The sequence below is a fragment of the Spirosoma migulaei genome (genome assembly GCF_054776855.1).
Map to the genome: position 1 here is coordinate 57,672 of NZ_BAAHBG010000018.1, position 51,399 is coordinate 109,070.

Here is a 51,399-nt window from a genome sequence, read left to right on the forward strand (position 1 = left end):
GAAAGAAAAAGATCGCTCGATCAGCTATTGAAGCGATGGCCAAATCTAATTCAGTTGAGTCCAATGCAACTGTTGAAGATACGAACTTATCAGTTAAAACAAGTCAAAAAACAGTAGGAGAGGACCGCGTAAAAAAACTGGAAACTGCAATTCGAGAATTAGCTGCTGGAACACTTTCCCGTAAATCTTGTGAACGTATCCTACAGAAAACCAATGAATTACTTGCCATTTTACAAGCAAAGTGACAAGCTGTCACTTTGCTTGTAAAATCAAATAATATAACTAATTTTATAGTTGATACACATTGAAAGAAAAAGCAAATAGCCCAAAGTGACAAGCTGTCACTTTGGGCTATTTTGCATAAGGATCAATTCAAATCCGAGTAGGGGAGTAAGCTGTTGTGAAGCCTTCAAGCAAACTCGAAATCATCAATTCCCCAGATCAGAAGTTGTTAGAATTTCCTGTTGTAAATCTTGGTTGAAGTCTTTTGTAGTCGATTTGTTAATACAAATCCGTTTGTTAAGCCCACTTAGCTCTAATAAGCTTTTGGTGAAATAGGAGAGAGGTAAATTAGCTTCGGGAAGACTGAGCACTAGTTGATCTGTGGTTTGGTCAATAGAAATTAACAAATCAGTTGACTCGGTTGCATTGGCGTTAAGCGATATGGACGATTGGCCCAAAATCATTTCATTATAGGCTTTAATACGATTAATTAAATCTTCTCGGAAAGCTCTGTAGGTTTCCTTCGTAGGCAATGCAAAGCCAATCTTATATTTTCCCACAGATACAGAACGAAGCGGGAATTTAGTATCCAATAATTGTTGAATGAATTGCAGATCATACGCAAAGCCTTTTGCATCATTATCAAACGCTAGGTTAATTTTCCAAGCGTGTGCTTTAGCGCTTGTGTCGATATACTTGGTTATGGTGTTGACCTGCTCGGATGTAAGATTGCCACCTGTAGAAAAATACACCGAGTTAAATTTAGTATCTCCGTGTAAACTCCGTAACTGCTTATGGGAAAGTGCATCAATGGCGCTTTCCAGAATAAAAAATTGCTCCGCTTTTGGGGGCAGATTCGACAAAAAGACGCTAGATGTCTTATCGCTACCCGGTGCATGCAGTTTCACATTCTCATTGCGAATTTCTAAACCAGTCACTTCCGTTGATACGCCATCGTAATAGGGAAAGGCAACATTAGAAAACAGAATGTACTTGTGCTGAGGGTTGTCTTTTACGGTAGTAAAGTCTACTATCTGATGTTTTTGAGGATCAAAATACGTGATTTGGGTAGCGATTCTATTAATAAACTCAAGGCTATTAATAGTTTCTAAACTGATATGACGAGTCTTTAAATAGTTGTCATTTTCTAGTGGCCTAAGTTCAAATAAGTCTAAGGAAAAGAGTGGCTTAAGCTTCCTCTCAACTAGCTGTTCGGTCGCCCGTCTGTTTAAATCAACTTGTTCAGGATCAATACGTAAGTAATCGTAAAGGACACTTACAATATTTTTAAATTCATCTTCGCCGGAGCGGTTAAATTTAGAAAAGACGGTTGCTAATCGGTTGCGAATGAAATTGATAATTGTCCCGGAATCTGTGAAATTGCCAACCCGCTGATAGACCTGTTGGCTGGCATCCTGAGCGTTCTTGATGAGGATTACGTCGTTATAGGATGCATTCTCCAGAACAGGTCGAGCTTTCCCTTTATTCAGTTTCAGCAAGTAGCCATAGTGAATTGCCAGTTCGACGATAGACACGTTTGACCGCAGTTCCTGAACGGGAATCAGGTTCGGAAATCGTTTCTTTAGCTCGTCAAATTTTGTCATTTCAAGGAGTTACTTGTCAGAGTAATATTACAGTAAATCAGGTAGAAAAGCCCCTTCCTTGCAAATGAATAGTTCAAACCTTTATCGATCAAGTATCTTTCCGCATTCCTATTTATTCATGAATCCGTATGAATACTAGCCTTACCCTGCCTCAATTGGTTGAGCAGTTTAGTAAAGTAACAGCTACCAAAGCCAACGACGTATCAGGGATTCTACAGACTTATCATTCAATTGGTCTTGAAGGGGGAACATTAACACTACTCGAAATTCAGAATTTACTTCAAAAAGGAATCAGACTTACTGACAAGTCCCTAGGTGATCAGTTGATGATTGTTGATCATCATAATGCCCTTCAGCAAGTATTGACTATGGCAAATGAGCACATTCCATTAAACCGCACCATTTTACAGGAATTAGCCTCCACACTTATGTACCATACGGGCGGTCCTATTTACTCATTATTGAGTCAGTATGACACCAGCCAAGGAGAACTTCGGATTGATGATAAAACGGTAGGAAGGAGGGTACTGATTGATTTTCATAAACTGCCTAGGGCATTGGATAATCTACTAAAGGAGGTTAATACGGCCATTACACGGTTGAGAACACCTCGGCAGATATACGACCTATCATTTACAGCCCACTTTCAACTCTTAACGCTTCATCCCTTTGGGGCAGGCAACGGCCCGATGGCTCGGCTACTGATGAACTATATTCAGCAATTTCATCAACAACCAATAAGTTTAATTCATGTCGATAGCCGAATCCCATACTTAAATTCATTAGATGCCAGTTGGCGACAGAAATCACCAACTCCCATTGTGAGTTTTATGCATAGCCAACTAGTAAGATTTCTGCAAGAATGTATTGACCCGCATTAAGTCATGCCATTTGGAGCCGCTGAAGAGCAGATTATTAATGCTGCCAAGAACTATAGTATCGTCCTGCATAAAGCCAACCATCCGGTCAGTCAAGTTACGGATGATTTAATTTTAAGCCAACCCGCAACCATCTACTTAAAAAAAGCTTGGGCACCGGCAACTTACCGCTGAAGATTCGAAGTATGTCATCAATGTGCTTATGAAATGCAGATTACGTACGTGGTTTACCTGATTGATAGCATTGGCGACGAGTTCTTTATTACCCAGAAAGATGAACAAGTTCGGGTTAATGCTCTTAATGATCAGAAGCCACTAGTCGTTAAGAACCTGTTTCAAATAAGTGCGCAACTCAGCAGACTTCGACAGAAATACGCGTCCAATTGTCGGCTCTTTGCCCTCGAATATGGTGAATTCCTGGAGCGGAAAGACCAATTAAGCCAGTAGCTAAAAAAGTTGGAAAGGGGAAAAAAAGAACAGTAGTTACCGTTTATTCACCCGTTCAAGGAAAAGAAAATAGGGCTTTAACCGGCCCTTTTTCGCTTGAAATCAATGGGAGGTTTTCGTGGACGTTTTTAGCTCTGACCCGTCCTGAAAAACATTGACCGTTTATTGGTTATCCATCTTTTTATTGACCACTAATCTAGACCCTATTTTAACTATTTACTCAAACCTTCCCCTGTCTTTTAGGGTAATAATTCTTCCACCTTCGCTTCAGCTTCCCTTCCCCTTGGTGAGCTTGGTCTGGCACCAGCATATCACAGCTTAGGTGGGGTCGCTTGTAGTTATAAAGAAAGACGGCTTGCTCCAAAACCAGTTCGGCCTGGGCTAACGAGTACACCGCTTTATGAGCCAAGTACTCATTTTTTAAAATGCCATTCACCCGCTCCGCAATGGGGTTCTCCAGAGGATCACCCGTCTCAGTCATGCTAATCTGAACATGATAGTTGTCCAGCAACCCAATGTAGATAGCACTGCAATACTGAAGGCCTCGATCACTATGGTGAATCAAGGCTTTGGCCGTTCGTTTCTTTATCTTCTTGAGGGCCATTTCTAAAGCCGCTTTGCAATGAATAGCCCCCAGGGTTGGAGCTACACTGTAGCCCATGATTCGTTTGGAATAAGCATCGGTTACCAATGAAATATACAAGCATCCGCCCTGAGTAAACCAATACGTGATGTCCGAGACCCACAATTGGTTAGGTCTTTCTACGACTAAATCCTTGATCAGGTTTGGATATTTACGAAACGGATGCCCCGAAAAGGTCGTCTTTATTTTTCGTCGACGCCTTCTAATCAGCATCTTATTCCTGGCCAACAACTCGAAAAAGGCATCCCGACCCAGTTTTATTCCCCTTTCCAAAAATTCATGCTGTAAAAAATAGTAGAGTTTTCGTCCACCAATCCGCGGATGTTGGCGACGAATGGGCCTGACCAGACGCAACACATTTAAGTCATCGGGTACCTGCTCATTTTGGCGTTGCCAGTATTGGTAGTAACCCTGTCGTGTAAAACCAAGCACATCCTCAAGCCGCCGAATCGAAATATTGGGATGATTCGTCAGCATGAACCGGATGGCTTGGTAACGGACTTTTTTTCGATGTCCACCCCTAACTCATGCTTGGCTATTCGAACTAAAGTTGAATAGTAGAGTGCCTTGAAGTTAGCCTCCTCCAGTTGCTCTTCGAGAGCCAGGACTTTAGCGCGTAGTTCATCAACTTGTGATTTTTCCTTTGGCTTCGAGGACTTGGTTGCTCTTTGTGGAGGGGGTGGCTTCTCGAAATCAATTGGGGCCGTACGCTGATTGGCTTCCTCTTCAATTTTCCTCATCCAGCGCAGCACCGTCTGACGATTAACTTTTAATCGTTCGGCGGCCTGGTCAATGTTCAGCTGACCGAGCAGAATTTGGGCAACGATTTGCCGCATGACACCTTCTGGCTGTTTCATGCGTAGTTTAACAAGCCTGTCCATAAATTGGCTATTTATGGTCAATATTTTCCAGGACAAGTCACTCTCTACTAAACTAAAGGCAAGTACTTACTATACAAATACATACACGTTCAATTTAACGAACCCAGTAACGTTTTCCTGAACGATTTTTGTCCTTGCTTTCCTCCATTAGTACTCAATTAATTTAAGTGCAACAATAATGACTTGTTGCTAGTGGTAGTCCTCCGACAATCGACTCAAATTTAGCAGCTTTTGACTCAAACGTGAAAGCGAGACTAGTAGGGTAAGGTGACCTTTGACCCGTTCAAAGTCAGTCACCCAAACCACTACGGACATGCCCCGATTTTCCACTACCGTCCTTGCTTTCGCCCTGACCACCTTCATCCTCGCTGTCAGCCTGGCTTTGATTGCTGCTGCCTGGTTCCTGTTCGCTCACCTACAGATATCTACTAGTACAATTAATCCTTTCTAAATCCACACCCAACTCCATGAAAACTTTATACCTTTTTTTTGCGCTGTTCATTACCTATCTGCCAACCGTTAGCATTGCCCAAACTACGCTTTCCGGTTCTGTCCACACCCTCCATAACCAGCCTCTGTCCTTTGCCACCGTGGCCCTGCTCAACGCTCGCGATTCAACCTTGGTGAAAGGAGCAATTAGCCTGGAAACAGGTGTTTACACGTTTGATAACGTCCGGCCGGGCCAGTACCGGTTAGTGGCCTCGGCGGTCGGCTATGTAACAAACCGGTCGGCTGTCGTGCTGGTCGGTACCAGCGCGGTGGCCTTACCGGATATGACCCTACGTGAATCCACCCAAACGCTCGGCGAGGTGACGGTGGCCGCCAAAAAACCGATGTACGAACAGCAGGTAGATCGCCTGGTGGTAAATGTCCAGAACAGCATCACGGCGTCTGGCGGCACGGCACTCGAAGTCTTAGAACGCTCGCCGGGGATTACTGTAAACCGACAGAATAACAGTCTGACCATGAGCGGAAAAGGTGGTGTGATGGTGATGATGAACGGCAAACTGACCCGCCTGCCCATTGCTACTGTTGTACAAATGCTGGAAGGCATGGCGGCCAACGACATCGAAAAAATTGAACTTATCACTACGCCCCCGGCCCGCTACGATGCCGAAGGTGATGCAGGGATTATCAACATCGTTACCAAGAAGAACCGCGACTTCGGCATGAATGGCAACGTCTCGGCCACGCTTGGCTATGGCTGGTATGCCCGCCCGGCGGGAACGCTCAACCTCAACCACCGTAGCCAGAAACTGAATATCTACGGCAACGGGTCGTTTTTACGTAGCCAAACCTGGCAGAATCTGAGATTTGATCGAGTGGTAGAGCAGCCTGGCCAGACACTGGCGACAAACACGGAGTCGAACCGGTTTCCGATTACGACTAACTACAACGCTAAACTGGGGTTCGATTACTCGCTGAGTACGCAAACGACGCTAAACGGATTAGTGTCGGGGTTCGACAATACCTACTTCATGGACAATGCTGATAATGTGGGCATTACGCTTGTCAATGGTGCGCAATCAAAACAGAGCAACCTGCTCAATACCGAAACAAATCACTGGCAGCACCTGCTGTTGAACCTGAACCTGCGGCACGTTTTCAGTAACAAACAGGAATGGAGCATCGACCTCGACCGGCTGTATTATCACAACGACAACCCCAATACCTACAACAGCACGAAGCAGGATTTTACGAACGGCACTCAGGAGAACGAGCAAATTCGGATCAGCAAAAAAACGCCTATTCTGACCTGGGTGCTGAAAACCGATTTCATCAAACCAATCGGTACCAAAGGTCGATTGGAAACGGGCCTGAAAGCCACTACCACCCGCTTGGACAATACCGTAAACCTGGACAGGCTGATGGCCGAGGGCTGGAAAGTTGACTCGTTCTATACCCAGCAATACCAATTAGCCGAGACTATTCTGGCCGGCTATGTAAGCCTGAACCAGCCTTTAGACAGCAAAACTACGCTCCAGGCAGGGCTGCGCTATGAACACACCCGCACCGATATTCATCGGCCCGATGGTCAGTCGCTACTTAACCGGGACTATGGCAACTTGTTTCCGAGTGTGTTTCTATCGCGGAAGCTGTCGAAAAACCATACGGCCAACCTCTCGTACAGTCGGCGCATCACCCGGCCTTCCTACAACGATATTGCGCCCTTTGTGAGTTTTATTGACCTCAGCACCTTTTCATCCGGTAATCCGGTGCTGCGACCCACCATTTCCGATGCCGTGCAGGGGAGTTATACGTTTAAAGATGCGTACGTTTTTTCGCTCAAATACAGCCTCGATCAGAACGTGATTGCCGGTTTTCAGCCGCACGTCGATGCCGTCACGAACCAGATTCAGTATTACGCCGAAAACATCGACCACCAGCAAACGCTCTCTTTAGCCGCCAGTTTGCCCTGGCAGGTAACGCCCTGGTGGAAAAGTCAGACCAACCTGACGGGTCTGTGGCAAAGCCTGACAACATTGTATCAGGATAGCCCCGTGAGCCGGACGCTCTGGAACGCCCAGGTCAACACATCGCACACGTTTACGTTGCCCAACAAGTTCACCGCTGAACTGACGGGGTTCTATTACAGTCCGACTATGTTTGGCCTGTATCGGGGCCGGAGTTTTGGACAGGTAACACTGGGGTTGCAAAAACTCCTGCCGAAGGATAAAGGCGCATTCCGGCTAACGGTGAGCGACATTTTCTGGACAAACATTGGCCGCTACAACAGCACGATTCCCGCTCTGAATATCAATACAACGATGACATTTCTGACTGAGCCGCGTGTATTTCGACTGACATACACACGCAGTTTCGGCAGCAAGACTATAAAAGCTGCCAGGAACCGGGCCACCGGCTCTGATGAAGAACGCGGACGAGTACAAAGTAATTAAACCTCAATCTCTCCCTTTTATGAATCTCTCACCCACAACTTCCTCCATTGCTGAGGCTTCCCTATCCGGAATGCCCCAGCGGGGAACCGCAGACCACCGGCCCATTTCGCAGGCTGAGCGCATCCAAACCATCGACATCCTGCGGGGTGTAGCCCTGCTGGGCATCCTGCTGATGAATATTCCGTACTTTTCTATGGCAGAGCGCTTCAGCGAAGTCTTCCAAAGCGACCCAACCAATGTTAACTTCTGGGTCAGCGCCGGTATCACCATCCTGTTTGAAGGAAAGATGCGCGCTTTGTTCTCCATGATTTTTGGCGTAGGCATTATTCTGTTTATGGCCCGCAAAGAGAAAGACGGGCCGGGGCACGATATCCAGTCGGGAAAGGCCTTGTTTTTCCGGCGAATGGGCTGGCTGGTGCTGTTTGGCCTGATCGATTCGCACGTGCTGCTATGGATGGGAGACATTTTGTACTACTACGGCATCATTGGTATAATAGCGTTCTGGTTCCGCAGGATGAAGCCAACTTATCTGGCAATGGGCGTACCGCTGGTAGCCATTATTGGCTTCGTGGCCAGCACGCTTTTCTACCAGAATGTACGCAACAAGCGCATGGCCTATCTGGCGATTCAAACGGTTCAGAAGCAAGGGCAGAAACTGACTGTCGCCCAACAGCAGATCGTGAAAGACTGGAAGGAAGCGCAAAAGCAATTTTTTCCCAATAAAGCGGAAATAGCCGAACATACTCGAATGATGAAATCAGACGATTATTTTACGGTCGCTAAGCGCTACCGTAAAGAGGTTTTGGAACAGCAAACGGTATACCTGATTTTCGGCCTCTGGGATCCGCTGGCCCTGATGCTACTGGGTATGGCGCTCTATAAATGGGGCTTCGTAACAGGCCAATGGTCGCGCCGACGATATTGGCAAACGATGCTGATAGGCTACGGGCTAGGGCTCCCTTTGGTAACTTATAGCTTCTATTACGGCTACGCAAACATCCCGAATACAGCCGCCTTTATGGTCTATTTTGAAACACATCCAATTTCCTGGATTGACCTGATTTATCCCTTCCAGCGGATTCTGCTGGTGATGGCCCATGCCAGCCTGTTAATCCTGCTGATTCACCGGGCCGTCGGACGGTCGGGTCGGGCGCAGGGGTTCCTGAATCGACTGTCGGCTGTCGGGCAGATGGCCTTTACCAACTACGTCATGCACACGCTGATCTGCACAATCGTGTTCAACGGCTATGGCCTGAACCAGTATGCTGAGTGGCAGTTTTACCAGCTTTATTATCTGGTTGGGGCTATCTGGGTGTTGCAACTGATTGTCAGCCCGATCTGGCTCCGGTATTATCAGTTTGGTCCGCTCGAATGGGTGTGGCGGAGCCTGACCTACTGGGAACGCCAGCCTATGCGCCGACAAGTCATCGCATCCTAATCAGTATTCCTCTTTTTAACCATAAAATCTCCGTGAAAGCAGCCCTCTTTTTCTGCACGCTTGCACGTTCAGTTGCGTTTTTCCTCTTTCTCTAGCGTCCCTAGTGAGACGGTGAAAATGAAGTGGAATTTTCTGAAATAACTCCGCTAACCCATTTTTTATAGACTTCTTCTTTCATGAAAAGCATAGGTAATTCTCAGAAGCCAGGAAAATAAAGTAGTTTGCCTGTTCATCCCTCTCAAAAATCTCATTCCTACGATGTTAACCAAAAAAATAGTCTTCGTTTGCCTGAATTTACTCTTAGTCTGGGCACCTGCTTGGGCACAAATGCCGGAGACACGCCTGTTGAGACAGCCCACGATCAGTGTCACGCAAATCGCGTTTGAATACGGTGGCGATATTTGGGTAACACCCAAAAATGGGGGAGAAGCCAGACGGATAACCAGTACGGATGCCACAGAAGAAAATCCCCACTTTTCGCCGGATGGCAAGTGGCTTGCCTTTAGCTCCAATCGGTCGGGTGTAGCCCAGGTGTATATCGTGCCAGCGCAGGGAGGAAGTCCAACCCGGCTTACCTGGTACCCGGCCCCGTCGTATCCACGAGGTTGGACACCAGATGGCAAACAGGTGCTCTACGCATCCAGCCGGGAAACGGCGCCTACGGCTTACAATCGACTGTGGACCGTTTCGGCCAAAGGCGGGCCATCGGCCTTATTACCAGCGCCGTGGGGATTTGACGGTCGGTATGCGCTAGATGGGACTAAACTCATCGTTGACCGGGTAAGCCGCTGGGATAGCGAATGGCGGCATTACCGGGGTGGACAAAATACACCCCTGCAAGTACTGGATCTAAAGACCTTAACTGAACAACCCATCCCCACCCAGGGGAGCATTGATATCCATCCGATCTGGTTGAAGGACGAGATCTATTTTCTCTCAGACCGTGACTTTATCATGAACGTGTGGGCGTATAATCCGACAACATTGGCTCTTCGTCAGGTAACCAAACTGACCAATGGCGACATCAAGTGGCTGGAGGGCAATGGCAACGAGTTAGTGTATGAACACAATGGGTATTTGCACCTGCTTGACCCCACAACGGCTAAAAGCAGTCAACTGGCCATAACGGTCATTGGCGACTTTCCCTGGAGCGAGACCCATACAGAACTGGTAACCAAATCGGCCACCAATGCGTCGCTGTCGCCAACAGGAAAGCGAATTTTATTAGAAGCCAGGGGCGATATATTTACCGTACCCGTTGAAAACGGCGATCCCAGAAACCTGACCCGCAGTTCCGGCGCAGCCGACCGCAGGCCCGTCTGGTCGCCCGATGGGAAAGAAATTGCCTGGTTTTCGGATAAAGATGGGGAGGGTTATGCGCTGTACATCGCTGATCAGGAAGGGATCAAAGAGCCAAGGAAAATCCCCATCGGTGAGAGTAAATTAGGCTGGAACCCAAACTGGTCGCCTAATGGAAAGTTTATTGCCTTCACTGATAATGCGGTACGAGTCAGGATACTCGAACTATCGACCCGCGCTATTACGACCATCGATACCGGTGGTATGAATTTAGACCGGGATAATATGGGGCTCACCTGGTCGCCTGATAGCAAATGGCTGGCCTACACGAAATCCGCGGCTAATAATTTCAGGAACGTGATGGTCTGGTCGGCAGACAGTAAAAAAACGCGACCGCTGAGCGATCCCCTGGCCGATGCTTTGTCGCCAGCCTGGGATCTAAACGGACGCTATCTGTATTTTTTAGCGAGTACGAATGCCGCGCTGGGTTCGGGCTGGGCCAACACCAGTTCGCAACAGGCTAAACCAACGTTTGGGGCTTATATCACCCTGCTGCGTAAGGATGACCCGAACCCATTTCCGCTTAAAACTGATGAAGAACCTGATAGCACCAGTAAACCTGCACTCCTTAGCAAACCAGAAGAGACGACCAAGCCTAAACCGGGCAAAAAAGTAGCCGTAAAGGACACAACGGCGGCCAAAAACGTCCGGATCGACTGGACGAATCTGGATCGGCGCATCATCGCGATGCCAATTCCGGTAGGCAGTTATGAAGCGTTGCTGGCGGGCCCCAAAGGACACCTGCTCATCTCCACGGGTAAAACACTGAGCAAATACACCATTGCCGACAAGAAACTGGACGAATTGGTGAAATCAGGTTCCGAGTTTGCCGTATCGGCCAATGGCGAAAAGCTATTGTATAAATCCGGAACAGACTGGCAGGTTGTGTCGACAACCAAACCGCCAAGTGCAACGGCGGGAGCGGTACCGATGCACCTACGGATGGAACTGAACCGGCTCGATGAATGGAAGCAAATCTTTACGGAGGCCTGGCGCTACCAGCGCGACTATTTTTATGACCGAAACATGCATGGGCGGGACTGGCAGGCCGTCTGGAACGACTATGCGCCATTGATTCCGTACATCAGACACCGCGCCGATCTGACGTACCTGCTCGACCAGTTGGGTGGAGAAACATCGGTAGGGCATAGTTTCGTTTTCGGTGGCAATTTCCCGGAGCAGGATACCTCACGGGTTGGCGTATTGGGTGCTGATTTGATTGCTGTTAATGGACGGTGGAAAATCAAACGTATATATACTACCGAAAGCTGGAACCCTGGTCTAGTCGCCCCACTGGCTCAGCCAAACCTGAAAGTAGAAGAAGGCCACTATATTCTGGCCATCAACGGACAACCGCTGACGGCCGACAAAGACCCCTATGAATCGCTGAACGGTACTGCTACGTTGCAAACCATCCTGACGGTGAATACCAAACCAACACCCGAAGGTGCCTGGACTATCCGGGTGCAACCTACGACCAAAGAAAATGCGCTGCGCCAGCTTGCGTGGGTGGAAGATAACCGGCGGAAAGTAGCTGAATTGTCGAAAGGGAAATTAGGCTATGTGTGGGTGCCAAATACATCAGGAGCAGGGTTCACCAGTTTCAATCGCTATTATTTTGCCCAGCAGGATAAGGAAGGGGCCGTTATCGATGAGCGTTTTAACGGAGGAGGATTGCTGGACGATTACATGGTCGATCTGATGGTACGTCGGCTACGAGCGTCTATTACCAATGAAGTGCCCGCCGGTAAAGCCATGCGATTACCCGCGGGCATACTCGGTCCCAAAGTACTCCTGATCAATGAACTGGCAGGGTCGGGAGGGGATTTCTTTCCCTGGATCTTCCGTCAGCAGAAAGTGGGCCCGCTCGTCGGTACGCGTACCTGGGGTGGCCTGGTGAAATCGTCGGTGCATTATTCCTTTGTCGATGGTGGTGCCATGACCGCCCCTGATAACGCCATTTTTGATCCCATGACCAGCAAATGGGTGGCCGAGAACACGGGTGTCTCGCCGGATATCGAGCAAACAATCTCCGCCGATGCCGTATCAAAAGGTCATGATCTGCAACTCGAAAAAGCAGTTGACGAAGCACTGAAATTACTGCAGAATGAGCCCCACCCTCCGGTAGTCAATCCACCCTATTCTACTCCTGCCAGGAAGCCATAAACATATCCAAACAACGATCACTTATTCATTATGAAGGTATTAGTATCGATTATGCTCGTTTGCTGGCTGACCGGCAGCTTCGCCGTTGTCGCCCAACCAGCTCAGTATTCTAAAGACGTGCTGTCAAAAATACAGCAGGTTGAGCAGCATTTAGCCAGCTACGTCAACCGTACACCCGACGACAAAGACTGGACACTGCAAGAGCGCATGAGCTATTACAAAATTCATGGTCTCAGCATAGCCGTTGTTCACAACTATCAAATTGAGTGGGCCAAAGCCTACGGCTGGGCCGATACGGCCCAATTAGACCATCGAACCGCCCACCCCGTCACGACCGAGACCCGTTTTCAGGCCGGTTCCATCAGTAAGTCGCTGAATAGCATGGGTGTACTGGCCTTAGTCCAGGCAAAAAAAATTGACCTCTATGCCGACATCAACAACTACCTGACCACCTGGAAATTTCCCTATGATTCGGTTTCCAAAGGCAGGAAAATCAACACGGCCAACCTATTGAGTCACACGGCGGGGCTGACGATTCACGGCTTCCCCGGTTATGGGATCAATAAGGCCATTCCTACCTTGCCGGAGGTGCTTAATGGCCAAAAACCGGCTAATACTCAGGCGGTTCGTTCTGCCTTTGAACCGGGCCTGAAGTATCAGTACTCTGGTGGCGGAACAACCATTTCCCAGCTTATGGTTATGGACGTAACCCATCAACCCTATGACCAGTATATGTGGGAGCGGGTGCTGAAACCGATGGGCATGGTCAACAGTTCGTACACGCAGCCGCCCGTCAATGAGAACACGCTGGCAACGGGCTACTGGGCAAGCGGAAGTGAAGTTCCGGGAAAGTATCATATCTACCCCGAACAGGCAGCCGCCGGACTCTGGACAACCCCAACCGATTTAGGCCGGTATATTATCGAAACACAGTTGGCCTATCAGGGCAAATCCAGTAAGGTACTCTCGCAGCAAACGACGCGCTTGAGGCTTACACCCTACGTGGATAGTTCAGCAGCGTTGGGCGTATTCATTGTTAAAAAAGGGGCAGACACCTATTTCTCACATAGCGGATCCGATATGGGGTTTCTGAGCCTGTATTATGGAAGCCTGACCGGTGGCAACGGCGTGGTGATTATGGTCAACTCGCAAAACGGGGCCATTCTCGGAGAAATAGCGAATAGTGTGGCCACGGTCTATAACTGGAATGGTTTCTATAAGCCCATCCTCAAGCAAACGGTGGCTGTACCGGAAACGGTTCTGGAATCTTATGTAGGCGAATATCAGGGGGATTTGGGAAAAAATATTGTCACCCGCGCCGGTAATCAGTTGCTTTACCGGTGGACAAATGGAAATACGGCGAAAATTTTCCCCGAAACTGAAGCCCGGTTTTTCTTTAAAGATTCAGATGGTCAACTCGAATTTATCCGCGACACGTCGGGTAAAGTTGTTGGGCGAAATATGACCGCTGGCGGGCAGACAACCGAAGCCAGGAAGGTAAAGTAGATTGTCATTTGTTGTCTGTCAATTGTCAAGTATTGTCCGTTAACCTCCATGAACAAAACCCTTACGCTCCTCTTCGTTTTCTGGCTGGCCAGTTGTTTCGCCATTGTCGCCCAACCCATGACCGAAACCCGCTACGTTCGCCAGAACGTACTGATTCCCATGCGGGATGGCATTCGGCTAAACACGGTCATCTTTACGCCCAAAACCGCCGATGAGTCGTTGCCATTTCTGTTTAACCGGACACCCTATGGCGTAGATCAGGCGCCCTTCCCCGACCAGTCGCCCTACACGAAAATCATGGCCGATCAGGGGTATATATTTGTAGCGCAGGACATTCGTGGGCGCTACAAATCGGAGGGGAAGTTTGAAATGCAGCGATTTTCGCGCGACAAAAAAGATCCCAAAGCCATCGATGAAAGCACCGATACGTACGACACCATTGAGTGGCTGCTTAAAAACATACCCAACAACAACGGGAAAGCAGGGATGTATGGCACCTCTTACGATGGCTGGACAAGCGTAATGGGGGCCATCGATCCGCACCCGGCCCTTAGAGCAATTTCGGAACACGCCACGCCGGCCGATATGTGGATGGGCGACGACTTTCATCATCAGGGAGCCTTCCGGCTGAGCTACGGATTCGAATATGCCTTTATGGAAGAAGCCACTAAAACCGATTCGATGTTTGCCTTCAGCAGCTATGATACCTACGACTGGTATCTGAAATTAGGGCCGCTGGCCAACGTCAATAAAAAGTATTTCATGGGTAAACTGCCAACCTGGAATGACTTCGCCAAACACCCCAATTACGACCCTTTCTGGCAAAAGCAATCGCTGTCGTCCCGGATTGGGAAGCCTAAGGTAGCCATTCAGAATGTAGCGGGCTGGTGGGATCAGGAAGACTTTTATGGGCCGATAAAGGCCTATCAACTCTGGGAAAAAGGGGACGCCAACCAGCAGAATCACCTGATTGTTGGCCCCTGGAATCATGGCGGCTGGGCCTGGGGCGAAGGCCGTAAACTGGGCAACATCAGCTTCGATACCACGGCGTCCAGTACGTTTCGCCAGGCGATGTTTGCGCCCTGGTTTGCCTATCACCTGAAAGGGAAGGGCGACGGTAAATTTCCCGAAGTGACCACTTTTCAGACGGGTAAAAACCAGTGGAAAACCTACAACCAATGGCCGCCCGCCGAATCGGTGAAACGAAATCTGTATTTCCGGGCCAATGGCCAATTGTCGTTTGAGAAACCCAACGATGCCGCCGGAACGGACAAGTATGTTTCGGACCCGGCTCACCCCGTACCGTACCGACCCCGGCCTATTGAAGCCACCTATAGCCCCGGCTCGCGCTGGTTCACGTGGCTAACTGAAGACCAGCGATTTGTGCAGAATCGCCCTGATGTACTCAGCTGGCAAACCGAACTGCTGACCGAAGACGTGACCGTAACAGGCACCCTATTGGCTAAGCTGTTTGCCGCCACCACCGGCAGCGACGCCGACTGGGTGGTGAAACTGATTGATGTCTATCCTGAAAGCTACCCCAAAGAGCCAAAGATGGGCGGTTACCAGTTCATGGTGGCCAACGACATCCTGCGGGGTCGTTTCCACAAGAGTTTCGAAAAACCACAGGCGCTGCAACCCAATAAAGTAGAAACATTCACCGTCGATCTGCATTCGCTGGATCATGTGTTTCAGAAGGGTCACCGGATTATGGTGCAGGTGCAGAGTACGTGGTTCCCCCTGATCGACCGGAACCCACAACGATACGTACCCAATATTTTCGAAGCAACGGAGGCTGATTACCAGAAAGCGACGCACTCTATTTTCCGGTCGGCCAGCTATCCGTCTCACCTGGAACTGAGTGTGATGTTACCTTAAGTCCTGGCGAAATGTAGGCGTCAATACGGTTGGAATGTTTAATTAAGCGGTAGTTAACCTCCGAAAGGATTAACTACCGCTTTTTCGTAGCTTGGAATGTGCCTTCCTGTTAGCACCGCCTAATGACCCAAATCTGACAGCTTTTGCCCCAAATGTGATAGCTTCTCCAGGGATAGGCTGCTTATTTTGGCATGGCTTATTCGCGTTCACGGAATGGCTTTTCTCTTGCTATACACCCATGCGTTTTCTCCATTTACCCTTCCTCTTTTTCATTACCCTTACGAGTCAATTCAGCGGGTTGGCTCAGCAATCGGGTCACCCACCCGTTGGGCCACCGACCCGCATCCGGTTCGAACACCTGACGGTGGCCGATGGGCTGCCCGAAAACTCGGTTATTAGCATGCTACAGGACCACCTGGGGTATATGTGGCTGGGCACTCAAAACGGCCTTGTTCGCTACGATGGGACGAATATGGTCGTTTTTCAATACGACAATAAAAATCCGTATAGCTTCCAGGGAAAACGGATTAGAGCCTTGCATGAAGACAAAAATGGCGATATATGGATCGGCACGGAAGGCCTTTTTCGCTTTGAGCGAGCTACCGGGCGCTTTATTAACTATACACAAAAAAGCCCGGAACCAGTTAAAAAAAGTGATCTGGTAGGCTTAGTTCACGAAGACAAACAAGGCAATATCTGGACAATTACCTATAGAAAGGCACTTCAAGGCTATGTACTTGACCGGCTTAATCCTAAAACGAGGGCCTGGACGTACTTGCGCCCGAATCCAAAAAACACCCATAGCTTAGCCAGCAACGATATTTACCATTCTTATGAAAATGGTATGCATGATTTCTCTTTCATAGAGGATAAGAAGGGGATAATCTGGGTAACAACCAGGGGAGAGAAGGAAAATACATTGCATTGGTTTGACCAAACGTCTGATCAATTTATTCGTTTCAACCCTATAACAACCCCCGCCATTGCGGCTGACTTTAAGAAAATTACCACTATTGCTGTCGACAACAAAGGAGGCCTCTATCTATCCTCGTTTGTTGACGGAAAAGGGTTGTTTTATGTAAATCCGAAAAATGGCCAGGTGGCCCAATTTAAACATGACCCTAAAAATCATAATAGCCTCCGGTGCGATTCCCTGACAAACGTACACCAAAGTCGGGATGGGATAATTTGGATCACGACCCGTCAGGGCCTGGATCGATTTGATCCTAAAACGGGTGTTTTTACGCATATACTATCAAAACCCAATGATCCGACAAGCCCCAGCCCCGGCTTACTCAACTTCCTATACGAGATGCCCGATGGCAATCTTTGGTTTGTTGCGTCAAACGGGTTGAATTTCTATGACCGACGAACTAATCAGTTTCTACGCTACGAGAATAGACTTGATCAGGAGGAAGGGCTGCTGGCAGGGAATAATTTTAATGGTATTCGGTCTTTCTGGATGGATAAGACAGGACTTGTTTGGGTAGGGTCGTGGTTAGGTGGCTTAAATAAGCAGAATCGTCGGCCCCAGTTCCCATCCCTCACAAGCGATCCCAGGAATTCCAATAGCCTGCAAAACAGCCTTGTTGCTACTATTTACGAAGCACCTTCTGAGCCTTCGGTGATTTGGTTTGGTACACCAACGGGTCTTGACCGGCTCGACAAAAAAACGGGTACTTATACCCATTACCAGTACGATAGCCTCGATACGCATTCCCTGGGTAAAGGAACCGTGGGCGCTATTACAGAGGATAAAAAAGGTCGATTTTGGGTAGGAACCTGGGAAAGTGGACTGTATTTAATGAACCGAAAAACGGGACAGTTCACCCGGTTTTCTCCTAACAGATCGAACCCCAATCAGTCGGCGTTTACCTATATAAACTATTTATTACCGGCTTCCGATGGAACACTTTGGGTAAGTAATTTGGTAGAAGTTGACCATGTTGATATTGATCAAAACAAACTTACCTATTACTATCCGGCCGATAGCACGTATACGCCTGACTTATTCGCCTTACTAAATCGCATAGCCATACCCGCGCATCGGATAGCGTCTATTGAGCATCCGGGCAATAATGTAAACAAAACTACCCCGTTTACGCTCGCCCAACCAACAGACCTATGTATAGTGGCAGCAGGCAATTTAACCGCCACGTCTAAAGACGATTATGGCTGGATAGAGGATTTGACTGGGAAGGTGGTGTGGGAAATGTCCTACAAGCAGAGCCGAAGTGATGGCTACCAGACGATGCGTGTTCAGACTCAAACCCTTAGATTGGCAGCCGGTAGCTACCGATTGCGGTTTAAGTCAGATAAGGAGTTTTCGTATGGAGCCTGGCCTGCAACACCGCCCTATCATCCCGAGCTGTGGGGCATTCAACTCGTGCAGATAACGGATCCCCAACGGCAACTCATCAATAGATTGGTTCGTCAGAAATACCAGCGGGCGGGTTTATCTCATACAACTATTTATTTCCTGCGAGAAGATAGTCGAAAACAAATTTGGATTGGGTCCGACGGTGGTGGTTTAAGCCGTTTTGATCCGGCAACTGGGCAATTCACGATCTATTCTGATTTCCTCAAAGGCCCATGGATTGTACAAACCCTGTTAGAGGATCGCAAAACAGGCAATGTTTGGGTGGGAGATTATGGATTCGGCCTTTTATTACTGGATAGGAATGGCACCATACGCAAACGATATACGATGGCGGACGGGCTACCCAGCAATGCCGTTTCTGGAATCCAGGAGGATGCCAAAGGCTATCTTTGGATTAGTACTGATAATAATGGTTTGTGTCGTTTTGATCCCAGAACAGAGCAATTTCGACGTTTCAATCTGAGTAATGGTTTACAGGATTTACGGTTTTTCAACACCATTGGGTCATTTAAAACAAGCGACGGCGAAATCTATTTTGCCGGCGCAAAAGGAGTCGTTGCTTTTTACCCAACTCAAATACAGGATGATCCCTACCCGCCCCGAGTTATAGTGAGCGATTTATCGATTCAGGGAAAACCGGCTACCGTTGGGATAGGTCAACAAGTACCCGTCCATATCTCTGTTGCGAAGGAGATCTCCTTGCCCCACGACCAGAACGACTTAACCTTCCAGTTTGCAGCCATTAGCTATAGTCGGGGTAGCGAATCGCGCTATGCCTACCAGTTAACTCCCATTGATAAAGACTGGGTACAGAATGGCACCATCAGACGGGCTCGCTATAGTGATTTGAAACCCGGCACCTACATTTTTCGGGTCAAAGCGGCCAATGCAGATGGAGTCTGGAATGAAAAAGGGACAAGCATTCAGGTAACGATACGCCCTCCCTGGTGGCAAACCTGGTGGGCGTATTGTTTCTATGCACTGGTTCTGGCAAGCATACTGCGCGCCTATATTGCTTATCGTTCACGAGCCTTGCGTCGGGAGAACCAACTGCTTGAGGAGAAAGTAGCTCAGCGCACCAATGAAGTACAGCAACAGAAGGAAGAAATTGAATCTCAACGCGACCATCTGGAGGATACACTCACCGAACTCAAAAGCACCCAGGATCAGCTCATCCAGAAAGAAAAGCTGGCTAGCCTGGGGGAACTCACGGCAGGCATCGCCCACGAAATTCAGAACCCATTAAACTTCGTCAATAACTTCTCCGAAGTTTCTACCGAACTCATTGAAGAATTAAAGCAGGAAGCGCAGGCGGGTAACACCGATGAGGTGATGGCCATTGCCGATGACCTCACCAGCAACCTTCAAAAGATCAACCACCACGGCGGTCGGGCCAGCAGCATCGTCAAGGGCATGCTCGAACACTCCCGTACCGAATCGGGCGATAAACAGCCCACCAATCTCAACGCCTTGGCCGATGAATATCTCAAGATTGCCTATCACGGTTTGAAGGCAAAAGATATGCTATTCAACTGTGAGCTAGTAACCGACTTTGATAATACAGTAGGCAAGGTGAACCTAATTCCCCAAGACATGGGTCGGGTGTTACTCAACCTCTACAACAATGCCTTTTATGCGGTGAATGAGCGGGTTAAACAACGTACTGATGCCAACGTCAACTATCAGCCCAGGATTGAAGTCAGTACACAACGTAGTGAATCGGACGTGATAATCCGCATCTCGGACAACGGAACAGGCTTTCCTGATTCAGTGAAAGTCAAGATCTTCCAGCCCTTTTTCACCACCAAACCTACGGGCGAAGGTACCGGACTGGGACTCTCATTGAGCTATGACATCATCACCAAAGGGCATGGAGGAACACTCTCCGTAGACAGTACCGAGAACAAGGGTACTTTATTTACTATCACACTACCTCTTTAAGCTATCAAAGATGCGAAAGTACACGATTGTCTTGTTGCTCATGCTTTTCTTCCTGGATCGCTCGCAGGCTCAGCAAGCCGTTACGTCTTACCGGGTACAAATTGATAGCCTGCAAACCCTGATCAAGCAGCAGCCCAAAGTCGATACCACAACGGTTAAACGACTTAATTATCTAGCCCGCTTTTGCTTTTTCGATATGCAATATCAACGGGGCTTGTTGGCAACCGTTCAGGCACATCAGTTGGCCAACAAACTGGCATATGCAAAAGGAGATGGATTGTACTGGATCACGCTGGACTATTTCAACATATTTACACCCCATACTTATATATATTATTATTATTTGGGCAGGTGGTCATATAATGACCGCAAGCAATCAGACGAGGCCTTTCCATCCAGCGAAAGAGCGCCTGATCATAGGAAGAACCCAAAAGCAAAAGCCGAAATGCTGGCGGCTATCAACTACTTTGAAAAGCATCTGGATCGGGAGATCCTGGCCAATCTGCTACTGACCTATGTGGGCTACATTCCACGAGAGGAACAGGCTCCCTATGTAGAGAAAGCCATTCGTCTATTCGGGGAAAATAACCAGGCCGCACTTCCCTTTTTTATCTACCGATATGAAATGACGCTTTTTGAAAAAGAAGGCAAAGCAAAGCAAGCTAAAGAAGCCGAGATTGAGGCCCGAACCATTCTGGCAAACCTGAAAGATAGTCGGGAGAAAGCCTTAATGTATCACTTCCTCAGCCAGATATATGGGTCTCAGGCTCGAAGGGATTTAAGTTTTGAATTTGCTTCCCAAGCCGTTCGTATACTGGAACAACAGGGTGAGAAAGAGCTCCGAATTAACGCTCTTTATCGTCTGGGAATAATCAGTTACGATTTGAACTTGAATAAGAAGGCGGCCGAGTATTTAAAAAAATCAGCTGCCCTGGCTGCGGAAGACATGAAGAGGAATGGAGCCAGCCTATCCGATCTTTATCTGCAAATAGCCTTCTGCTACATCAATCTGAAAGAATTTGTGGAAGCTAAATACTTTATCGAAAAATCTCGAAAAGCACCAATCGATCGGTACAATGAAAACTTCAAAAAAATTACGGCAACCCGGCACTACGATGCGGAAGGGCAGCTGTTGATGGGGCAGGGTGCCTATCAGGAAGCCTTAAAAACCTTCGCCCAGGCCATCGCCTATGCGAACCAGACAACTGATTCTACACGGCTGGCTTCCTATATGACCTTCTACATGGCGCAATGCTATCAGAAGCTGGGCCAACTCCAGGAAAGCATCAAGTATGGCAAGATGAGCTATGACAAAGCCTCGCCAGGCTACAAGGTTTCCAGTCAATACCGATTCCTAACCCAAAAGTCATCGCTGTTACTGTCGGAGGTCTATGAGGAAGTGGGCCAGCCGCTGGAAGCGTACAAGTACCTGAAAGAATATCAAAAAAACCGAAAAGAATCCGACCAGAAAGACGAGGCCAGTTACCTCTTAGACGTGGAAATTCGATCGACTATTGAAAGAGAGGAGCAGGAGAAAAATCGATTGAAACAGGACAAACTGCTGCAAAGTCAACATATTCTGGCCATCGAAAAACAGCGGGAAATTGATGGATTAAAAGCGCAGTCGGAGAGGCAGTTACTCCAGTCGAAAGCCGAACAGGCTGAACTGGATCAAAAGCTCGAAAAAGAGAGACTCGAAGCTAAGGCACTTCAAAACAAACGCCAGCAAGACTATCAGATCTCGTTATTGAATCTGGACATCGATACGCAACGCAAAGTCAGATCCGGCCTTCTGGTTGGGCTGGCCCTCTTCGCTCTGTTTATGGTCGGGTTGGTTCGGCAAAACCGGGTAAAGCAACGCTTCAATCAAACCCTGTCGAAGCAAAAAGGAGAGATAGAACGTCAACGCGATCAATTAAATCAAACCCTAGCCGATCTGCGCTCCACACAAACCCAGCTCATCCAGAAAGAGAAACTCGCTAGCTTAGGCGAGTTAACGGCGGGCATCGCCCACGAGATTCAAAACCCCTTGAATTTTGTCAACAACTTCTCCGAGGTGTCTACCGAACTCATTGAAGAATTAAAGGAAGAAGTGCAGGCAGGTAACACCGATGAAGTTATGGCCATCGCCGACGACCTGACCAGCAACCTCCAGAAGATCAATCATCACGGTGGTCGGGCCAGCAGCATTGTCAAAGGCATGCTCGAACACAGCCGTACTGAATCGGGTGAGAAACGACCCACTGATCTTAACGCGCTGGCCGATGAATATCTTAAGCTGGCTTATCATGGCCTAAAGGCAAAGGAAAAAAGCTTTACTTGTGAGTTAGTGACCGAGTTTGATCCGGCCTTGGGGCTAGTCAAACTAACTCCTCAGGATATTGGTCGGGTATTGTTAAACCTCTACAACAACGCATTCTACGCTGTTGCCGAACGAAAAAAGCAGTTTGATCCTGACTATAAACCAACCGTTAAGGTTCAGACAAAGTGGGGGTCGGATCAGGTCGAGATTCGGGTTTCAGACAATGGCATCGGCATTCCAGATTCGGTGAAAGCCAAGATCTTTCAGCCTTTTTTTACCACTAAACCCACGGGTGAAGGCACTGGATTGGGTCTTTCGCTGAGCTACGATATTATTACTAAAGGGCATGGGGGAATGCTGATAATGGACAGTCAACAGAATCAAGGCACCGAGTTCACCATTAGCTTACCTACTAAAGCTTAACCGTTCGTGATGAAATCAATTCTACTCATTGGTTGCCTTTCTCTGATCATAATGACTGCATGTGCGCAGTCTGCTTTTCGTATCGATAGCTTACCACAAGATGGTATTCTGCTGGATAAAGGCTGGAAATGGCATTTAGGCGATAATCCTGATTGGGCCAAACCCGATTTTGATGACTCCCGATGGGATACACTCAACCCGACTCGGGAAGTGGCCCTGCTGCACCAACTGCCTCAGCAGGGAATTGGTTGGCTTCGCATCTGCCTGCATGTGACTCCGCTGCTTCGGGGGAAGATAGTATGTCTGAGTACTATTCAGGCTGGGGCTACTGAACTGTTTCTGAATGGAACACAAGTAGCGGAAGAGGGAAAAATAGGGGCCAGCAAACAAATTCAAGAAGCCACATTTACCCCCGTTTCCTCCATTGTATTAGGGCCAGATAGTGTGCAGGTTATTGCCGTTCGTTATGCGTTTGCAACAGACAGACTTTTTAGCATGGATAGGCTTAATTCAATGCCGTTCTTTGGCGTGAGACTTTGTCCAGTTGACTACGCAACGAATCGTAGAGAAATGTTAAAAAGTGTCTATGTATTGGAATACACCCTGTTCGGTATTTTTCTGGTGTTAGGCGTTTTACAATTCATTTTCTTTGTCTCTTCACCTACCCTGTTCGCCCATTTATATTTTGGCTTATTCCTCATCGCTCAGGGAGCTACTCACTTCCTTGATGCCTTCACCAAAGACGGTCCTCCTGCGTTTTTAGCCGTCACACGAATCATTCTTTTCAACAACTATTTTAACATTGTCTTTTGTCTAGCGGTTACGTTCTCAGCCATCTTCTACCTGCTGGGCGTTTACGCGTATTTTAACCAACCTAAACGAGCCTTATTTTTCATTACCGCTACACTCACCTTAGCGACCATACCCACTTATTTGTTTTCGTTTCTTGACGCTCCGGGGCCATTTATGTGGGTGCTGGGCTTTATTGTCCCCTGGACTGATATCCTGCGGGTGGGTGTGGTTGCTGCCATACAGCAAAAAGCAGGGGCAAAGCTGTTTAGCTTCTCCCACTCTATTCTATTGACGGCCTTTATTCTATACACGTTAGTTGCCTTTGTGCCCATGGCGCGCAGCATTCTAGGCGATTTAGGAGACGATCTGTTTACGATTAGTTTTCTGGTTCTGGCCCTCACCATCACACTCCTGCTCACGCAGGAGCGTGCCAATACGAATCGCTTACTCCAAAAACAGCTGATTGATTTAGAAATACTTTCTCAAAAAAATATCGCTCAGGAGCAGGAGAAGCAGCAACTTTTAGCCAATCAAAACCAGCTTTTAGAGCACCAGGTTGAAGCCCGCACCGCTGAACTAAAAGCCTCTCAAACCCAACTCATCCAGAAAGAGAAACTCGCTAGTTTGGGTGAACTAACAGCTGGTATCGCCCACGAGATTCAGAACCCCCTGAACTTCGTCAATAACTTCGCCGAAGTAAGTAACGAATTGGTCAGCGAGTTGCGCGAGGAAGAAGCCAAACCCGACCGCGACGACGAGTTGATTGCTGATCTTTTTAAGGATCTAATCAGTAACCTCCAAAAGATCAACCACCACGGCGGCAGAGCCAGCAGTATCGTCAAAGGTATGCTCGAACATAGTCGTACTGAGTCGGGTGAACGACGGTCGACTGACCTTAATGCGCTGGCTGATGAATATCTCAAGATTGCTTATCACGGTATGAGAGCCAAAAATCAACGCTTCAACTGCGAGTTAGTGAGCAATTTTTATCCAAGTCTGGGTCTGGTGGATGTAGTCCCTCAGGACATAGGTCGGGTGTTATTGAACCTCTACAACAATGCCTTTTATGCGGTGAATGAGCGGGTTAAACAACGTACTGATGCCAACGCCAACTATCAGCCCAGGATTGAAGTCAGTACACAACGTAGTGAATCGGACGTGATAATCCGCATCTCGGACAACGGCACCGGCATCCCTGAGTCGGTGAAAGTCAAGATTTTTCAGCCCTTTTTCACCACTAAACCAACCGGTGAAGGCACAGGCTTAGGGCTTTCGCTGAGCTATGACATTATTACCAAAGGGCATGGCGGAACACTCACTATGGAAAGTACAGTGGGTGAAGGAGCGGAGTTTATCATTCGATTCTCTACGAACTAATCATTTAGTATGAAAAGTCATTATCTGCTTTTACTGTTGATTCTTAGCTCAATACAGACGATAGCCCAATCGACTAGTCGGGCCATTGACAGTCTGCGGAGAGAACTCTCAGAAGCTAAAACGGATACCGCCCGCATGTGGCTCATGACCGATTTGAGCATTAAGTATTTTGAGCGAAATTTCGACTCGGCCAGATACTATGCGGAGCAGGGAATTCAACTGGCGAATACGCTTGGTCACTTACGGGGCGAATTGAAAAGCCGGGTTCTATTGGGCCAAAGTTATTCCACACGCGACATTCCGCAAAGTATCCGAATCTTGCTGCAAGCCTTGCAATTGGCTCAGCAAACAAATCAGATTGATGATCAAGGTCAGTGTTACTACGGTATCGGAATCTTATATGGCTTTCTGGAAAATTCCCCGCTGGCAATTAACAACTTTAAACAGGCTCATACCATTGGGCTTAAGGTACATGACCAGGAGTTGGCATCCTTTGCAAGTGCGGAAGTGGGAGGAGCTTACGGGAGGATGCATAAAGTCGACTCGGCTCGCTACTATCTGAAGCTGAGTGAACAGGAATACCCACCCATACGGCTTTATCCTTTTCAAGTACTTTATTGGGCGCGAGTGGAAAAGAGTACTAACCCCACCCGGGCCGCTCAATTGTATCGTCGTAGTATTCAGGTTTTCAAAGCACAACACGAACTACGCGGTTTAGGCTATGCATACGGCGCCTACGGGGAGTTTTTGCAGCAGCATAATCAACCTGATTCCAGCCTTTTACTGGCGAAAGCCAGCCTGCAAATCAGCCTAAAATTAGTCAACTACAGGGCTATGCTTACCAGCAGCCAACTGCTGACTAACCTATATCGGGGCTTGAATCGACCCGACAGTGCTTATAAGTACCAAAGTATTATGATCATCGCCCGCGATAGTTTGTTCAGTCAGCAAAAATTTAATCAGATCCAGACCACGCTGATAGAGGAACAGCAGCGAGTGCAGCAATTGCAGGACGAAAAAAGTCTGTTTGAAAGCCGGGTTAAAATCTATGGATTGCTAGGTATGGTCGCCGTCTTGTTGTTATTGGCTGGGGTGTTTTACCGGAATAACCGACAGAAGCAAAAGGCGAATGAAGAGTTGAAGACGCTCAATCAGGAGGTGCAGCAGCAGAAAGAAGAGATTGAATCCCAGCGGGACTATCTGGAAGAAACCCTCACAGAACTCAAAAGCACCCAGGATCAACTCATCCAGAAAGAGAAACTGGCCAGCCTGGGCGAACTGACAGCGGGTATTGCTCATGAGATTCAAAATCCCTTGAACTTCGTCAACAACTTCTCAGAAGTTTCCACCGAACTCATTGAAGAATTAAAGGAAGAGGTTCAAGCGGGTAATATAGATGAAGTTATGGCTATAGCCGATGACCTGACCAGCAACCTACACAAAATTAACCACCACGGCGGTCGTGCGAGCAGCATTGTCAAGGGCATGCTGGAACATAGCCGCACTGAATCCGGCGAGCGACGACCTACGGATCTCAACGCCCTGGCCGATGAATACCTCAAGATTGCCTACCACGGCCTAAGGGCTAAAGACAAAACCAATTTCAACTGCGAGTTAGTGAACAATTTTGACCCAAGCCTGGGTCTGGTGAACGTAGTCCCTCAGGAGATTGGGCGGGTGCTGTTGAATTTGTACAACAATGCGTTTTACGCTGTTTCGGAAAAGCAGAAAACGGCTCCAGCCGAGTTCAAACCCACAGTCACGGTCAGTACGCGACTGCTGTCCCATAGCAGCCCTGAAGGGGCGTCATCGCTAACCCAGTCTTCCGGGTTGGGAACGACCGGGATGGGATCGGTCGAAGAGCGGATTGAAATCCGTGTGCGCGACAATGGCACAGGCATTCCAGAATCCCTTAAATCCAAGATTTTTCAGCCTTTTTTTACCACCAAACCCACAGGTGAAGGCACAGGATTGGGTCTCTCGTTGAGTTACGACATTATCACTAAAGGGCATGGCGGAAGCATGGCTGTCGAGAGTCAGCCAGGACAAGGAACTCTTTTTACCATTCAATTACCCATCCGATAGCTCCTTCTTTTATGAAAACTCTGGTAGCTTTTTTACTCGTTAGTCTCTGCCTGACTCCCTGCCTGGCTCAGGATACAACCCTTACCCTGACTAATCGGATGTTTTCGTCGGATCAACTCATCAATCTATCAACAATGCGGGACTGGGTATTTAAAGCGGGGCAGAATCCAGGCTGGGCCAGTCCGGCACTGAACACCACAAGTTGGACCAAACGCAGACCGAGTGATTTATCGATCAAAGATGCCGATAAGACCGGACGGGCTGAAGGTTGGTTTCGATGCCGCATTCGGCTGGATTCCACCTTTGAGGGCATGCAGTTAGGCGTGTTTAGCTATTGCTGGGCGGCTGTTGACCTGTATGTAGATGGCCGGCTGATCACCTCGTTTGGTAACACAGGCGCCAACGGCAGACCCTATGCCGAGCACTACCCCTATTATCAAAAAGCGGCTCCATTTGACTTAACCACTGGACATGATCACCTAATTGCGCTGCATGTTGTCGATTATGTCTCCCCCTTCTCGAAAAACCAATTGAAAGCTCAATTGGAGGGTGGAACCAGTAAAATCATCCGAATCGTTGGCCCTAAGACATTTAATTGGCTACACGTTAATGCCCGACTTTCTCCTGTTTACTCTGCCATATGGTTGACCGTATCGTTTCTGTTGGCCACCCTGTTCTGGCTACTGGTTTTTCAGAATTTGTATGAAAGGTCTTTAATCCGATTACTGGCTATCGGCGAAACTCTCCTTGTATTTGCTAGTATAGGGTTAATGATGGAGGTATTGGAACCTGCGTTTATCTATGAAGTAATCGTTTACCGTATATCAAGTGTATTATTGGACGTCGCCATTGCTTTTCTACCCATCACCTTACTACGTGTCTTAAACTATCCCTCATCCCGGCGAATCGATAGCTTTATCATTGGAATTTCAGTGCTTGGAAGCAGCTTGACAGCGTATACCAATACTGGTTTACCTAGTTCCTTGGCTACTGTTTTGCAGTTCCTTTTTTTCTTTGCACTGTTAATATGGGCCAGAAAAAAATTAAAAGGGGCATTGTGGGCTATTGTAACAGGCGCTTTTCTGACGATTGCCTTTGCGCTGGGATATGCCATATTACAACTATCCAGTTTCTTTAATCCTCACCTTGGCTATGCAGCAACGGGTTTCTTTCTATCCCTTCCCCTTTCCTTTTTGGTTTATATCGCACTACGTTTCAAAGAAATTGTAGCTGAAGATCGCGCGAAAGCAGTCGCCGTTGTACAGATAACCGAAGAGAAACGCCAACTCTTAGCTACCCAGAATCAGCGTTTGGAGCAGCAGGTTGAAACGCGCACGGCCCAACTGAACCAATCCCTCATCGACCTTCGCGCCACCCAAGCCCAACTTATTCAAAAAGAGAAACTGGCCAGCCTGGGCGAACTAACAGCAGGTGTAGCTCACGAGATTCAGAACCCCTTGAATTTCGTCAATAACTTCGCCGAAGTCAGTACCGAACTGATTGATGAGCTTAAGGAAGGACCATTCCAGAAACTGCCTGACTCTGAAAAAGGCTATGCGGAGGAGATCCTGGGCGATCTCAGCAGCAATCTCAAAAAAATTAATCACCACGGCGAACGAGCCAGCAGTATCGTCAAGGGCATGCTCGAACATAGCCGCACTGAATCCGGCGAGCGACGTCCTACGGATCTTAACGCCCTGTCTGATGAGTACCTTAAGATCGCTTATCACGGTTTGAGAGCCAAAGACAAGGACTTTAACGCTGACCTGAAAACGAACTTCATGACTGATTTGGGGCGCATCGAGGTGGTTCCCCAGGAAATTGGGCGGGTGCTGTTAAACCTGTTCAACAACGCCTTCTATGCCGTAATCAAGAAACAGAAACTAGCCCCGTCAGCCTATCAACCAACCGTCACGGTCAGCACCCATCAGATTAATGGGCAACTACAGATCCGGGTTAGCGACAACGGTATGGGCATGCCGGAGTCGGTGAAAGCCAAGATCTTTCAGCCCTTTTTCACCACTAAACCCACCGGCGAAGGCACAGGGCTCGGGCTGAGTTTAAGTTATGACATTATCACCAAAGGACATGGGGGCACCCTGACCGCCGAAAGTGAACCCAATCAGGGAACCGTTTTTACCATTTCCTTACCACTAATTTAACTAACTCCATACACCATGACCATTCTTGTCGTTGATGATGAGCTTGATATAAAAGACCTGTTTCAACAACGGTTTCGCCGGGAAATCCGCTCCCAGACGCTGCACTTTGCCTTTGCTCACTCAGCACAGCAGGCGCTGGATTATCTGAACCAGCATGGTGGGAAAGATGTGTTGATTCTATCCGACATCAACATGCCCGGTATGAGTGGACTCGACCTGCTGCGTCGGGTGCGGTCTGACTATCCCCTGCCTCCTCCACCCGTAATTATGATGATCACGGCCTATGGCGATGCACCCAGCTACCAGCAGGCGATGACCGAAGGAGCCAATGATTTTCTGAGCAAACCCATCGATTTTGAGCAGCTGAGAGCTAAACTCCAACCGTTTGTGGGTCAATAAATCAACCCGTCAATCAAGCTGATCGATTCAGTTGCCAGCGATCCACAGCCTCGTCCCCAACGCACGATCAATTAACGTTCGAGGCAGTCAAACCTTTTTGACTGGCTGTACTGAGATTACTGACTAATTAGTAGGTAATTTCTTGATAATCAGTATTTATTAAAACGGTTACTAGATTGATTATTTAGTGATCTATTGGTCAATGAACTTCTGCAAGCCATTAAATTATGGCTTGCATTCCTGGGCAACGGAATTATTTTTGTAGAGCTAACCACTCCACAAAATAACCTTCCCTGTATGAAGACAAAAATTCTACTAGCCGATGATGAAAGCGACTTAGAAGACCTCTTCAAACAACATTTCCGACGCCAGATTCACAATCACACCTATGAGTTTATCTTCGTTCGCGATGGCCAGGAAGCCTTAACGGTTCTGGAGCAACAGCTCGATATTGATGTGGTTCTCAGCGACATCAATATGCCGGGTATGGACGGACTAACCTTGCTGGCCAAACTATCGGAAATTAATCCCATTATCCGCACCGTAATCGTTACGGCCTATGGGGATATGAGTAATATCCGAACGGCCATGAACCGGGGGGCGTTTGACTTTATTACCAAACCTATCAACTTTAAGGATCTGGAGCTAACCCTCGAAAAAACAATTCGGTCGGCCAGTCAGCTCCGCGAAACGGTTGAACTCAAGGCCGTTGACGAGATGAAAACTCGTTTTTTTACCAATATCACGCACGAACTCCGTACGCCCCTCACCTTAATTGTGTCGCCAGTCGACAACCTGCTGGAGACCCCGAATCTGCCAACGGCTTTCCAGAATCAGTTATCGACGGTGCAGCGTAACGCCCGGCAATTGCTGCGTCTGATTAACCAACTGCTGGACATCAACAAGCTTGAAGCCCAGCAAATGGATCTGGACAATGAGGTGGGGGACCTAGCCAGCTTTGTTGGCCAGATCGTAGATCTGTTTCGTCCATCGACTACCATTAAGCAACTGGTCCTTACCTACCAGACCAATTTGCCAGCCGGGAATTACCTTTTCGATGCAGGCAAATGGGAGAAGATCCTTTACAATTTACTGTCGAATGCCATCAAGTTTACTGAATCAGGCAGCATCAGCGTTAGCTTGACCCATACGCCAACGATGGCTCAACTAACCGTCAGCGATACAGGTATTGGTATTGCTGCGGATAAACTACCGCATATTTTCAACCGATTCTACCAGGTCGATACGTCACGTAGTCGCACCTATGAAGGAACCGGCATTGGTCTGGCACTGGTTCATGAATTAACAGTCAGGCTAGGCGGAACGATCACCGTACAAAGTCAATTGCCAGGGCTCAACGGGCATTCGGGAACCCATTTTCGGGTGGAAATCCCCCTCCAGCAGGCAGGTGCCATGACTCCGCAGAACATAGAATCCCGGCTCTCGGTCGATGTACCAATAGTGCCCACTGAATTGGTTCATCCAACAACGGCAACGCTGTCCGACAACACACCGCTGGTGTTGGTTGTAGAAGATAATGCAGAACTGCGGGAGTTTATAGTAACCGAATTAGCGACTACTTACCGTATCCGTTCGGCCGCCAATGGCTACGAAGGCTGGATGGTCGCCAAAGAAGAATTGCCCGATGTAATCATTTCAGATTTGATGATGCCCCGCATGGATGGCTATGAACTCATCAACCAACTGAAAACCGATCCGGCCACCGATCATATTGCGGTCATCCTGCTGACGGCCAGCGTTGAAACCGACAGTCGACTAAAAGGGCTGGATCAGGGCGCGGATGAGTATTTGACCAAGCCGTTTCACCTGGGTGAGTTGCGTCTGCGACTGCGGAATTTGTTGACCCGTCAGGAAAAGTTGCGGGAAGAATATCGGCAACAATTTACCCGGCCTGATCAATCAACTCCGCTAGTAACCATTCAGGATCAGTTTTTAGGTCGGTTGTATCAGTTGCTGGAGGAGCGATTGGATGATTCATCGCTAAGTGTGGAGTGGCTAGCCGATCAATTGGCGCTGAGTCGCAAGACGCTCTATATGAAAGTAAATAAACTGTTGCAGGTATCGCCCAATGATCTAATTCGTCAGTACCGACTTCGCAAAGCTATCGACCTGTTGCGTGCAGGTCATAATGCATCCGAAACGGCTTATATGGTGGGTTTTGAATCACCATCCTATTTCACGAGGGTCTTCAAGGAGTTTTACCAGCAAACGCCTACCGATTATATTCGGCAATAGCTACCCAAGGCAAACCATCAACGTTTTTTTATGGATTGACCCAAATTTATCAGCATTTGACCCAAATCTGACAGGGCGATTGAAGCCGATAAATGACCATTGAGCCTGATCGACCATTTTTTTAGAAACACCCGCAACGTGCAAAAAACTAATTCTTTAACGCCTGGCTGTAATTCTGTCGACAATAACCCCTCTTTCCTCACCTGAACCCATGAATAAACGCCCCAGTGGATACTTCCCCATTGGATACTGCTGCCAGTTGCTTGTCGTTATCCTGTCTACAATTGTTACTGCCTTCGCGCAGGGGCAGCGTCCAGTGACGCAGCATCCACTGGGGCAGCATCTACTGAAGTTCGAGCACCTGGGCACTACCCAGGGGTTGTCGAACAATAGACTTTTCTGTATCTACAAAGATCGGGAGGGCTTTATGTGGTTTGGCACAGACGACGGCCTGAATCGCTACGACGGGTACACGTTTAAGGTGTATAAACCTGACCCCGCTGACCCGAACAACCACATGGCCCTTAATACGGTCTGGGATATGCTGGAGTCGCGGTCGGGAGAGATCTGGTTTGTTACGCCTGGCGGAGGGCTGCACCGACTCAACAAGCAAACAGGCCGGATCAACTACTTTCGGATAGGGCCGGATCGATCGGAGCGTTTTAAACCCTACGACATCTGCTATACGATGATGGAAGACAAACAGGGTTTTCTCTGGATTGGCTCAGAAGGGGGGCTGGCACGCTTCGATACCCACACGAAACAGTATCAATTCTACGACATACCTGTTGCGAAGGGAGCCGATGACCGGGTGTGGTCTATTCAGGAAGATCGGTTTGGTACCTTGTGGGTAGGTACCTCCACCGGGCTGTTCACCTTGAACAGGCGCACGGGGCAGTTCAGCCCGTATTATTTTGGCATCAACCCCGCCGAAAAGCAACCCATCATTGAGTCGATGTACCTCTGTGCCGACAATAGCCTATGGGTAGCGACCCAGCGCAGAGGGCTTTATCGGTTGCTGCCGGGAAAAACACCATTGCCTGGCCTGCGAAATGCAGCTACCACGTACGTGCCAACTGGTCAGGTATACCTGAATAACCTGGAAATATTGCCGCACGGCCTGGCGGAAGACGAACACCATAACCTGATAGCCGGAACATTTTCGGGCCTGATCCAGCTCGACCCCGCAACCGGCAAATCCGTCACTTATCAGGCAGATCCGACTATTGCGGGTTCATTGAGCCACAACGTAGTCTGGGCGTTGCTGGCCGACAATCGGGGTACATTCTGGATAGGGACAGCAAACGGCATCGACCGGTACTCCATGCTAATGCCCCAGTTTGCTTTCTATCAACCCATTCCAGACCACAACGTGACGCCCCGGTTCGAGAACCACGTTACCACGCTATCGACCGACCGACGGGGAAATATCTGGTTCAGTAACGCCAAACGACCTTACGCTGAGGGTGTGTTTCGGCTGAATCTGTCGGATCGTCATACGTACGTCAATTACACGTCGCAGTTGCTCACGCCTACTCTGCTAACCCCGAAAAAAATGGTTGTAAATGCGTCCACAGTGGATGCTACCGCCGTGGACGCTGCCGCCGATCTGATTTCGACCATCCATTGCGACCGGAGCGGACGGATCTGGATGGCCACCCCGTCGGGTCTACACACGATGGATGCCAATGGTCAGTTTCGGCACTATCCTGCCAGCTTTTCCATCACTAGTATCGAGGAAGACAACCACGGAAACCTGTGGGTAGGCGGTCAGTCGAATCTGGCTCGGTTCGACCCAACCAATGGTCGGTATACACGTTACCCAATCGATAAAGATAGCCCCATCGGCAAGGGCGGAGGCCAGGTCAACGACATTCTGGTGAGCCGGGCCGGGGATGTCTGGGTAGCTGTGGGGGGCGTAGGCCCCTGCAAACTAGACTTCCGTACGGGTAGGTTTGTAAGTTATCACCCAAAGCATACTGAAAATCAGAAAATTATGTATAGTCGGGATGTGCCGGCGCTCTGTGAAACCCACGACGGGGCTATCTGGGTATCGACCAATATTGGTGGGATATTCCGCATCGATCCTAAAACGGCTGCCGTTTCTACTTTCACGATCCATGACGGACTACCTGACAATCATGTAGTTGCCCTTGTTACCGACCAGGCGGGCATGCTTTGGATGGCTACCGGCGAAAAATTATGCCGACTGAACCCCGTGACGCGCAAACTTCGTGTATTCGACAACCGCGATGGGCTGCTGAGCCGGGAATTTACAGGTGCCTGTACCCGCACACCAACGGACGAACTGGCCTTTGGTTGTACGAATGGATTGGTGGTGTTTCGGCCATCGGAAATGGGTGGTAATCCTTATAAACCACCCGTGTACATCACCCAGGTTCAGGTGCTGGATTCGACCCGTCTGTTTCCAAAATTACCCATGACGCTGGCCTACAGCGCCAACGAAATCTCGTTCAATTTCGTAGGCCTCAACTTTATCGCGCCGGAGAAGAACCGCTATGCTTACCAGCTCGAAGGTGCGAACAGCGAGTGGGTATACTGTGGAGCACAGCGTACGGCCACTTATTCGTTTCTGGCACCAGGCAACTATGTTTTTCGGGTAAAAGCGTCGAACAACGATGGGGTCTGGAACGAGAAAGGAACCGCAATTCGGCTCGTGGTCCTGCCGCCCTGGTGGCGCACCTGGTGGGCCTACACCCTGTATACCCTGCTGGCGGCTCTGGGCGTCTGGGCTCTGATTCGATACCGGTCTCGGCAACTGCTGCGGGCCAACCAACTGCTGGAATGTAAAGTAGCCCTGCGCACGGAAGAGGTGATCCACCAAAAGCAGGAAATCGAAACTCAGCGCAACCACCTGGCCGACGCCCTGACCGAACTCAAAGACACGCAGGATCAGCTTATTCAGCGGGAAAAACTCGCCAGCCTGGGTGAACTGACGGCCGGCATCGCCCATGAGATCCAAAATCCGTTGAACTTTGTCAATAATTTCGCCGAAGTGAGTGTCGATCTGATTGATGAATTGAAGGAAGGGCCATTGCTGAAACTATCTGACTCCGAAAAAGACTACGCTGGAGAAATTCTGGGCGACCTCACCAGCAATTTAAAAAAGATCAGTCATCACGGTAACCGGGCGTCGAGTATTGTGCGGGGTATGTTGGAACACTCCCGTACCGAAACGGGAGAGAAACGGTTCATCGACATCAACGCCTTAGCCGATGAATATCTCAAAATTGCTTACCAGGGCCTTCGCGCTAAAGACAAAGCCGATTCAACCGGTCCCGCTCCGGCCGGTCCGCCGGAGCGGGACCGATTTAACTGCGAACTGAAAACAGACTTTGGCACTGAATTTGGAAAGGTCGAGGTGGTTCCTCAGGAGATTGGCCGGGTGCTCTTGAATCTGTACAGCAACGCGTTCTATGCCGTACGCGAAAAACAGAAAACAACGCTGAATGGCTATCAACCTACCGTAACTGTAAAGACCACCCAGGTTAATCAATATATTCAGATTCGGGTAATTGACAACGGTACAGGCATTTCCGATTCAATCAAAGCCAAAATTTTCCAGCCTTTTTTTACCACCAAGCCCACGGGCGAAGGTACTGGTTTGGGATTATCACTCTCCTATGATATTGTAACCAAGGGGCATCAGGGTTTATTGCTTGTGGAGAGTCAGGAAGGAGTGGGGACTGAGTTTATCATTCAATTGCCAACCGCTCACTGACCTAAGAATCTGCCCCATCATTATGCCTAATTGGGTAGTCGAGGGACATAAGCAGTGATTGTATGCGCCTGATAATGTTTTGTCCTGCTTTTATTCGGAGGTTTTCGTGGACGATTTTGTGAACGATTGGAATTGTTGTAAGCTATTCATCCATAGCAATTTATCCGTCCAATAAATAACACTAGTTACCCTTTTATTGGACGAAATTGATTTTTACCTGTCCTGAAATCATCCGGTTCCGCAAGATCAATGAAATGCGTAAAGACCTAATTTAGTCTTACCATATACGTCTAAGCAACGAGTGAAAATCTGATAATAGGTTCTGTCGAGGGCTTCTTCAGCTATTCCTTATTTAGTTAACGCCGAAAAGTATTGAATCGACAAAAACACTAATTCTTCCAGTTCTCTTTCGAGCGGCAATTATAGTTATATGTTTAACAAATAGGCAATCAAAGTTGAGATCTTGATATTTACTTTAAAAACTCCGTATTTTTTACAATCTATTGATACTGAACTAGTAGGATTAATTTGTTGAATTAGTAAATTAGTGGCTCTAACTATCTATCCCTATGAAAATACATCTACACCTCTTACTCCTGTTCATCTATCTCATTAGCGCCAAAGTTGCTGGCCAGTCTATACGTGTATCCGATGGATCACCGTTGAATGTCCAAAGCAAACTTTACCTGACAGGAGCAGCCAATCAATCCGGACTTCGGTTAAGCAGTTTGCCGTATACGTCTCCAGCTACAGTCCTCAATCGAACCAAATTCCTGACCGTTGATGAGGAAGGAAATGTAATTTTAGGTAGCCTCAATAACAGTGCACGATTAGCTGCTGACTCAACAGGCCTATGGCGGTCGGTTGGCTCTTACTTACAAAACAGTAGCTCAGGTGGCGTCATTATCGGCGAAGGAATAACCTATAAGCCGTCGGGCTATAACCTCTATGTATCTCAAGGTATCCTAACAGAAAAGCTAAAGGTAGCCATCAAAACGACTGACGACTGGTCAGATAAAGTATTTAGCTCTTCCTATAGATTACGTCCGTTGTACGAAGTCAGACAATATATCGATCAATTTCACCACCTGCCTGGTATTGACAGCGCAGATCAGATCGTCAAAGATGGTGGTATCGACGTAGGCAGAACAGAGGCCAAGCTGCTGGAAAAAATTGAAGAGCTTACGCTATATATGCTTCAACAGCAGAAACAAATAGAAAATCTGCTTCAGGAAAATCAACAGATCAAAGATCAACTTTTGCAACTTAAGCAAAAAGCCCTGCGATAAGTAGTGGCGTTGGACTAACTAACTGAGAATCTCCTTCCACGAAGTTATAGACTCTTTTGGCCCCCATTTCATAGAAGTGCCCTTACCCACCTGCTATTCACATCATTATGGCTATACGATTAAAATTGATAGCTTCGTTGGTCTACTTTTTGGTAGTCAGTTACAATAGTTTTGCTGACACACCTATAAGTGGCTCTGTTTCCGGCACTTGGACTAAGGCTAAAAGTCCTTACGTTCTTACTGGTACAGTAACAATACCAGCTAACCAAACCCTGACCATTGAACCGGGGGTGTTGGTGGAGATGCCAACCTGGAGTCAAAACCTGGATGTGTTTGGTACCTTGATCGCCCAGGGCACCGCCACCGATTCGATCCGGTTTCGGGGTGTAGGTGGCGGAGGTAATGTCAACTCAACGCATGGAGGGGGCATTTTCTTCAAAGCAGGTGGGGGTGCTTCAGTGATGCAGTATGTGGCCATCGACAAGCTGGGCGACAACTATTTTGGCAATGCTGCCATCAACATTACCATTCCCCAAACGCCTACTCTCCAGCACATCTCAGTGCGTAACAGTGAGCAGTATGATGTGCTGATGTGGGTGGGGGGAGCCAACAACTTCGCTGATGTGCGTTCAGCGCTGACAGGCATTACAGTTGGTGCAGGGGCATTGGATGCCCGCATGCCCAAGCTGGGTCCCAACTCCTTCTACCGGTTCATCAATACGGTCACGGTGGACAAGGGCTATAAGCTGACCATTGAGCCAGGGGTGTTGGTGGAGATGCCGACCTGGAGTCAGAATCTGGATGTGTTTGGTACCTTGATCGCCCAGGGTACGGCCACCGATTCGATCCGGTTTCGGGGCGTGGGTGGCGGGGGTAATGTCAACTCGACTCATGGGGGAGGCATCTACTTTAAGACGGGAGGGGGGGCTTCGGTGATGCAGTATGTGGCTATCGACAAGTTGGGCGACAACTATTTTGGCAATGCTGCCATCAACATTACCATTCCCCAAACGCCTACTCTCCAGCACATCTCAGTGCGTAACAGTGAGCAGTATGATGTGCTGATGTGGGTGGGAGGAGCCAACAACTTCGCTGATGTGCGTTCGGCTCTGACGGGCGTCAACAACAGTGCGGGGGCATTGGATGCCCGCATGCCCAAGCTGGGTCCCAACTCCTTCTACCGGTTCATCAATACGGTCACGGTGGACAAGGGCTACAAGCTGACCATTGAGCCAGGGGTGCTGGTAGAGATGCCAACCTGGAGTCAAAACCTGGATGTGTTTGGCACCCTGATCGCTCAGGGCACCGCCACTGATTCGATCCGGTTTCGGGGTGTAGGTGGCGGAGGCAATGTCAACTCCACTCATGGAGGAGGTATTTATTTTAAGGCTGGTGGGGGTGCTTCAGTGATGCAGTATGTGGCCATCGACAAGCTGGGCGACAACTATTTTGGCAATGCCGCGATCAACATCAATCTAGCTTGTACAATCCGAAATTGTCTGATAAAGAATGCTGAGCAGGTTGCAATCATTATCAATGAGGCCACTATCTCGCCTACTATTCAGGGCAATCTCTTCCTGGCAAATTCGATTGCGATAAGGGCTTCCGCTGGAAATTGCAATAATATTTTTAACAATACTAATGCGGTTATCTCTATAAATAATAGTAGCCTAGCTGCCAATGCCTCGTGGCCAATACCTGGTTACAAGTCATATTATCTGCTTATTGGAGCAGTTACCGTACCCCAAGCCTATATACTAACTATCGCACCGGGCACGCTTGTAGATTTTGGATTGCAGGGCGGAGAGATCTATGTAAACGGTACCTTACGAGCCATTGGCACCGAAAGTACCCCTATCCGGCTTACCCGTTTACAAAGCACAACCGCATCTATTTCTGGCGGACGAATTTATCTGTCGGCGAACAGCACAAACTCAGCACTCAATTTAATCAACTTAGATAAGTTAGGTAGTACGCGGGATAATAATGCGGCTCTGGATATTGCTACCGCCAATTTTTCAATAGGCAACATTACAATTTCCAATGCGCAATACAGAGGGCTTCAACTCAGTAATGTTGGGAGCGCTGTTATTTCTGGCTCTAACTTTTTCAACAATAAGGTCGGCGTATATGTCAGTAGCGGACGACCTGTTTTTACCAACTGTAACATTTATGGGAACAGCGATTTTGGGATAAACAATGTCAGTAATGCGACTGCCGATACGGTTGATGCACGAAACGTATATTGGGGTAGTGAGTTAGGCCCATTTCATGCGTCGCTGAATCCGACGGGTAAAGGCAATACGGTTTCTAACAAAGTAAAATTCAATCCCTGGAAAAGACAACCGCAAAATGGCCAGATTGCCGACATCGGCATCTGTGCGTTGGTGGCACCTATAACAGATTGCAATCACACATCGGCCGATAATGTAACCGTCCGTATTCGTAATTATGGCAATATAAGCCAATCCAATTTTTCGGTTTCTTACCAGATTAATAAAGGCCAGCCCGTTACAGAAACGGTTTCCTCTACGGCGCTGTCTCCAGGCGAAACGCTGGATTATACATTTACGCAGAAAGCTAATCTCTCAACAATAGGCAGTTACACCATAAGTACATACAGCTCTTTTCTAGCCGATACCTTCCGCTTGAACGACACCATAAAAGTCACCATTCAGCATTTACCCGGCGTTGTAGCCCCCGTCAATCTCATTCCTGTAACGAATACTGAGAATCTGGACATACCAGTCAAACTCAGTTGGGCCGCTGTAACCGGTGCTCTGGCGTATGACCTGTATGTATGGAAAGCCGATGCCACTGTGCCAACGCAGCCTCTTGTGTCAAACCTCAGCCAGATTGCTTATTCCTTATCAAATAATAATCTGCAATATGGGGTAGCCTACAAGTGGAAAGTTGTGGCTAAACAGGTCAGTTGTCGGGCCGAATCGGCAATCCTCACCTTCACAACCCGTCTACAGGCCGATCTGATCGTCGAAAGTATTAATGTGCCAGCCGCAGCCACTTCTGAGACTGATATTGTTATTCGCTGGAGGGTCAAGAATCAGGGCACAGGTGCTACCCAGGACAAAACCTGGCTGGATCAAGTCTATCTGTGCGATCAACCGGTACTGAATACCGGGAGCGACAACTTTTATGTAAACAGTATATCCAATCTTAGGGCATTGAACATCGGTGAATCGTATCCGTCAGACGAACTCCGATACCGACTTCCTCAGGGAATAGAAGGTAAATACTATATTATCGTTCAGACGAATGCCTCCAATTCAGTACCGGAAGCAAACAAAACGAATAACCAATTGGTCAGCTCGCCCATATCAGTATCGCTGGCTCCTCCACCCGATTTGCAAATAACAAGCCTGGTAACGCCAGCCAACGCTATTTCGGACGATTCGACCTCTGTTACGTATACTATAAAAAATATGGGTACTGGTCCAACCACTGTTGCCAAGTGGGTAGATCAGATTTTTTTAAGTCAGAATCAGGCGCTGGATGTAACAACAGATAAGCTGCTTTTTTCACGTGAGCGAAATCAGGCACTACCCGTTAATGGCGAGTATATCGTTTCTGCTAAGTTCAAAATGCCGGTTCGGCTTACGACCGGCCCGTATTATATCCATGTCCTTACTGATCAGCTTAATCAGGTATTTGAATACAATAAAGAGGGTAATAACAGTCGGACAAATGCCATAAACATTATTCAGAAGCCTACGCCGAATCTGGTTATTCACGGACTGACCGTACCATCAGATACGGTAGCTACCAGACAACCGATTATGGTGCAATGGACAACTGCGAATGAAGGTGCCATAGCCACGGCCACTTCCTGGCTGGAAACCATCTACCTATCAGTCGATACGGTTTTTAACACGGCAACCGATAAGCTCCTTGGCAGCCTGTTACGAACGAATGCCTTACAGTCGTTAAGTAGTAGTAGCACGCAGCAGTCGGTTACTATTCCAGCCTCTACAACCGAAGGGACATACTACCTCTTCGTTAGAACTGATGCCACAGACCAGATCTACGAAAGCCCTGGTGAGCAGGATAATGTAGCCAGACTATCAACCCCAGTTCGTGTTGTTTTACCGGACTTAATCCCAACTCTACTTACTGCTCCTGCCAGCGCAACATCCGACCAAACGATTGCCGTACAATGGAAAGTAAAAAATGATAGCCGGGCCGGAATCTACAATACGAACTGGAAAGATAAACTTTACCTATCTACCAATTCCACATTTGAACCCGCCACTGATAGGTTGCTAACCAGTGTTTCAGCCAATCAACTACTAGCTTACGGTAGTGAGTATACGAAACAGATTTCGACGGCTTTACCGACCGGGATTTCCGGTACTTATTTTTTACTACTGGTTAGTGATGCCGACAGCAATCTGGTCGAAAAATCAAAAACGAATAATGTCCGGTCATTCTCATTCGCGATAACCCTGGCTCCCGCGCCCGATTTGCAGGTAATTAGTATTGTTGCTCCTGCCACCGACACATTGGGTACAACCCTTACGTTGCAATACAGTGTCAAGAATAACGGAACCGGACAGATCGACAATAAAACCTGGCAGGATAGTATCTACTTGTCTCCAACCAACACACTGAGTAAAGCCAACCGGATCTATCTAGGTACAGTCTATCAAAACCGTTCGCTTACGAGTGGACAGTCATTTACTCAATCGGCGGCTTTCAGCATCCCAACTAGCATTAGTCCCGGGCGGTATTTCGTAGCCGTAAAAACTGATGCCGACAGTAGTATTTTTGAGAATACAGCCGAAACCAACAATACGACGGTTGCCACGACAGCTACTAATCTGGTCGTCCCACCATCTGTCGATCTAGCGGCCACGGCAGGAGCTATTTTAACCACGAATGCGACAGCAGGCCAACCCATTACGATTCAATGGACCGTAAAAAATAATAGTGCTCAGGCTACTGTAGTTTCTAGTTGGCAGGATGCGATTTACTTGAGTGCGAATCCGGTAGTAGATGCCAATGATGTATTGCTAACGACGGTTGATATTACGAAACCGTTAGCGGCAGGAACCAGCTATACCCGAACACAGACCGTCACAATACCGCCTACATCGACAGGTGTGCTATATGTCTTGATACAAACGGATAAGGATAATCAAAACTTTGATACACAACGAGGCAATAATACCCTGATTCTGTCGAACGCAGGCAGTAGCGGGCAACCCATCAGCATTATCACGCCCCCACCAGCCGATCTTGTTCCCATTTCGTTATTTGGGCCTGCCGAAGGTATGGTATCGCAACCTGTCAGTATCTCGTTTACGGTTCGTAACAATGGCACAGGCCCAACTCCCGCCAGTAACTGGGTTGACCAGCTTTACCTATCGACCGATTTGACGCTGGGCAATGACATACAGATAGGCTCATTCCCACATACGGGCGCATTAGCCCCCGGCGCTGAGTATATGGTTACCAATCAGTTTACACTGCCAGCTAACGTATCGGGTAACTATATACTGCTCTTAAAAACCGACGCAGGTAATGCGGTATTCGAGCGAAATAACGAAGATAACAACATTGCTGTCACTAACCTGGCCATTATACCCCAACAACCAAGCGATCTGGTTGTATCGGAGGTGACGATTCCTACAACCGAACGATACGCAGGTAGCAATAGCACAATTACCTGGAAGCTATCCAATATTGGTCCAAATGCCGTGAATGGCTATTTACGGGAAGCGGTCTATTTATCGAAGGACTCAACCCTTGATGCTTCTGATATGCTTTTTGGCACCTTAGACGGAACGGTCTATTTGCCATCAAGAGCTACCCAAAGCAGGATGTTAAACAAACCTCTGGCTGATGTAGGGCTTGGCGAATACGTTGTCATTGTGAAAACCGACGTACAAAACAATATCATTGAGCAAAATGAATCGAATAACGAGGGCGTATCGGTAGGCAAGCTGAAGATAACCGTGAAGGAATTAGTGCTGAATACACTCACCACTGATACGCTGATCTCCAACGCTCCACTGTATTATCGACTCAACATACCAGCCAACTTGGTTGGAGAAACACTCGCTATCACGCTCAAAGGTGATTCGGTAAAAAATGCAGTGAACCGTATATTCATTCGCAAAGACACCTTACCAACTGCCAATCAATACACCTACTTGGCTGCGGAACCATTCAAGGCCAATCAAACACTAATTATTCCCAGTTTGCAGGCCGGTACCTATTACCTACTTGGCCTGGGACTTGATACGGCCAAAACCCGACAGCCTGTTAGTCTATTGGCCCGAATTATTCCGTTTGGCATTTCGGCAGTCGATGCCAAAGAAGGTGGTAATACAGGGCTGGTTACGGTAAAAATTACCGGTGCCCGGTTTGATGCGACGACTCTCTTTCGCCTACGAAAATCCGGAGCTGACTTGATAACACCGTATAAGGTTCAGCTTATGGATCAAACCCTGGCCTATGTGACCTTCGATCTGCAAAATAAATCCCTTGGGATATACGATGTAGTTGCCGAAAAACCTGGCAGCCAAACGACTGTTCTGGCTACTAGTTTTACCATCAAGCTTGGACCCGGTAACAGTCAGGCTGCCAATGGTAACGGCGGCCCAGCCTATGGTACCGGCTTTATCTGTAACATCACGAATGATGGGCTCGATCAGCAACTGACGGCGGATTTTGTTACGCCTGCTGCTATTCGTTTTGCGACAGTAGGAACGTTTACAGTGTATTTTAAGAATGAAGGGTCTGTAGATATACCCGTGCCAACGCGATTCCTGATTGCCACAAGTGAAGGAGCAGCCCTCGCATTTACTGCGGATAAATTGAGTGAAAATAAAACAGATCTTATTCTGGTATGCCAAGAAGAAAACGGCCCTCCGGGTATTTTACGACCAGGAGCCAGCGGCTACTTTAAAATCTATACGGTATCCAGAACCCGAGGTATTTTGTCCATTGACCTACTCTTAACTGAATAACTAGTTAATCACACCCTTTTATGAAGAATTTTTCACTTCCGTTACTTGCTCTGCTTTGTTTTTTAAGGATCGAAATACTGGCCCAGAATATTGCCCGCCCAAACGTTATTGTCCCCAATGGCTTTGAGGTAAACAGCTATACTGGAAACCTATATCAGGCCCGCACAGATCTTAAAATACCTGGTCAGGGGCTTCCCATTGACATAACCTTTTCTTACAACGTAAGCCGCCGGAACAGAAATTGGGGCATGGGGAAAGGCTGGACTTTTACCTACAACATGGCTTACAGAGTCGATAAAGATGGTATCTGGATTGAACGGGCCGATGGTAAGCGGGAATTGTATCGTAAATCGGGCTCGTCCTACGTAGCCCCTACCGGCGTGTTTGATGGCTTGGTTGAATACCAGACGGATAAGTTTTATTTGCATACGAAAGATAACAGCCGCTATTACTTTGATAACGCAACCCACAAACGGCTAACCAAACTTCAGGATGCCAAAGGGAATGCCATTAAACTGGTTTATACCGACAGCTTGCTGAATACGCTAACCGACGGAGCTGGCCATAGCCTTGCATTTTCTTGGGCAAATGGGCAATTAACGGGCGTAACCGACAATTCCTGCCAGCCGTCTCGAAAAATAAACTACGAATATGATGCTAAAGGCAACCCAACAAAGGTTACCAATCCATTAGGTGATTTTGTTCGCTATTACTACGATTCAACTGCCCGGATCATTGGCTATACAGACGAAGGTGGGAATAATATGAGTATGCAGTACAACATAAATAGTGCTGCAATAAAAATAACGTCATGTGCTACCACCCATCTGTTTACCTACGTACCTGCACAACGAAAAACCTACGTAACAGAAAAAGTGAATGGGCAAAACGTTGTAACAACATATACTTATGACGTTCAAGGGCGTATTGCATCCAAAAAAGGCAATTGCTGCGGCTTCAACGTTGATTATACATATGATGCTCAAGATAATGTACTCTCTAAGCGAGACGGAAATAATAAAGAGACTAAGTATCTATACGATAGTAAAGGAAATGTAATTAAAGAAATAGACCCTTTGGGTAATTTCAATACGTATTCTTACGATCTTCTAAATAATAAAGTGACTCGTTTCCAAGATAAAAATGGAAATGTAACTACATATCAATACGACGCAAATGGGAATCTAACTCAGCTAAATAAACCATTAGGTGTTACAATAAAATACACCTACGACACTAAGGGTAATAATTTAACAGAAACTGATCCCAATGGGAATGCCACGTCATATGAATACAACGAGAGTGGATATTTAATCAAGTTAATTAATGCTGAAGGGGGGATAATTAAATACACTTATGATTGTTACGGAAACCGCATAAGTGTAATCGATGCCCAAAACAATACTACAACCTACACATATAACGCAAAGGGTCAGATAACAAAAGCAGTGGATGCTCTTAACCAGGCAACCACCTTTACTTACGACAAATTAGGTAATGTGGTCGGGGTGACAAATGCGCTTGGCAAAACTACCACTTACGTATATGATGGACTAAGAAGGCGTATTAGCAGTATTTCACCAATGGGTAATGCATCAATTAAAGTGTATGACGAACAAGGAAATGTAAGCAAAGAAACGTCTGCAAACGGTTATAGTACAATTTATACCTACAACAGCCGTAGACAGCCACTCAGTATAACGGATGCTTTAGGAAATTCAATATCCTACACCTACGATGAAGCAGGAAATCGCCTAACTGAGACTGACAAACGAGGAAATACGACTCGATTTGACTATGATGATTTGGGGCACCTTATTAAAAAGATTGACGCAGTAGGGGGTATTGTTACTTATGGTTATGATGCGGTGGGTAATCTCACAAGCGAGGTCGATGCCAATGGTAACCCTACTTCGTATCAATATGACGCGTTGAATCGATTAATTAAAATAACTGATGCGTTAAATAAATCTATTGAGTATACATATGATAATCGCGGAAATAGATTGACCAAAAAAGACAAAAATGGCAATATCACCGCTTTTGCGTATGATAAGCATAATCACTTGGTAAGTACAATAGATGCTACGGGTAACAAAATTTCTTACACCTATGATTTTAATGGGAACTTACTAACTGAGACAGATCCACTTGGACACAAAATATCACATGCTTACAATGCTATTGATTTAAAGATTACTACAACTAATGCACTAAATGAAATAACAAAGTATACCTACGATATTAATGGCAGTATCATAAAATTAGAGCAACCTAACGGAAATATAATTAGTAGTGAATATGATGACGACAGACACTTAACAATATTAAAAGATGATTTAGGTGTAATTACTATCTATACCTATGATAAAAATGGAAATGTAATTTCAGAAAAAGATGGCAATAATAATATTAAATCAATAAAATACGATGAGTTAAACCGGAAGATACAACTTGTTGATGCAGATAAAAATATGACTGAATATATGTACGATTTATCTGATAATCTTATTAGCGAGAAGGATCGGAATGGAAATATAAAGAAATATACGTTTGATGTACTAAATCGCAAAACTAGCGAGATTGATGCATTAGGTAATGTTACTAAGTTTACATATGATGCAGTTGAAAATCGCCTAAGTATTGTTGATGCAAAGGGCAATATCACTTCCTACATTTATAATCAACTAAATTATTTAGTTAAAGAAGTATTTCCTGATGGAAGCAATCGTCAATATACGTATGATGCGTATGGCAATAAAGTAAGTCGGAAAGATAACAACGGTATAGTTACTACTTACACTTATAATGCTTTAAACCGCCTGATAAAAAGGAGCTATCCTAATAACATAACAGATAGTTTTACTTATGATGCGGCAGGACGTCGCTTAACTGCTAATAATCTTAATGCAAAAATATCTTTTACGTATGATGCTAACGATCAGGTTTTATCAGAAACGTTAAATGGGAAAACAACGAAATATACTTATAATACCAGTAGTAGGACTCGTCAGTTGACGTATCCAAGTGGAAGGATAATTACTGAAGAAAGAAACAAGCGGGACCAATTAATAGCCGTTAAGGAAGGAACAGCTATACTGACAAGTTTTGAATATGATGCAGGTAGCCGTCTTATCAAAAAATCGTTTGCCAATGGGTATCGATCAGAGTACTCTTACAATTCCAATAATTGGGTTATTAATCTCTCTTGTCAACCTGGTAAAGTTTTAGATTTAAGCTATACTTATGATAAAGAAGGCAATAAGTTAAGTGTCATTGACAATAAATATAATTCGCGATCTGAAATTTACAAATATGATAAACTGTATCAGCTAACAGGTTTTTACAGAGGTAAGTTGGCTAATGAAGTATTATTTGACACTTTGTATAATAGTACTTATACCTATGACGCTTTAAATAATAGAATTACTTCGTTTGAGAACGGTATTAATAAAACTTACACAGTTAATAATTTAAATGCATATACAAGTGTAAAATCAAATACGGAGATTAAAAATTACAAATATGATAAGAACGGAAACACTTTATCCGATGGCGATAAAAGTTATGAATATGATTTTGAGAACAAACAAATACAGATTATTGGCAACAAAATAACTTATATTTATGACCCATTTGGCAGGAAAATACAGTCTGTTATAAATAATGATACAATTAACTATTATTATGATAATCAAAAAATCATTGAAGAGATAAATAGTAAAAATATCAATAAAAAGACCTATATATATGGTACTTGGGTTGATGATGTTATTTCCTATTCAGTTGATAATATAAATCACTATTATTTATTAAATAACGGCCAAGGAAGTGTTCTGGCAGTATTAGACACCAAAGCTATTGTTGAAAGATATGAGTATAACGGATTTGGTGAAATAAAATATTTTACGGCTTCATACAATAGTTTGTCTTCATCTGCTGTAGGAAACTCTGTGGCTTTTACTGGAAGACATTACTTGACAGGACAGAGTTCATATGATTTTCGGATGCGTCTTTACAATCAGAAAGATGGAAGATTTGCTCAGCGAGATCCATCCAAATTTATAGATGGTTATAATTTATATGCAGGCTATTTTGCTCCCAATAATATAGATCCTTATGGTACTCAATCATGTGAACCAATTCAACTTTCGGGAGCTTGGGCGTTACTTGCTGCAACTCCTGTTGGAAGATATGTACTTCTTGCTGCTGGAGTAGTGCTTGTAACCTATCTAATTATAGAAGAGAGAGAGAATACTACAATTCCTCAAGTACCTGCCTGCCCGGATGGTACATGCTCTCCTTCTGTTGCACAAAAAAATAAAGAAAGGAGAGAGCGATATGAAATCAGAACTGAACGTGTTGATTCTAATGGAAATCCAGACCCAGATGGTGATTGTAAACCATGTCCACTTGGAGATATCGTAGAAGAATATACAGATACTACTCATGACCATGGTGGATGTCTTGCAAAAACTGGAAGTCCAGTTCATACACACATTTGGTATTATGATGGACAAAATCCAGTGACATGCCAGTGCAAAATAGCAGAAAGGTTTCGATGTGGCTATTAAATACTTCTAATTAAAAACTTTGCTGTTATGTTTTACAAGAATCTATTATTCCTTCTATTAATAGGTTATATTCAAGGCTTTGCCCAAGGAGAATGCAAACCACCTGGCAATCCAGATGGGCCTCCCGGTTGCCCTGATCCAAGCGGCAAATGTGAAGACGATCATCCTAATAAAACATCCATCCCCGTTCCTCGGCCTAAAGACCCGAACGAAATGGTGGGACCAGCCGGATACGATAGCCTTCGCTGGGTAGCGTTGAAGCAGACCCTGCCTTATAAAGTGCTATTTGAAAATGATCCCAAACTGGCTACGGCTCCGGCGCAGAACGTAACGGTGTATGTACCCATACATCCAAAACTCAATCCGTCGTCGTTGCGGCTGAGTGATTTTGGATTTGGCTCGTTCAATTTTACAGTGCCACCTAACACTAGCATTTATAGCAAACGCCTGGATGTGCGCGATAGCCTGGGGGTTTTTGTAGATGTTACGGCCGGTTTGGACGTGGCCAATCGGCGGGCGTTCTGGATATTTCAGAGCATCGATCCCAAAACCGGATTGTCGTCTACATTGCCTGCCAATGGGGGGTTCCTGCCTGTTAATGACACGACGCGTCATAATGGAGAGGGCTACGTAAACTTTACGATTATTCCATCGTCAACGGCGCAAACTAGAGACACAATTAGTGCTACTGCGAGTATCATTTTCGACACAGAAGATGTAATTGTTACCAATAAATGGGTGAACACAATTGACGCTATTGCACCTACGTCAAAAATAGGCACGCTGAGCGCTGTAGTTGATAGCGTCTTTAACGTTAGCTGGTCAGGACAGGACGATCCGAGGGGTTCTGGCCTGAAAGATTATATTCTTTATGTTTCCAAAAACAACGGCCCGTTCACCATTTACAAAGACAAGCTCATCATAACTACTGAAAAACTGAACGGTACGCCTGGAATATCGTACGCATTCTATACACGAGCTTCGGATAATGCGGGCAATATAGAGGCCGAGAAAAATAAAGGAGATCAGGTTACAACGGTAAGTTTGCCGGGCGCATCAGGCATCGTATGTGTTGGTGCCAATGCCAGTTTTTCAACAACAGCAACGGCAGGCGCCAGTTACCAATGGCAGGTCAACACCGGTGCTGGCTTTACGAACATTGCTGATAACGAAATTTATACCGGAACAACCAGTACACAGCTTATTATTAAACAGGCCCCGGAAACGTATTATGGCTATAGCTACCGCTGCGCTGTAAAGGTTGGTACAGCCACTAACTATAGCGCGGAGCGGACGATTACGTTTGCATCCAAGTGGCTCGGCATTGCTGGGGAAAGCTGGCATAACCCCGCTAACTGGAGCTGTGGTGCCGTTCCTAGTGTTAATACCGATGTACTCATCCCTGCGAATGTTCCTGCTAGCCCAGTACTTAATACAAACGGAATTTGCCGGACCTTAACACTGGATAAGCAGAGCGCTATAACGCTCAAGAAAGATGTGGAGCTGGTATTGACTGGAAAATAATTCTTATCCGCAGATATACTGAGGTTTTCGTGGATGATATTAGCTGATGCATATAGTCAATATAAGTTGTTCACCAATAGAGATTACTTATTACGTTGAATAGTGGAATCAAATTTCTTATTGTTCGAAAATGCGATGAAAGTATATATTTTTAGAGCGTTTTTAAATAAACTGGTTTACTAAGTAAGAAAAATTACACTTAGCACACACTAACAATTGTACTAAGTAACTTGAAACCATTTCTAGATCCTTGATAATGGCCCTACTGACTGTAGAAAATTACTATGTTTATTCGTCATTAAACGAAAATATGTATAATAAAACAGCTTCTTATTTAATATTAATATTGCTTGCAAGCACAACAGTAACAGCTCAAAATGCTCAGTTACAAGACCAATTATTTAGTCAGGCCCTAAAACAAAACAATACAAAACAAGTCGTCGATTTAGGACAAAATTTTTATCGTTCAGCAGTTCAAACTAAAAAATGGCTTAAAGCTGATTTTTATGCCACTCATATAGCAAATGTATATTGTCGTGTTGGCACAACTCACTACAAAGGAGGTCAGTATACGCTCGGCATTACGCCTACCTTATTGGGCCTCCAGTGGTTGGCTCGAAGCCGGATAGGGAGTGATACACTCCAGTTCCAACTTTTGTCGCTTGCTGCTGCCTGCTATGGGCGTATTCCCTTAGCCGATTCCGCAAACTATTGGTTTGCTCAGACGGGAGCCTATCTTTCTAGTTCCCCCAAGCTCCGCCGAACTATCCCTGCTGATGTTTGTGGATACTACCTGAGTCAGTCCAATTTTCTGAACCTGACGGGTGATTTTCAGCGAGCCTATGATTATTTGAAAATTGCCATAGAACTGGCTCGTGTAACGGGAAACCGTCGATTGGTGGCGATTGCCTATAATTATGAAGGCAACTATTTTTTTCGGCTTCGCCAGTTCGGGCAGGCTGAAGCAGCTTATAAGAAAGCCCTACATGGCTATGAAGACGGTTCGGTCGATCAGTGCTGGGGATACATCATTCTAGGGAATAATGACCGGTCTGCTGGGCAACCAGTGGCTGGTCTGGCTCATTTACAGATTGGACTGAAACAGTATAAAAACCGAATATCCCAGAACCCAAAAGACCGGCATATTGATTTTGAAATCCAATCGAACTACTACATCGCCGAATGCCAGCGGGCGTTGAATCAACTAGTGGCTGCTACGCACAGCTATCAGGTGTATCGATT

The 51,399-nt window shown here is 46.8% G+C and carries 25 protein-coding genes (1 of these 25 cut by a window edge); 22 read left to right on the forward strand and 3 right to left on the reverse strand.

Annotated elements, in window-relative coordinates; genetic code table 11:
• Nucleotides 1-245, forward strand: the 3' portion of a protein-coding gene (locus ACYVGO_RS20130) for a hypothetical protein (RefSeq protein WP_460970782.1). The gene continues 607 nt to the left of window position 1, outside the view; the window shows 245 of its 852 coding nt (coding positions 608-852); its start codon lies beyond the left edge, outside the window; the stop codon is at nucleotides 243-245.
• A gap of 183 nt (nucleotides 246-428) precedes the next feature.
• Here the strand turns inward: ACYVGO_RS20130 and ACYVGO_RS20135 are convergent, their stop codons facing one another.
• On the reverse strand, nucleotides 429-1,826 hold the full coding sequence (locus ACYVGO_RS20135) for a toprim domain-containing protein (RefSeq protein ID WP_460970783.1): 1,398 nt from the start codon (nucleotides 1,824-1,826) through the stop codon (nucleotides 429-431).
• A gap of 128 nt (nucleotides 1,827-1,954) precedes the next feature.
• On the opposite strand from ACYVGO_RS20135, the gene ACYVGO_RS20140 reads away from it, so the two are divergent.
• The 3 genes from ACYVGO_RS20140 to ACYVGO_RS20150 are packed head-to-tail and all read left to right on the forward strand — an operon-like array spanning nucleotide 1,955 to nucleotide 3,151.
• Complete coding sequence (locus ACYVGO_RS20140) at nucleotides 1,955-2,707, forward strand: Fic family protein (RefSeq protein WP_460970784.1); 753 nt, start codon at nucleotides 1,955-1,957, stop codon at nucleotides 2,705-2,707.
• A gap of 3 nt (nucleotides 2,708-2,710) precedes the next feature.
• Nucleotides 2,711-2,878, forward strand: coding sequence for a hypothetical protein (locus tag ACYVGO_RS20145; protein ID WP_460970785.1), 168 nt, complete (start codon nucleotides 2,711-2,713; stop codon nucleotides 2,876-2,878).
• Nucleotides 2,879-2,911: 33 nt separating this feature from the next.
• Nucleotides 2,912-3,151 carry a hypothetical protein gene (locus tag ACYVGO_RS20150; protein ID WP_460970786.1) on the forward strand — a complete coding sequence of 80 codons (240 nt, stop codon included), beginning with the start codon at nucleotides 2,912-2,914 and terminating at the stop codon, nucleotides 3,149-3,151.
• A gap of 220 nt (nucleotides 3,152-3,371) precedes the next feature.
• On the opposite strand, the gene ACYVGO_RS20155 is transcribed toward ACYVGO_RS20150, so the two are convergent.
• Together ACYVGO_RS20155 and ACYVGO_RS20160 are read right to left on the reverse strand one after the other, a co-directional pair.
• Entirely contained in the window at nucleotides 3,372-4,271 is a 900-nt protein-coding gene (locus ACYVGO_RS20155; RefSeq protein WP_460970787.1) for an IS3 family transposase, read from the reverse strand.
• Nucleotides 4,265-4,675 (reverse strand): transposase, encoded by a 411-nt coding sequence (locus ACYVGO_RS20160; RefSeq protein WP_460970788.1) that lies wholly within the window; start codon nucleotides 4,673-4,675, stop codon nucleotides 4,265-4,267. The genes ACYVGO_RS20155 and ACYVGO_RS20160 overlap by 7 nt, the downstream gene beginning before the upstream one ends.
• Nucleotides 4,676-5,142: 467 nt before the next feature.
• On the opposite strand from ACYVGO_RS20160, the gene ACYVGO_RS20165 reads away from it, so the two are divergent.
• The 18 genes from ACYVGO_RS20165 to ACYVGO_RS20250 form a co-directional block, all read left to right on the forward strand.
• Complete coding sequence (locus ACYVGO_RS20165; protein WP_460970789.1) at nucleotides 5,143-7,575, forward strand: outer membrane beta-barrel protein; 2,433 nt, start codon at nucleotides 5,143-5,145, stop codon at nucleotides 7,573-7,575.
• Between the two features lie 19 nt (nucleotides 7,576-7,594).
• The gene (locus tag ACYVGO_RS20170) at nucleotides 7,595-9,013 is read left to right on the forward strand and encodes a DUF418 domain-containing protein (protein WP_460970790.1); all 1,419 of its coding nucleotides are present in this window, start codon (nucleotides 7,595-7,597) and stop codon (nucleotides 9,011-9,013) included.
• A gap of 258 nt (nucleotides 9,014-9,271) precedes the next feature.
• Complete coding sequence (locus ACYVGO_RS20175) at nucleotides 9,272-12,538, forward strand: S41 family peptidase (RefSeq protein ID WP_460970791.1); 3,267 nt, start codon at nucleotides 9,272-9,274, stop codon at nucleotides 12,536-12,538.
• 30 nt (nucleotides 12,539-12,568) lie between these two features.
• Nucleotides 12,569-14,044, forward strand: a complete 1,476-nt coding sequence (locus ACYVGO_RS20180) for a serine hydrolase domain-containing protein (protein ID WP_460970792.1) — start codon at nucleotides 12,569-12,571, stop codon at nucleotides 14,042-14,044.
• Nucleotides 14,045-14,092: 48 nt separating this feature from the next.
• Nucleotides 14,093-15,922 (forward strand): CocE/NonD family hydrolase, encoded by a 1,830-nt coding sequence (locus ACYVGO_RS20185; RefSeq protein ID WP_460970793.1) that lies wholly within the window; start codon nucleotides 14,093-14,095, stop codon nucleotides 15,920-15,922.
• 238 nt (nucleotides 15,923-16,160) lie between these two features.
• Nucleotides 16,161-20,243, forward strand: coding sequence for a two-component regulator propeller domain-containing protein (locus ACYVGO_RS20190; RefSeq protein WP_460970794.1), 4,083 nt, complete (start codon nucleotides 16,161-16,163; stop codon nucleotides 20,241-20,243).
• Nucleotides 20,244-20,253: 10 nt separating this feature from the next.
• Nucleotides 20,254-22,968, forward strand: coding sequence for an ATP-binding protein (locus ACYVGO_RS20195; RefSeq protein WP_460970795.1), 2,715 nt, complete (start codon nucleotides 20,254-20,256; stop codon nucleotides 22,966-22,968).
• Nucleotides 22,969-22,977: 9 nt separating this feature from the next.
• Nucleotides 22,978-25,137, forward strand: coding sequence for an ATP-binding protein (locus ACYVGO_RS20200; protein WP_460970796.1), 2,160 nt, complete (start codon nucleotides 22,978-22,980; stop codon nucleotides 25,135-25,137).
• Between the two features lie 9 nt (nucleotides 25,138-25,146).
• A complete protein-coding gene (locus ACYVGO_RS20205) occupies nucleotides 25,147-27,222 on the forward strand; it encodes a sensor histidine kinase (RefSeq protein ID WP_460970797.1) in 2,076 nt (691 codons plus the stop codon).
• An 11-nt stretch (nucleotides 27,223-27,233) separates the two neighbouring features.
• Nucleotides 27,234-29,384 carry a sensor histidine kinase gene (locus ACYVGO_RS20210; RefSeq protein ID WP_460970798.1) on the forward strand — a complete coding sequence of 717 codons (2,151 nt, stop codon included), beginning with the start codon at nucleotides 27,234-27,236 and terminating at the stop codon, nucleotides 29,382-29,384.
• Nucleotides 29,385-29,399: 15 nt separating this feature from the next.
• Nucleotides 29,400-29,783, forward strand: a complete 384-nt coding sequence (locus ACYVGO_RS20215) for a response regulator (protein WP_460970799.1) — start codon at nucleotides 29,400-29,402, stop codon at nucleotides 29,781-29,783.
• 297 nt (nucleotides 29,784-30,080) lie between these two features.
• On the forward strand, nucleotides 30,081-32,039 hold the full coding sequence (locus ACYVGO_RS20220; protein ID WP_460970800.1) for a response regulator: 1,959 nt from the start codon (nucleotides 30,081-30,083) through the stop codon (nucleotides 32,037-32,039).
• Nucleotides 32,040-32,250: 211 nt separating this feature from the next.
• Entirely contained in the window at nucleotides 32,251-35,781 is a 3,531-nt protein-coding gene (locus ACYVGO_RS20225; RefSeq protein WP_460970801.1) for a two-component regulator propeller domain-containing protein, read from the forward strand.
• 569 nt (nucleotides 35,782-36,350) lie between these two features.
• Complete coding sequence (locus tag ACYVGO_RS20230; RefSeq protein ID WP_460970802.1) at nucleotides 36,351-37,070, forward strand: hypothetical protein; 720 nt, start codon at nucleotides 36,351-36,353, stop codon at nucleotides 37,068-37,070.
• Nucleotides 37,071-37,177: 107 nt separating this feature from the next.
• On the forward strand, nucleotides 37,178-44,059 hold the full coding sequence (locus ACYVGO_RS20235; RefSeq protein ID WP_460970803.1) for a CARDB domain-containing protein: 6,882 nt from the start codon (nucleotides 37,178-37,180) through the stop codon (nucleotides 44,057-44,059).
• Nucleotides 44,060-44,079: 20 nt separating this feature from the next.
• A complete protein-coding gene (locus ACYVGO_RS20240; protein WP_460970804.1) occupies nucleotides 44,080-48,633 on the forward strand; it encodes a DUF6531 domain-containing protein in 4,554 nt (1,517 codons plus the stop codon).
• Between the two features lie 27 nt (nucleotides 48,634-48,660).
• The gene (locus tag ACYVGO_RS20245) at nucleotides 48,661-50,157 is read left to right on the forward strand and encodes a DUF7619 domain-containing protein (protein ID WP_460970805.1); all 1,497 of its coding nucleotides are present in this window, start codon (nucleotides 48,661-48,663) and stop codon (nucleotides 50,155-50,157) included.
• Nucleotides 50,158-50,503: 346 nt separating this feature from the next.
• A partial coding sequence (locus tag ACYVGO_RS20250; RefSeq protein ID WP_460970806.1) for a tetratricopeptide repeat protein occupies nucleotides 50,504-51,399 on the forward strand: 896 nt, incomplete at its 3' end.

Excerpts from the sequence above, each read along its gene's own strand:
- ACYVGO_RS20225 (WP_460970801.1), top strand. The coding sequence starts at position 32,251 with ATGAATAAACGCCCCAGTGGATACTTCCCCATTGGATACTGCTGCCAG.
- ACYVGO_RS20240 (WP_460970804.1), top strand. The coding sequence starts at position 44,080 with ATGAAGAATTTTTCACTTCCGTTACTTGCTCTGCTTTGTTTTTTAAGG.
- ACYVGO_RS20145 (WP_460970785.1), top strand. The coding sequence starts at position 2,711 with ATGCCATTTGGAGCCGCTGAAGAGCAGATTATTAATGCTGCCAAGAAC.
- ACYVGO_RS20185 (WP_460970793.1), top strand. The coding sequence starts at position 14,093 with ATGAACAAAACCCTTACGCTCCTCTTCGTTTTCTGGCTGGCCAGTTGT.
- ACYVGO_RS20200 (WP_460970796.1), top strand. The coding sequence starts at position 22,978 with ATGAAATCAATTCTACTCATTGGTTGCCTTTCTCTGATCATAATGACT.
- ACYVGO_RS20170 (WP_460970790.1), top strand. The coding sequence starts at position 7,595 with ATGAATCTCTCACCCACAACTTCCTCCATTGCTGAGGCTTCCCTATCC.
- ACYVGO_RS20180 (WP_460970792.1), top strand. The coding sequence starts at position 12,569 with ATGAAGGTATTAGTATCGATTATGCTCGTTTGCTGGCTGACCGGCAGC.
- ACYVGO_RS20210 (WP_460970798.1), top strand. The coding sequence starts at position 27,234 with ATGAAAACTCTGGTAGCTTTTTTACTCGTTAGTCTCTGCCTGACTCCC.
- ACYVGO_RS20220 (WP_460970800.1), top strand. The coding sequence starts at position 30,081 with ATGAAGACAAAAATTCTACTAGCCGATGATGAAAGCGACTTAGAAGAC.
- ACYVGO_RS20160 (WP_460970788.1), bottom strand. The coding sequence starts at position 4,675 with ATGGACAGGCTTGTTAAACTACGCATGAAACAGCCAGAAGGTGTCATG.
- ACYVGO_RS20155 (WP_460970787.1), bottom strand. The coding sequence starts at position 4,271 with ATGCTGACGAATCATCCCAATATTTCGATTCGGCGGCTTGAGGATGTG.
- ACYVGO_RS20215 (WP_460970799.1), top strand. The coding sequence starts at position 29,400 with ATGACCATTCTTGTCGTTGATGATGAGCTTGATATAAAAGACCTGTTT.
- ACYVGO_RS20245 (WP_460970805.1), top strand. The coding sequence starts at position 48,661 with ATGTTTTACAAGAATCTATTATTCCTTCTATTAATAGGTTATATTCAA.
- ACYVGO_RS20140 (WP_460970784.1), top strand. The coding sequence starts at position 1,955 with ATGAATACTAGCCTTACCCTGCCTCAATTGGTTGAGCAGTTTAGTAAA.
- ACYVGO_RS20165 (WP_460970789.1), top strand. The coding sequence starts at position 5,143 with ATGAAAACTTTATACCTTTTTTTTGCGCTGTTCATTACCTATCTGCCA.
- ACYVGO_RS20150 (WP_460970786.1), top strand. The coding sequence starts at position 2,912 with ATGCAGATTACGTACGTGGTTTACCTGATTGATAGCATTGGCGACGAG.
- ACYVGO_RS20235 (WP_460970803.1), top strand. The coding sequence starts at position 37,178 with ATGGCTATACGATTAAAATTGATAGCTTCGTTGGTCTACTTTTTGGTA.
- ACYVGO_RS20205 (WP_460970797.1), top strand. The coding sequence starts at position 25,147 with ATGAAAAGTCATTATCTGCTTTTACTGTTGATTCTTAGCTCAATACAG.
- ACYVGO_RS20135 (WP_460970783.1), bottom strand. The coding sequence starts at position 1,826 with ATGACAAAATTTGACGAGCTAAAGAAACGATTTCCGAACCTGATTCCC.
- ACYVGO_RS20190 (WP_460970794.1), top strand. The coding sequence starts at position 16,161 with ATGCGTTTTCTCCATTTACCCTTCCTCTTTTTCATTACCCTTACGAGT.
- ACYVGO_RS20230 (WP_460970802.1), top strand. The coding sequence starts at position 36,351 with ATGAAAATACATCTACACCTCTTACTCCTGTTCATCTATCTCATTAGC.
- ACYVGO_RS20175 (WP_460970791.1), top strand. The coding sequence starts at position 9,272 with ATGTTAACCAAAAAAATAGTCTTCGTTTGCCTGAATTTACTCTTAGTC.
- ACYVGO_RS20195 (WP_460970795.1), top strand. The coding sequence starts at position 20,254 with ATGCGAAAGTACACGATTGTCTTGTTGCTCATGCTTTTCTTCCTGGAT.